45 protein-coding genes and 2 riboswitches (1 of these 47 running past the window's edge) are annotated in these 57671 nt (G+C 53.3%); of the genes, 41 read left to right on the plus strand and 4 right to left on the minus strand.

Annotated features, from left to right (window positions below; translation table 11 throughout):
- Positions 1 to 129 precede the first annotated feature (129 nt).
- Positions 130 to 1050: a metal ABC transporter substrate-binding protein gene (locus H8J70_RS06425; protein WP_186503038.1), complete on the minus strand. Its 921-nt coding sequence runs from the start codon at positions 1048 to 1050 to the stop codon at positions 130 to 132.
- Positions 1051 to 1240: 190 nt separating this feature from the next.
- Positions 1241 to 1690: a hypothetical protein gene (locus H8J70_RS06430; RefSeq protein ID WP_186503039.1), complete on the minus strand. Its 450-nt coding sequence runs from the start codon at positions 1688 to 1690 to the stop codon at positions 1241 to 1243.
- 208 nt (positions 1691 to 1898) lie between these two features.
- Here H8J70_RS06430 and miaB point away from each other — a divergent pair, with 208 nt between their 5' ends.
- The 36 genes from miaB to H8J70_RS06610 all read left to right on the plus strand — a co-directional run bounded on the left by miaB (position 1899) and on the right by H8J70_RS06610 (position 40309).
- Entirely contained in the window at positions 1899 to 3227 is a 1329-nt protein-coding gene (miaB, locus tag H8J70_RS06435; protein WP_186503040.1) for a tRNA (N6-isopentenyl adenosine(37)-C2)-methylthiotransferase MiaB, read from the plus strand.
- A 54-nt stretch (positions 3228 to 3281) separates the two neighbouring features.
- A complete protein-coding gene (mutS, locus tag H8J70_RS06440) occupies positions 3282 to 5858 on the plus strand; it encodes a DNA mismatch repair protein MutS (protein WP_186503080.1) in 2577 nt (858 codons plus the stop codon).
- On the plus strand, positions 5855 to 7903 hold the full coding sequence (gene mutL, locus H8J70_RS06445) for a DNA mismatch repair endonuclease MutL (protein ID WP_186503041.1): 2049 nt from the start codon (positions 5855 to 5857) through the stop codon (positions 7901 to 7903). Before mutS ends, mutL begins: the two co-directional genes overlap by 4 nt.
- An 8-nt stretch (positions 7904 to 7911) precedes the next feature.
- Positions 7912 to 8682, plus strand: a complete 771-nt coding sequence (locus H8J70_RS06450) for a class I SAM-dependent methyltransferase (protein ID WP_186503042.1) — start codon at positions 7912 to 7914, stop codon at positions 8680 to 8682.
- 8 nt (positions 8683 to 8690) lie between these two features.
- Entirely contained in the window at positions 8691 to 9641 is a 951-nt protein-coding gene (miaA, locus tag H8J70_RS06455) for a tRNA (adenosine(37)-N6)-dimethylallyltransferase MiaA (protein WP_186503043.1), read from the plus strand.
- 80 nt (positions 9642 to 9721) lie between these two features.
- Entirely contained in the window at positions 9722 to 10981 is a 1260-nt protein-coding gene (locus tag H8J70_RS06460; protein ID WP_186503044.1) for a methionine gamma-lyase family protein, read from the plus strand.
- Positions 10974 to 11522, plus strand: a complete 549-nt coding sequence (rnmV, locus tag H8J70_RS06465) for a ribonuclease M5 (RefSeq protein WP_186503045.1) — start codon at positions 10974 to 10976, stop codon at positions 11520 to 11522. The genes H8J70_RS06460 and rnmV overlap by 8 nt, the downstream gene beginning before the upstream one ends.
- Positions 11509 to 12369, plus strand: coding sequence for a 16S rRNA (adenine(1518)-N(6)/adenine(1519)-N(6))-dimethyltransferase RsmA (rsmA, locus tag H8J70_RS06470; protein ID WP_186503046.1), 861 nt, complete (start codon positions 11509 to 11511; stop codon positions 12367 to 12369). Before rnmV ends, rsmA begins: the two co-directional genes overlap by 14 nt.
- Before the next feature lie 143 nt (positions 12370 to 12512).
- Positions 12513 to 13388, plus strand: a complete 876-nt coding sequence (locus tag H8J70_RS06475) for a YicC/YloC family endoribonuclease (RefSeq protein ID WP_186503081.1) — start codon at positions 12513 to 12515, stop codon at positions 13386 to 13388.
- Between the two features lie 9 nt (positions 13389 to 13397).
- Positions 13398 to 13706: an extracellular matrix/biofilm regulator RemA gene (gene remA, locus H8J70_RS06480; protein WP_186503047.1), complete on the plus strand. Its 309-nt coding sequence runs from the start codon at positions 13398 to 13400 to the stop codon at positions 13704 to 13706.
- Between the two features lie 4 nt (positions 13707 to 13710).
- A complete protein-coding gene (gene gmk / locus H8J70_RS06485; RefSeq protein ID WP_186503048.1) occupies positions 13711 to 14328 on the plus strand; it encodes a guanylate kinase in 618 nt (205 codons plus the stop codon).
- A 13-nt stretch (positions 14329 to 14341) separates the two neighbouring features.
- A complete protein-coding gene (rpoZ, locus tag H8J70_RS06490) occupies positions 14342 to 14551 on the plus strand; it encodes a DNA-directed RNA polymerase subunit omega (RefSeq protein WP_186503049.1) in 210 nt (69 codons plus the stop codon).
- Between the two features lie 13 nt (positions 14552 to 14564).
- The gene (gene coaBC, locus H8J70_RS06495) at positions 14565 to 15794 is read left to right on the plus strand and encodes a bifunctional phosphopantothenoylcysteine decarboxylase/phosphopantothenate--cysteine ligase CoaBC (protein ID WP_186503050.1); all 1230 of its coding nucleotides are present in this window, start codon (positions 14565 to 14567) and stop codon (positions 15792 to 15794) included.
- Positions 15795 to 15873: 79 nt separating this feature from the next.
- A riboswitch (SAM riboswitch) is annotated at positions 15874 to 15978 on the plus strand.
- Positions 15979 to 16066: 88 nt separating this feature from the next.
- Positions 16067 to 17257 (plus strand): methionine adenosyltransferase, encoded by a 1191-nt coding sequence (gene metK, locus H8J70_RS06500; RefSeq protein ID WP_186503051.1) that lies wholly within the window; start codon positions 16067 to 16069, stop codon positions 17255 to 17257.
- A gap of 153 nt (positions 17258 to 17410) precedes the next feature.
- Complete coding sequence (gene rpsU / locus H8J70_RS06505; RefSeq protein ID WP_059077465.1) at positions 17411 to 17590, plus strand: 30S ribosomal protein S21; 180 nt, start codon at positions 17411 to 17413, stop codon at positions 17588 to 17590.
- A 26-nt stretch (positions 17591 to 17616) separates the two neighbouring features.
- Positions 17617 to 18069, plus strand: coding sequence for a GatB/YqeY domain-containing protein (locus tag H8J70_RS06510; protein ID WP_186503052.1), 453 nt, complete (start codon positions 17617 to 17619; stop codon positions 18067 to 18069).
- A 167-nt stretch (positions 18070 to 18236) separates the two neighbouring features.
- Positions 18237 to 20138 (plus strand): type I glutamate--ammonia ligase, encoded by a 1902-nt coding sequence (locus H8J70_RS06515; RefSeq protein WP_186503053.1) that lies wholly within the window; start codon positions 18237 to 18239, stop codon positions 20136 to 20138.
- Positions 20139 to 20691: 553 nt separating this feature from the next.
- Positions 20692 to 21804, plus strand: a complete 1113-nt coding sequence (locus tag H8J70_RS06520; protein WP_186503054.1) for an aminopeptidase — start codon at positions 20692 to 20694, stop codon at positions 21802 to 21804.
- A gap of 65 nt (positions 21805 to 21869) precedes the next feature.
- Positions 21870 to 23825 (plus strand): OPT family oligopeptide transporter, encoded by a 1956-nt coding sequence (locus tag H8J70_RS06525; protein ID WP_186503055.1) that lies wholly within the window; start codon positions 21870 to 21872, stop codon positions 23823 to 23825.
- Positions 23826 to 23984: 159 nt separating this feature from the next.
- Positions 23985 to 24168, plus strand: a riboswitch (cobalamin riboswitch).
- A gap of 125 nt (positions 24169 to 24293) precedes the next feature.
- On the plus strand, positions 24294 to 25298 hold the full coding sequence (locus tag H8J70_RS06530) for a sirohydrochlorin cobaltochelatase (protein WP_186503056.1): 1005 nt from the start codon (positions 24294 to 24296) through the stop codon (positions 25296 to 25298).
- Between the two features lie 89 nt (positions 25299 to 25387).
- Positions 25388 to 25993, plus strand: coding sequence for a MotA/TolQ/ExbB proton channel family protein (locus H8J70_RS06535; RefSeq protein WP_186503057.1), 606 nt, complete (start codon positions 25388 to 25390; stop codon positions 25991 to 25993).
- Positions 25990 to 26403: an ExbD/TolR family protein gene (locus tag H8J70_RS06540; RefSeq protein ID WP_186503058.1), complete on the plus strand. Its 414-nt coding sequence runs from the start codon at positions 25990 to 25992 to the stop codon at positions 26401 to 26403. The genes H8J70_RS06535 and H8J70_RS06540 overlap by 4 nt, the downstream gene beginning before the upstream one ends.
- Complete coding sequence (locus H8J70_RS06545) at positions 26400 to 27092, plus strand: TonB family protein (RefSeq protein ID WP_186503059.1); 693 nt, start codon at positions 26400 to 26402, stop codon at positions 27090 to 27092. Before H8J70_RS06540 ends, H8J70_RS06545 begins: the two co-directional genes overlap by 4 nt.
- A gap of 30 nt (positions 27093 to 27122) precedes the next feature.
- A complete protein-coding gene (locus H8J70_RS06550; protein ID WP_186503060.1) occupies positions 27123 to 29021 on the plus strand; it encodes a TonB-dependent receptor plug domain-containing protein in 1899 nt (632 codons plus the stop codon).
- A 17-nt stretch (positions 29022 to 29038) separates the two neighbouring features.
- Complete coding sequence (locus H8J70_RS06555) at positions 29039 to 29986, plus strand: ABC transporter substrate-binding protein (protein ID WP_186503061.1); 948 nt, start codon at positions 29039 to 29041, stop codon at positions 29984 to 29986.
- Positions 29983 to 30969, plus strand: coding sequence for a FecCD family ABC transporter permease (locus H8J70_RS06560; RefSeq protein WP_186503062.1), 987 nt, complete (start codon positions 29983 to 29985; stop codon positions 30967 to 30969). The genes H8J70_RS06555 and H8J70_RS06560 overlap by 4 nt, the downstream gene beginning before the upstream one ends.
- Positions 30966 to 31763, plus strand: coding sequence for an ABC transporter ATP-binding protein (locus tag H8J70_RS06565; protein ID WP_186503063.1), 798 nt, complete (start codon positions 30966 to 30968; stop codon positions 31761 to 31763). Before H8J70_RS06560 ends, H8J70_RS06565 begins: the two co-directional genes overlap by 4 nt.
- A gap of 112 nt (positions 31764 to 31875) precedes the next feature.
- The gene (gene cbiD / locus H8J70_RS06570) at positions 31876 to 33009 is read left to right on the plus strand and encodes a cobalt-precorrin-5B (C(1))-methyltransferase CbiD (protein ID WP_186503064.1); all 1134 of its coding nucleotides are present in this window, start codon (positions 31876 to 31878) and stop codon (positions 33007 to 33009) included.
- Positions 33006 to 33713: a precorrin-2 C(20)-methyltransferase gene (gene cobI, locus H8J70_RS06575; RefSeq protein ID WP_186503065.1), complete on the plus strand. Its 708-nt coding sequence runs from the start codon at positions 33006 to 33008 to the stop codon at positions 33711 to 33713. The genes cbiD and cobI overlap by 4 nt, the downstream gene beginning before the upstream one ends.
- 45 nt (positions 33714 to 33758) lie before the next feature.
- Positions 33759 to 34520 carry a precorrin-4 C(11)-methyltransferase gene (cobM, locus tag H8J70_RS06580; protein WP_186503066.1) on the plus strand — a complete coding sequence of 254 codons (762 nt, stop codon included), beginning with the start codon at positions 33759 to 33761 and terminating at the stop codon, positions 34518 to 34520.
- A 24-nt stretch (positions 34521 to 34544) separates the two neighbouring features.
- A complete protein-coding gene (locus tag H8J70_RS06585; RefSeq protein WP_186503067.1) occupies positions 34545 to 35600 on the plus strand; it encodes a cobalt-precorrin 5A hydrolase in 1056 nt (351 codons plus the stop codon).
- Positions 35601 to 35605: 5 nt separating this feature from the next.
- A complete protein-coding gene (gene cobJ / locus H8J70_RS06590) occupies positions 35606 to 36337 on the plus strand; it encodes a precorrin-3B C(17)-methyltransferase (protein WP_186503068.1) in 732 nt (243 codons plus the stop codon).
- Positions 36334 to 37095 (plus strand): precorrin-6A reductase, encoded by a 762-nt coding sequence (gene cobK, locus H8J70_RS06595; RefSeq protein WP_186503069.1) that lies wholly within the window; start codon positions 36334 to 36336, stop codon positions 37093 to 37095. Before cobJ ends, cobK begins: the two co-directional genes overlap by 4 nt.
- Positions 37082 to 38293, plus strand: a complete 1212-nt coding sequence (gene cbiE / locus H8J70_RS06600) for a precorrin-6y C5,15-methyltransferase (decarboxylating) subunit CbiE (protein ID WP_186503070.1) — start codon at positions 37082 to 37084, stop codon at positions 38291 to 38293. Before cobK ends, cbiE begins: the two co-directional genes overlap by 14 nt.
- 5 nt (positions 38294 to 38298) lie before the next feature.
- A complete protein-coding gene (locus H8J70_RS06605) occupies positions 38299 to 39693 on the plus strand; it encodes a cobyrinic acid a,c-diamide synthase CobB (protein WP_186503071.1) in 1395 nt (464 codons plus the stop codon).
- Entirely contained in the window at positions 39683 to 40309 is a 627-nt protein-coding gene (locus H8J70_RS06610; protein WP_186503072.1) for a precorrin-8X methylmutase, read from the plus strand. The genes H8J70_RS06605 and H8J70_RS06610 overlap by 11 nt, the downstream gene beginning before the upstream one ends.
- A gap of 93 nt (positions 40310 to 40402) precedes the next feature.
- Here H8J70_RS06610 and H8J70_RS06615 read toward each other — a convergent pair whose 3' ends face one another.
- Both H8J70_RS06615 and H8J70_RS06620 read right to left on the minus strand, forming a co-directional pair.
- On the minus strand, positions 40403 to 41017 hold the full coding sequence (locus tag H8J70_RS06615; RefSeq protein WP_288298644.1) for a flavodoxin: 615 nt from the start codon (positions 41015 to 41017) through the stop codon (positions 40403 to 40405).
- A 202-nt stretch (positions 41018 to 41219) separates the two neighbouring features.
- Positions 41220 to 41873, minus strand: coding sequence for a DNA-3-methyladenine glycosylase family protein (locus tag H8J70_RS06620; RefSeq protein WP_186503073.1), 654 nt, complete (start codon positions 41871 to 41873; stop codon positions 41220 to 41222).
- A 371-nt stretch (positions 41874 to 42244) separates the two neighbouring features.
- Here H8J70_RS06620 and H8J70_RS06625 point away from each other — a divergent pair, with 371 nt between their 5' ends.
- From H8J70_RS06625 to H8J70_RS06645, 5 genes are all read left to right on the plus strand, one after another.
- Positions 42245 to 44968 carry a YadA-like family protein gene (locus tag H8J70_RS06625; protein WP_222433615.1) on the plus strand — a complete coding sequence of 908 codons (2724 nt, stop codon included), beginning with the start codon at positions 42245 to 42247 and terminating at the stop codon, positions 44966 to 44968.
- A gap of 316 nt (positions 44969 to 45284) precedes the next feature.
- Entirely contained in the window at positions 45285 to 48125 is a 2841-nt protein-coding gene (locus tag H8J70_RS06630; RefSeq protein WP_186503075.1) for a beta strand repeat-containing protein, read from the plus strand.
- Positions 48085 to 50496 (plus strand): hypothetical protein, encoded by a 2412-nt coding sequence (locus H8J70_RS06635; RefSeq protein WP_186503076.1) that lies wholly within the window; start codon positions 48085 to 48087, stop codon positions 50494 to 50496. Before H8J70_RS06630 ends, H8J70_RS06635 begins: the two co-directional genes overlap by 41 nt.
- Before the next feature lie 264 nt (positions 50497 to 50760).
- Positions 50761 to 55557 carry an autotransporter outer membrane beta-barrel domain-containing protein gene (locus H8J70_RS06640; RefSeq protein ID WP_186503077.1) on the plus strand — a complete coding sequence of 1599 codons (4797 nt, stop codon included), beginning with the start codon at positions 50761 to 50763 and terminating at the stop codon, positions 55555 to 55557.
- A gap of 267 nt (positions 55558 to 55824) precedes the next feature.
- A protein-coding gene (locus tag H8J70_RS06645) for a hypothetical protein (RefSeq protein WP_186503078.1) crosses the window boundary here: on the plus strand, positions 55825 to 57671 show its 5' portion. 928 nt of this gene lie beyond the right edge of the window; only the first 1847 of its 2775 coding nucleotides appear in the window; the start codon lies at positions 55825 to 55827; its stop codon lies off the right edge, out of view.

The raw sequence follows: 57671 nt of genomic DNA on the forward strand, positions 1-57671 counted from the left end.
AGTCCCATACCTGCGTCTCGATGCAACAGGACTGCTTTCATTCGTTTTTCATAAGAATACATTTTAAACCTCCTGACATTTAGTGATCATGTCAGGTCCAACTTTTTGTCCGCACCTCCGTGTAAGAGCTTATTGCAGGCTTTCGTAAATGCGCTGCAGGTTTTCCTTCATACGGTCGAGATAGGTAGCGCCGCCTTCACTGCTTTCCATGGTGTGAATGGGCTGTACCTTGGCACCGACTTCGCGGGCCAGGGTTTCCGATGTCTTCGGGCTTACGAGCTCTTCCGAGAAGATGGTCTTTACGTGATTGTCACGGCAATAGTCGACGAGTTCCTTCATTTGGTTGGTCGTCGGTTCGCCTGCAGCAAAGACCGATTCGACGCTCTTTTGTTCTAAGCCGAAGTCGCGGCACAGGTAGGCAAAGGCTGCGTGGCCCGTAACGAAATCCTTATGCGGCAAGGCACTGAATTTTTGAGTGTATTCGTTTTGCAGGGCTTGCAGCTGTTCTTTATAGGCCTTGGCATTGGCCTGGTAGTAGCCGGCATTTTTCGGATCGGCTTTAGCCAGGCCGTCGGCTATATTTTGTACTTCAATCTGGGCGCACGACGGGCTGAGCCAGGCGTGGGGGTCGTATTGGCCGTGTTCCTTGATTTCATCTTCGTCCGTATTGGTAATGGCCGAAACGCCTGTACCGGCTTCTACGACGACGAGCTTCGGATTGTCCGCTGCCTTGATCATAGCTTCAGCCCACGGTTCCATGCCGAGGCCTTGCATGACGAAGACATTGGCATCGTGGAGCAATTTCATCCGTTTCGCCGTAGGCTGGAATTCGTGAGGTTCCGTACCGTCCGGGATAATTTCTATGATCGATACCTTGTCGCCGCCAACAGCTTGGACGAATTCGCGCATGGCGTCGAAGGAAACGGCTACCTTAAGCTTGCCGTCCGTATTGGCTGCCTTTTCACTCGTGCCGCCGCAACCGGCCAGACCGGCTATGAGGCAGAGGGAAAGGAGAAATATAAAGCATTTTTTCACGAGAGTCACCTCCATTATTTCAAATGCAAACTACTCGCATTTGCATTTGCAGTATAGCATAGAGAAAGAATCCCGTCAATTAGTGAAAATGATATAATTCGTATTTGTCTCACACGGGGACCGGGGCTGCGCGGAGGCGCAAAAAAGCACCGTCCTGACACAGTGCGTGACTGCGCGAGAACGGTGCAAGGAGCGGACAGAGAGATTATTCGCCGTAGAGGTTCTTCCATTTCATGCCATAATTTTCTTCCCAAATGTGGACGCCCAGGACGACCAGGTCCTGCAGATTGGACAAGTGCCATACCGTCGTATCGATGGGGCCGGTATAGGTCGAGCCGTTGTAGGATACCCAGATCTGATTTTCAGCATAGTTGTATTTGAAATAATACCGTTGCCACTTGAGCATCCGGTCTGCCTCGTACGAGTACATAATGACCGAGGCCGAAAGCGCGTAGTTAGGCGCGTCATAGCTTTGGCAGGTGATCGTCGCCGGGTCGAAGTAGTTGGCTACGCCTGTGCTGGATGAGCCGAGCTTGTACGCCGGATACTTGGCAAAATGGTCAGGGTAGTCTGGCGTCGCCGCTAAGGCAGCACAGGGAAGCAGAAAAATTGCCAGGGCGACCAGGGCCAGTGCTTTCTTGCAACGTGTAAGCATGGACAGACCTCCTTTGCAGAAATAAACGTCCATAACATTCCTATATATTTAGTATACGGAACTGACGGAAGAATGCAAGCTACCAGGCGGCAGGCGGGGCCGGCCATGGCAGGGTGCCTGCCTTTTGTCTAGTCAATGGCTGGCATTTATGGTATTATAGACTGTAAAACTCTAATAGTATTTTTTTGGAATTGGAGAGATAAACTACATGGATATTACGGGAAATCGTTTTTATTTTATACTGTCCTATGGCTGCCAGATGAACCAGAGCGATTCTGAGCATTATGCCGGCCAGCTTGAAGAATTGGGCTACGGTCCGACGGAAGACATGGAACAGGCCGATGTCATTTTGATCAATACGTGCTGTGTCCGCGAAACGGCGGAAGACAAGACGCTTGGCAAGATTGGCGAACTGAAGCACTTAAAGGCGAATAATCCGGATCTGATCATCGCTGTTACGGGCTGTATGGCCCAGGAATGGCAGGATCGTCTCTTTGAACGGGCACCGCATATCGACCTGGTCATTGGGACGCATAATATACATAAACTCATCGACATGATTACGGAACGGCAGGCCCAGGGCCGTCACCTCTTGTCGGCTGATATGGGCGCACCGGCCTTTCACGATTTACCGACGAAGCGCTTCCACAAGTTTTTTGCCTGGATTCCCATCATGAACGGCTGCAATAATTTCTGTACGTACTGCATCGTGCCGTACGTACGGGGCCGCGAAGTAAGCCGTCCCATGGACGCCGTCTTAGAAGAAGTGAAACAGGCAGCAGCCGGCGGCTATAAGGAAATCACCCTCCTCGGCCAGAACGTCAACTCCTACGGCAAGGATCTGGACGGGAAAATCGATTTTGCCGAACTCCTGCGCCAGGTTGACAAGATTGACGGTATCGAACGGGTGCGTTACATGACGAGCCATCCAAAGGATATGAATTTTGACGCCATCGACGCCATTGCTGAATGCAAGAAGGTCGTCAACCACATGCACTTGCCCATTCAGTGTGGCAACGACGAGCTCCTGCGACGCATGAACCGGGGCTATACAGTAGAACATTATATGGAACTCGTCGACTATGCCCGTAAGCGCATTCCCGACCTGGTCCTGACGACGGATATCATCGTCGGTTTCCCCGGCGAAACGGAAGGCATGTATTTGGATACGCTGGAATTCCTCAAGCGCTGCCAGTACGACATGGCCTATACGTTCATGTTCTCGCCGCGCACTGGCACGCCGGCAGCCCGCATGGATGGCCAGATCGACCAGGCAGAAAAGAGCCGCCGCCTGCAGGGCCTCATGGATGTACAGAATGTCTACAGCCTGGAAAAGAACAAGGCTATGGAAAACAAGGTCTACGACGTCATCGTCGAAGGGCCGACGAAAAACGATGCACACAACTGGTTTGGCCGTACGACAGGCAACAAGATGATCATCTGGGAAAACGACGGTACGACGGCTATTGGCGATACGGTTCCGGTTGTCGTCGATAAAGGCCAGACGTGGGTCCTCAAGGGCCATTTACAGAAGTAGGAAAGCTGGGAAAGGAGTGGGACTTTGCCGGAAACAAAAGCAAAAATGACTCCCATGATGAGGCAGTATCTGGAAGTCAAAGAACAATGCAAGGATAAAATTTTATTTTTCCGTCTCGGTGACTTTTATGAAATGTTTTTTGACGATGCTCTGACGGCGTCGCGGGAACTGGACCTGACGTTGACGGGCCGGGGCGGTGAAGGGAAGGACCGGGCACCTATGTGCGGCGTGCCCTTCCATTCGGCCGATACGTATATTGAACGGCTCGTGCACAAGGGCTATAAGGTCGCTATTTGCGAGCAAATGGAAGACCCGAAGCTGGCCAAGGGCATCGTCAAGCGGGAGATCATCAAGGTCATTACACCGGGGACGATTACCCTGGAAAATGCCGTGGCGTCGAAGCAAAACAACTACATTGCCTGCGTCACAGAAAAGGACGACCTCTTGTCCCTGGCACTGATGGACGTGACGACCGGCGAATGCCTGTGGGCCCTGTGCGCCGCGTCGGTCCTGGAGGATACGCTCTTTGATATCCTCTCGGTCTACGTGCCAAGCGAGCTCATTTATGCCGATCTCGGTAAGGACGAAGGAACGGTCCTGGCGTACGTCAAGGGCCATATGTCCCAATGTGCCGTCACCAAGCTCGAGCCGTCAGCGGAAAAGGACTACGACGAACTGGCCCGGGCGCACTTTGCAGCTGACGCCTTAGGCGCTGCCGCCTCGGCTACGCGCTGCATTGGCCTGCTCCTCGATTACGTGCAGGACGTCATGAAATCGGATATTTCCCATATCAACCGTCTGGAACGCATCGATAACGACCGGCGTCTGGTCATCGACGCAGCCAGCCTGCGCCATTTAGAAATTACGCAAAACGTCCGCGATGGCGGCCGCAAGGGGACACTTCTCGACGTCCTCGACCAGACGCGGACCGCCATGGGCGGCCGTCTCCTGCGCAAATGGCTGGAAGCGCCTCTCGTGCGCATTGCCGACATTACGCGTAGGCAGGACGCCGTAGAAGAACTGGTCCAAGGGGAAATCATGCGCCAGGACCTGAACGCGTCCCTCGACAGGATTTATGATTTCGAACGCATTTTGACGCGCATCGAAACGGGTACAGCCAGCCCGAAGGACATGGTGGCCCTGCGCGAATCCCTGAGCGTCATCCCGGCTGTAAAGAGCGTTCTCGCCGGCGCCCACAGCGACCTCCTGCAGCGCCTCAATAGTTCCCTGTCGGAGCATCCTGAAGTCTATGACCTCCTCAGCCGTGGCATCAAGGACGATCCGGGCCTGGTCATCCGCAATGGCGGCGTTATCCGCGACGGCTTTAACGCCGATCTCGATGAAATCCGTGCCATTGCTGCCAACAGCCACGCCTTCCTCCAGGAAATGGAAGAACGGGAAAAGGAAAAGACGGGCATTAAGATGAAAATCGGCTATACGAAGGTCTTCGGTTACTATTTCGAAATTTCCCACGCCAATACGAAACCGGTGCCGGACTATTACGTGCGCAAACAGACTTTGGTCAATGCCGAACGCTATATTACGCCGGAGCTGAAGGAATTTGAAGTCAAGATTCTCACCAGCCAGGAACGGATGCTCTCCCTGGAATACCAGCTCTTTGGGGAAATCCGTAAAGCCGTACAGCAATATATTCCGGCCATGCAGGCTACGGCCCGGGCCATTGCCCAGGTAGACTGCCTGTGCAGCCTCGCCGCGACGGCTCACGATAACCGCTACGTGCGGCCCAGCCTGAACGGTGACGACCGCATCACTATCCACGACGGCCGCCACCCGATTATCGAAAAATTCCTGCGTGATGAGCTTTTTGTGCCAAACGACGTAACCCTCAATCACCAGGACCACGAGGTACTGGTCATTACGGGTCCTAATATGGCCGGCAAATCGACGTACATGCGCCAGGTCGCAGTCTTGGTCCTCATGGCCCAGGCAGGCTCCTTCATTCCGGCGCGGGACGCGTCCATTTGCCCGGTAGACCGCATCTTTACGCGTATTGGGGCCAGCGACGATATCCTCACGGGACAGAGTACGTTTATGGTAGAAATGAAGGAAGTGTCGTATATCCTCAAGCACGCTACGCCGCACAGCCTGCTCATCCTCGATGAAATCGGCCGCGGCACGAGCACCTTTGACGGCATGTCCATTGCCAGGGCGGTCATCGAATACTGCCTGCAGCATGTCCATGCGCTGACACTTTTTGCTACGCACTATCATGAACTGATCGCCATGGCCGACGATTCGGAAAAGATCAAGAACTATACCGTCGCCGTAAAGGAACGGGGCAAGAGCATCAAGTTCCTGCGCCGCATTGTCCCCGGCGGGGCGGACCGCAGCTATGGCCTGCACGTAGCCCGGCTGGCTGGTTTGCCGGAAAAACTCCTGCAGCGGGCCGAGGTAATCCTGGAAGAGCTTGAATCCCAAGGCGGGCCTGCAGTAACGCCTATGGCCCCGTCAGGGAAGGCCAGCACCGGACCGCTCGAGGGCAGCCTCTTTGCCAATCCTGTCCTGGACCGGCTGATCAATGTAGATGTCACGGCTATGACGCCCATTGAAGCAATTTCCTTTTTGTATTCCCTGCAAAAAGAAGCGAAGGAAGGAAGTGGCAGCGTATGAGTTCCGTTATTAATCTGCTCGATGAAGCAACGCGCAATAAAATTGCCGCCGGCGAGGTGGTCGAACGGCCTGCGTCGTGCGTCAAAGAATTGGTAGAAAACGCCATCGACGCCGGGGCGACGTCCATTGAGGTCGAAATTGCCTCCGGTGGCGCTGCCTATATCCGCGTTACCGATAACGGCTCGGGCATGAGCGCCGAAGATGCGCGTAAGTGCATTATCCGCCACGCTACGAGCAAAATCAGTAAGGTAGAGGATATCTTTGCCATTACGTCCTTAGGCTTTCGCGGCGAAGCCGTGCCGAGTATTGCCGCTGTATCCCATTTTCAAATTACGACGCGCCGGCCGGACGATGACTTTGCGACGCACTTGGTCCTCGAAGGCGGCGAAGTCAAGGAAGATGAACAAATCGGCGCTGCCGCCGGTACGACCATGGAAGTGCGCGACCTCTTTTACAATACGCCGGCACGGCGCAAATTCTTAAAGAGCGAACGGACGGAAAGCTCCCGCATTAGCGAAATGCTCACCAAGCTGGCCTTGGCTGAACCGGCCATTGCCTTTACGTTCATCAATAACGGCCGTACGACCATGCGCAGCGGCGGCAGTGGCAAGCTCAAGGAAACCATTGCCGATCTGTACGGTGCCCAGCTGACGCGAGAAATTTTCCCGGTGACCTACGATCACGACGACATTGTCATCGAAGGCTACGCCGGCAAGCCGTCGGTTCTCAAAAGCTCCCGGGCCTGGCAGACGTGCCTCGTAAACCAGCGTATTATTCATAATCCGCTCCTTTTCAAGGCCATCGACAACGCCTACCACGCCATGCTGCCGAAGTCGGGCTATCCCTTTGCGGTCCTGCACCTGCACGTCGATCCGGCGAGTATTGACGTCAACGTGCATCCGTCTAAAACGGAAATCAAGTTTGCCGATGAGCAGGAAATTTACCGCGCCGTCTACCACAGCATCGTCACAGCCCTTTTGGAACAGGAAAAGCCTGAGCAGATCGCCGCGCCGGTTACGCATTACCAGGCGCCGAAGGCCGTCGTCAACGAAACGCCTGTGGCGCCGGCTGCCGCTGAGCAGCACGCGCCTTTGCCAGGTGTAACAGATACAGTAAGGCCGGCTGGGCAGGCCGTTATTCGGGAAACGGCAGGGACAGGCTGGCCGGATACGCCGGCAGCTTCCCCAGCAGCAACGGTGGAACGTCCAGCTGCAGTGGAACCCATCTTGACCAGCGAAGCAAAACCTGTCCATCAGGAAACGACACTTTTTCCGGCTTCCCGGGGCAGCGCGTCCCAGCGTCCGGCCGTACCGCCCTTACCGGATTTACACCGGCCACCGGCAGCCGAAGAGAAGGAACGCTTCAGCCAGGCTTTGTACCAAAACGGAGCTGCTGCCCAGACACCGATCGGTACGGAACCCAAGGCAGAGGGAGAAACAGAGCAGCCTTTGCCGCAGATCGTCTTTGACGGCGATGCCGACGTCTTCATTCCCTTAGGGGAAGTAGCCGATTGCTTCATCGTTGCCAAGAAGGGGCAGGATCTCTATCTCATCGACCAGCATGCAGCACACGAACGGATTCGTTACGATACGTTTTGCCGCCGCACAGAGGATATGCCGAGCCAGCAGCTCCTGACGCCGGAATTCGTCGACGTCGACGAAGACGATATGACCTTCCTGCAGGAACGGGAAGAGGTCTTTCAGGATTTAGGCTATGGCTATTCCGTAGCCGGCCCGAAAACGCTGCGCGTCGATGAAGTGCCGTGCGATTTAGAGACTAGTGATATTGCCGATTCCCTCCAGGATATTTGCCGTCTCCTGCGGGAAAATAACGTAGCCGATAAGGCTACACTGCGCCATCGTTCCCTGGCCTACTTATCGTGCCACGGTGCCGTCAAAGCCGGTGATACCCTCAATATCCGGCAGATGAAGCAGCTATTAGATGACCTGTTCCATACGGAAACGCCTTACGTGTGCCCCCATGGCCGGCCGATTATCGTGCGCTTTACACCAGCTGATTTGGCACGGCTCTTCAAGCGGACGTGAGGCAGCCTATGCTCTACGTTACGCCTTCATTAAAAGCGAAAGGACCCTTGCAGGCAGAAGCTGCGGCCTGGGCCGCATCCCTGGGCGCTACCTTCGTGACGCGGCAAAAACGGACGGTGCCCGAGCTCTGGCAGGCCTACGGCGAAGATAACCTCCTCGTCTATACGACGCAGGGACCGGTCATCGAACGGCCGGAAGGACGCCATTTCTTCAGCCTCAATATGGCCGAGCTGCGCATTCAAAACCTGCGCCGTGGCGAACCGGACCACCTCCTCGAGGCCTTTGGTGCGACCGGGCCGGTACGGCTCCTGGACTGCACGTGCGGCTTTGGCGCCGACTCGATCGTAGCCTCCTTCGGCCTGCCTGCGGGCTCAACGGTAGAGGCCTTAGAGGCGATTCCCCAGATGGCCGCCGTGACGGGCTGGGGCTTTAGACACTTCGTCCACGAAAAAGACGACGTTACGGCAGCGCTGCGGCGTATTTCCCTGACGTGCGGCACCTATGGCGATTACCTGGCTCAGGCCGGACGGGATTACGACATTATTTATTTCGATCCCATGTTTCAAAAGCCCGTGGCCGGCAGCTGCCAGTTTACGCCTGTACGGGACCTTCTCGATCACGACGCGCTTACGGCGGAAACGATCCGCCTGGCCCTGATGCGGGCCGCGAAGGTCGTCGTCAAGGGCCGCTTCCTAAAGAAACTGGTAGCAGCCTTTCCCCAGGCTGCACTGCACGGCGGCCGCTACAGCCGCGTACGTTACGCCGTTATAGAAAGGTAAGATAAGCTATGGAACAGATTATTGCCATCGTCGGGCCTACGGCTGTAGGTAAAACGGCCTTGAGTTTTCACTTGGCAGACCACTATGGGACGGAACTCATTTCCGGTGACGCCTATCAGATTTACCGCCATATGGATATCGGTACGGCAAAACCGACGGCGGCAGAGCTTTTGCGTTTCCGGCACCACCTCATCGATATTGCCGAGCCCGGTGAAGCCTATTCGGCGGCCCGTTTTTGCGCTATGGCCGGCGACGTCGCCCACGCCTTGCAGCGCCAAGGCAAGGTGCCTGTTCTCGTCGGCGGTACGGGCCTTTACGTCCAGTCCTTTCTCGAAGGCTTTACCTTCGACGGCAGCGCTGTTGATGAGGCAGCCCGCACGGCAGCGCGGGAGCGCATTGCCGCTATGGGCGAGGCAGAGCTTATTGCCTATATCCGTCAGCAGACGGAGTGGGAAGCGCCGGACTGGCACGAGCTGGTCTCGAACGAACACCGCCTCGTGCGCCTCATGGTGGCTATTGAAAAGGGCGAAGGCCGTACCTTTGTCCGGTCTGGTAAGGACCGCACCCTGGCCTGGCCGGCGTACGTCATCGGTCTCAGCCTGCCGCGGCCCGTTCTCTATGAACGCATTGAAACGCGCATTGACGTCATGCTTGAAGAGGGCTGGGTAGAAGAGGTAGAACGCCTTCTCGCCGCCGGTGTCGATCCGGCTTGCCAGGCCATGAAGGCCATTGGCTACGCCGAGCTTACGGCGTATGTACACGGCGAGCTGACCTTAGACGAAGCAGCGGCTACGATCAAGACGCGGACCCGGCATTTTGCCAAGCGGCAGCTGACGTGGTTTAAGCGCATGCCCTACATTCACTGGTTTGCCAAAGAGGAATACGACAGCGAAGACGCCCTGGCCCGGGCCGTTCTCACCGAAACAGACGCCTGGCTGGCCCGGACAGAAAGACCATAAAACGACGTGCCAATTGGCACTTTTCTATATAAAATAATGACTGCGTGGGCAGGAAACCCACAGGAAAGGAATAGAAACTCATGGATTCAGTTGCTTTGGAAAGAATCCGCCAAGAAGCACTGCTTGCTTGTACGGAACAATTTGCTCATATCGATACGATCAGCTTGCACAATACACAGAAGGTGCTCGCCGCCTATCGCGACGCCCAGCTTTCGTCGTACCAGTTTGCCGGTACGTCAGGCTACGGCTACAGCGATTTGGGCCGGGAAAAGCTCGACGAAGTGTACGCCCGCGTATTCCGCGCCGAAAAGGCCCTCGTACGGCCTCATTTCGTGTCCGGTACGCATACGCTGGCGACGGTGCTCTGCGCCCTCTTAGACCGGGATGACCTGCTCATTTCCCTCATTGGCGCACCGTACGATACGATGCAAGGCGTCATTGGCTATGCCCGGGAAACGCCGCGTTCCCTCAAGGAAAAGGGCGTCCGTTATGAAGAAGTGGCCCTCAAGGCTAACGCCTACGATCTGGACGGCATCCGCACGGTGTGCCAGGAAAAGCAGCCGAAGCTGGTTCTGATCCAGCGCTCGCGCGGCTATAGCTCCCGTGCGTCCCTCACGATTGACGATATCCGCCAGATTACGGCGGCCGTAAAGAGCGTGAGCCCCCAGACTATTTGCTTCGTCGACAATTGCTACGGCGAATTTGCTGCCGAAGAAGAACCGCTCGAAGCCGGTGCCGATATCATTGCCGGTTCCCTCATCAAAAACCCGGGCGGCGGCATTGCCCCGACAGGCGGCTACATTGCCGGCAAGGCTAATCTGGTCGACGCAGCGGCTGATTACCTGACCGCACCGGGGCTCGGCGGCGAACTCGGTTCCTATGCCTATGGCTACCGCCTCTTTTTCCAGGGCCTCTTCATGGCACCGCACGTGACGGCGCAGGCCATTAAGGGTGCGGTCTTTGCCGCCGCCGTCTTCGACCGCCTGGGCTTTAAGGTGTCGCCGTCGTACGAAACGCCCCGTTCCGATCTGATCCAGACGATTTTCCTGGAAAACGAAAAGAACATGTGCCTCTTTGCCCAGGGCATTCAGACCTTTTCGCCTGTAGACGCTCACGTCACGCCGATTCCGGACGACATGCCGGGCTATGCCGATAAGATCATTATGGCGGCCGGCGATTTCGTCCAAGGCTCGTCTATCGAATTGTCTGCCGACGGCCCGATCCGCCCGCCGTACGTCATGTATCTTCAAGGGGGCATCGTCTTTGAACATAATGTCCTGGCCGTCATGAGCGCTGCCCAGTATATTATGGAAAATAGTGAAGGAGAAGGCCATGATTAAGGAAGTACTCGTCGTCGAAGGCCGCAGTGACGTCGCCCGCATCCGGGCCAGCCATATCGAAGCCGATATGATCACGACAGATGGCTTTAATTTGCGGCCGGACACGCTGAAGCAGATTGCTATTGCCTACGAAAAACGGGGCATTATCATCCTTACGGACCCGGACAGCGCCGGCGAACGGATCCGCAAATTCCTGACCGAACGGTTCCCCAAGGCCCGCCAGGCCTTTATTCCCCGCAAGGATGCCATTGCCAATAACGACCTGGGCGTAGAACAGGCGTCACCTGAAGCAATCCGCCTGGCCCTGGAAAAAACGCGCTGTGCCGTCTTTGAACCGGCAGAAACCTTTACGGCCAGTGATTTGCAGGCAGCCGGCCTGAGCGGGAGTGCCGACGCAGCTGACCGCCGTGCTGCCGTAGGCGCGATTTTAGGTATTGGCTACGGCAATGCCAAACAGTTTTTACGCCGCCTTAACCATTACGGCATTAGCCGGGAAGAATGGGACCAGGCCCTTGAGGAGGTAAACCATGAAGGATGCTAATCTTGCCACACTGGAAGTCGTCAAATACGTAGTCAAGCGCTTTGGCCTGCACATGAACAAGCGCCTGGGCCAAAATTTCCTCATCCGTCCGGACGTGGTTGCCCAGATTGCCGACACGGCAGACCTGAAGCCTGGTGATCCGGTCCTGGAAATCGGCCCCGGCATCGGCACGCTGACCCAGGCCTTGGCCGAAACGGGTGCCGCCGTGACGGCTGTGGAAATCGACAGCCACCTCTTGCCGGTTCTCGATAAGACTCTCGAACATTATGACAACGTGCGCATTATTCACGGCGATATTTTGAAGACGGATATTGCCGAACTCATGGGCCATAAACCCTTTAAGGTCTGCGCCAATTTGCCCTATTACATTACGACGCCGATTATCATGACGCTGCTCGAAGAACGGCTGCCTATGGAACGGCTCGTCGTCATGGTGCAAAAGGAAGTGGCCGAACGCATGACGGCAAGCCCTGGCAGCCGCATTTATGGCGCCCTGTCCGTAGCCGTCCAGTATTACACGCAGCCGGAAATCATCTTTGAAATTCCGCCCAAGGCCTTTATGCCGGCACCGGAAGTCACGTCGGCTGTGGTTTGCCTGGACGTGCGCAAGGAACCGCCCGTTTCCGTCATGGAAGAAAAACGCTTTTTCCAGGTCGTCAAAGCGGCCTTTTCCCAGCGCCGCAAGACCTTTGCCAATACTCTCAAGGCTGCCGGCGTCAGCAAGGATGGCGTTGCCGCTATTCTGGCCGATTGCGGCATTGAAGGCTCGCGGCGGGGCGAAACGTTCTCCTTAGACGAATTCGCTGCCATTGCCGATGCGTGGACGCGCTACAACAAAAAGCAGTAAGCCTCATAAGAGAAACAAAGGGCATTCTTTTTCACGTATGGTGACAAAAGTCGGCGTATGGACTAGAAAAAGAGCGCTATTTGCCGTATAATAAAGCATTGAGTAAGAACACGAACAAAAGGAGGTCGTAAATTGTGCGAAGTATGACCGGTTTTGGCGCTGGCACGGCGAGCAATGGTACCTTATCGGTGACCATTGAAATGCGTTCCGTTAATCAGCGCTTTTTAGAATTGAATATCCGTATGCCCCACGCTTATTTGGCGCTCGAAGACGTCATCCGCAAGGGCATCAAGGACGTACTGCTTCGCGGCAAAGTCGATGTCTTTGTCACGGTTCAGGAACTGGAAACCCAGGCTCCGCAAGTGCGTATTGATTATGCGGCTCTCGCTGCCTGCCGTCAGGCAGTGGCCGAAGCGAAGGATAAACTCTTTGATCACGAACCGCCGCGCTTATCGGAAATCATTTCCCTGAATTCCGATTGGTTCATTCAGGAACAGCCTGTTGTCGATATCGACGCCTGTCGTCCCATTTTTGAAGAAAGTCTGCACAAGGCATTGGAAGGTATGACGGCCATGCGCGAAGCCGAAGGGAAGCAGATCAGTATCGATCTCTTGCGCCGTGCGGCTAAGATGTCGGAACTCATCGAATCCATTGCCAGCCGCCGCGATATCATTTTACGGCAGTATGAAGAACGGCTGCGCCGTCGCATTGTTTCTCTCTTTGAAAAGGCGTCCAGCGTACCGGATCAGGACCGTCTCCTCGAAGAAGTGGCTATTTATGCTGATAAAGTCGATTTTACGGAAGAAATCGTCCGTTTCCGCAGTCACGTCGTCCAGCTAAAGGGCTTTTTGGAAGAACACGACGCTGTAGGGCGGAAGCTCGATTTCCTCATTCAGGAAATGAACCGTGAAACGAATACCATCGGTTCCAAGGCGCAGGATTTGGCCGTAACGGAAGCGGTCCTGCAGCTGAAAAACGAAATTGAAAAGATCCGTGAACAGGTACAAAACATAGAGTAGGTGAGCTATATGAATTTCAACCTGCTAAATATCGGCTTTGGCAATATGGTCATGGGTGAAAAGGTCGTAGCGATTATCAGTCCCGAATCGGCGCCAATCAAGCGCCTTATGCAGGAAGCGCGGGAACGGAATACGCTCATCGACGCTACCTTTGGCCGCAAGACCCGGTCTGTCCTCATTATGGACAACAGCCAGGTCATACTCTCGGCCCTGCAGCCGGAAACCATTGCCCATCGCATCGTGCCTGTCGGCGAGGATGCAGTGGCAGACACTGAAATAGAAATAGAGGAACTGCAGGATGAAGAAGAAAGGAAGTAATAGTATGCAAGATCCCGGATTGCTCATCGTCGTATCGGGCCCGTCAGGTGCCGGTAAAGGAACGGTCTGTGACGCCCTGCGCCAGAGCTTTCCCCAAATAGAGTACTCCATTTCCATGACTACCCGTGCTCCCCGGCCGGGTGAAACGGACGGCGTGAATTATTTCTTTACAGATAATCCCCATTTCGAAGAATTGCTCGCAGAAGATGCCTTTCTCGAACACGCCAAGGTCTATGACCACTACTACGGTACACCGAAGAAATACGTCTTTGACCAGCTCGAAAAGGGGCACCACGTGATGCTGGAAATCGACATCCAAGGGGCTATGCAGGTACGCCAGCGCTATTCCCAGGCCTTATTGATTTACATCGTGCCGCCGAGCATGGACGTACTGGCCAACCGTCTGCGCAGCCGTCATACGGATGCGGAAGAAACCATTTGTGGCCGTTTGGCCAAAGCCAGTGACGAACTGGCGTGGATTGAAAAATACGATTACCTCATCGTCAATGACGACCTGCAGGTTGCCATTGACCAGGCCGCGGCTATTTTGACAGCCGAAGCGCTGAAGACGTCGCGTAATGCACAAAAGATTGCGGCCGTCCGAGATTTATACAAAAAATAGGAGAGATGCCATTATGTTGATTAAACCGACCCTCGAATCGCTCATGAAACACGTAGATAGCAAATATACCCTCGTTACCCTGGCTGCTAAACGGGCACGCCAGCTCGTAGATGGTGACGAACCCCTCGTAGACGTAGAAACGACGAAAGTCGTCTCCATTGCGATGGAAGAAATCGACCAGGGCAAGATTACCTACGAAGCGACGAAATCGGGCATCAAATAAGGAGGGCTCTGCCATGCTTCTGGAACACAAACGAATTGTCCTCGGCATTACCGGCGGCATTTCGGCCTTTAAGGCAGCCCAGATTGCCAGCCTCCTAGGTCACCGCGGCGCAGAGGTCAAATGCATCATGACGGAAAGCGCGACAAAATTTATTACGCCCCTGACACTGCGCAACATTACGGGCAACCCTGTGGCGGTCCACATGTTTGACGAAGTCCAGGAATTCAACGTAGAGCACATCGCCTTGGCCCGCTGGGCCGACCTCTTTGTCGTCGCGCCGGCTACGGCCAACGTCCTGGGCAAGGTAGCAGGCGGCATTGCCGATGATATGCTGACGACGACGATTATGGCTACGAAGGCACCGGTGCTCTTTGTGCCGGCCATGAACAGCAATATGTACCTCAATCCTATTGTGCAGGAAAATATGGCCAAGTTGAAGAAATTTGGCTACCATATTATGGAACCGGCCAGCGGCCATTTGGCCTGTGGCATTATCGGCGTAGGCCGTCTGCCTGAACCGGAAGCCATCGTCGACCAGATTGAACTGGTGGCCTGCATGGGTACGGCCCTCAAGGGCCGCAAGGTCATCGTCACGGCTGGCGGTACGCGGGAACCGATCGATCCGGTCCGCTTTATTGGCAACCATTCCAGCGGCCGCATGGGCTTTGCCATTGCCAAGGCTGCCGTCCTGGCTGGCGCCGATGTAACATTGATCTGTGGTTCGACAGATAACCTGACGACACCGGCCGGCGTAAGCCGCCGCATTGACGTGAACAGCACGCGAGATATGAAAGAAGCTGTCGATGCCTACTATGATGACTGCGATCTGGTCGTTAAGGCCGCTGCCGTGGCGGACTACCGTTCGGCTGCACCGGCGAAGGATAAGATCAAGAAAAACGACGACGTATTGACGATCAACCTGGAAAAGAACCCGGACATTCTCTACGGTCTGGGCCAGCGCAAGACGCACCAGGTCCTCGTCGGCTTTGCCGCAGAAACGACGAATGTCCTCGCTTACGGCCAGGGCAAGCTGAAAAAGAAGAACCTGGATATGCTCGTTGCCAACGACGTCAGCGTCAAGGGCGCAGGCTTCCAGGGCGATACGAACATTGGCACGCTCCTTTTCCCTGATGGTACGATGGAAGAGCTGCAGCAAATGACCAAGTTCGAACTGGCTGAAATTATCGTCGACCGGGCTGCCAAGCTCGTTGCTGCTAAATGTGCAGCTCAGGAAGACAAATAGAGGCGTTTACTTTTTTAATGCGAAGTACTTGCATTTTAGTCCTCTTTCGTTTATACTAATACAAGTCAAACAGAATATAGTTCCATCAAGAGACGGCGGAGGGATTGGCCCTGTGATGCCGCAGCAACCTTCATACACGTGAAAGGTGCTAAATCCAACAGTAGCAACTACTGGAAGATGGGTGTGTAAAAGCCCCTCTTTTGAGGGGCTTTTTTTTACGGAACTACATGAACACTGACAGCATATAGAGTACTTAAAGGAGGAACCACCAAATGGCTAAAGACCGCGAATTCTTCACATCTGAATCCGTTACCGAAGGTCATCCCGACAAGATGGCCGACCAGATTTCCGACAGCATTCTCGACGCAATTCTGGCTAAAGACAAAAATGCCCGCGTAGCGTGCGAAACCCTCGTTACGACCGGTATGGTACATGTCGTAGGGGAAATTTCTACGACCTGCTACGTCGATATTCCGCACATCGTCCGCGAAACAATCCGCGACATTGGCTACACCCGCGCAAAGTATGGTTTTGACTGCGATACGTGCGGCATCCTTGTCTCCCTGGACGAACAGTCTTCTGATATTGCCATGGGCGTAGACGAAGCACTGGAAGCCAAAGAAGGGGAAAAGGATAAATTCGATACGATCGGTGCCGGTGACCAGGGCATGATGTTCGGCTATGCTTCGAACGAAACACCGGAATACATGCCACTGCCTATTTCCTTGGCACACCGCCTGGCACGCCGCCTGGCACAGGTTCGTAAAGACGGCACACTGCCGTACCTTCGTCCCGATGGCAAAACGCAGGTAACCGTAGAATACGAAGATGGCAAACCGGTCCGCATCGACACGATTGTCATTTCGGCGCAGCACAGCCCGGAAGTAACACGGGAACAGATCGAAAAGGATCTCCTCGAACACGTTATTAAACCGATTCTGCCGGAAGGCCTTTTCGATGAAAAGACGAAGCTCTACATCAACCCGACAGGCCGTTTCGTTATCGGCGGTCCGCAGGGCGACTCGGGCCTGACAGGCCGCAAGATCATCGTCGATACGTACGGTGGCATGGCCCGTCATGGCGGCGGCTGCTTCTCCGGTAAGGACCCCACAAAGGTTGACCGTTCGGCAGCCTATGCAGCCCGTTACGTAGCGAAAAACATCGTCGCTGCCGGCCTGGCTGACAAAGTAGAAATCCAGCTCGCTTATGCCATCGGCGTAGCCCGCCCGGTTTCCATTCACGTAAAAACTTTTGGTACTGGCAAAGTAGAAAACGATGTCATTACCAAATTGATCAACAAACACTTCGACCTGCGTCCGGCCGGCATCATTGAAATGCTCGACCTGCAGCGCCCGATTTATCGCCAGACTGCTGCCTATGGCCACTTCGGCCGTACAGACGTCGATCTGCCTTGGGAAAAGACGGATAAAGCCGACGTCCTCCGTCAGGAAGCAGGCTTATAATAGGGAAGGAATGGCTCTTTTACGGGGCTGTACCAGCTATGACTTGTCATTATAACTGCATTAACAGATTGACAAAAATGCTCTTTTTGGGTATAATTTCAATGTGTGCAGTAAAGCACTCCCTAACATACATTTTGGAGGGAGGGATAGAGAATGGCAGAAATCAAAGTTGGTAAAAATGAATCTTTGGACAGCGCACTGCGCCGCTTCAAGCGTTCTTGCCAAAAAGCAGGTGTTCTTTCCGAAGTTCGGAAGCGCGAACATTACGAAAAACCGAGCGTACGTAGAAAGAAGAAATCTGAAGCAGCACGGAAACGGAAGTATAGAGCATAATCGTCAAACGTAAGAAGGGTGATACAATGTCTCTGAAAGACCAACTGCTTCAAGACATGAAAGAAGCAATGAAGGCCAAAGAAGCCGGTAAGACACAGCTTTCTGTCATCCGTATGGTGCGGAGTTCCATCCGTAATACGGAAATCGACGGGAAATGCGTCCTCGACGACGCCGGCGTTGGTGTGGTCATTGCGAAAGAAATGAAACAGCGTAAAGAATCGCTGGCTGAATTTGAAAAAGCCAGCCGTAGCGACCTCATCGAACAGACGCAGGCTGAAATCGCCGTACTGGAAAAGTACATGCCGAAACAGCTTACACCTGAAGAAGTTGCACAGATTGTCCGTAATGCCATTAGCGGCCAGGACGTAGCAAGCCTTAAAATGGGCGATGTAATGAAACTGGTCATGCCACAGGTAAAGGGCAAGGCAGACGGCAAGCTCGTTTCGCAGACCGTCAAGGAAATCTTACAAGGCAAATAGTGTGTTTATCATAAATATGTATTGACAAATCCACTGATTGATTGTAATATTGTACCATGATTTACAAAACAAAATAAGTCATGCACCAAACAAAGTCAAAGAAGACTTCGCACCTCTGTTTCGCAGGGGTGAGAAGTCTTTTTTTTCAATTAAGGAGGAAATCAGGTATGGTAAAAGAAGATTTAGTTTATGTTATTCCTGCAGGTCAGTATGGCAAAGAAGGCGTGTTAGCCCTTCTCGAACAGCATCCGGAAATCAAATTCGTTTCCCTCGTAGGTGTCGACCTGGCTGGGAATGACACAGATGAAAAGATTCCTATCTCGACATTCTTTGAAGATTATGATGACTTCTTCAACGCTACAGCTTTCCAGACCGACGGTTCCTCTGTTGTACTGCCTGGCATTGCGACACTGTCCAATGCCCGCGTAGATATCAAAGCCGATCCGGGCGTAAACTGGATTATTGACTATAACTACGACAACATTGACGAACACACAGGCAAACCGACCGGTACCCTGCGTATTCCGAGCTTCCTGCGCCATGCTACGGGCTATATCGATTCCCGTTCCATCCTGCGCAATACACTGAATTATGTAAACGACGAACTGATCCAGATTGTTAAAAAATATGGCGTCAACGGCCTGACCATCAATACAGACGACATCGAAAAGATCGTCTTCACGACAGCAACAGAACTGGAATTCTGGGTTAAGAGCCCGAGCCAGGACGTAGCAACGCGCCGCCTGTCCGTTTCCCAGAAGCTCCAGGAACAGTACTGGCAGCGTACGCACGGCGTCGTTCGTACGGCTTTGGAACAGTCTGTAGAACGCCTCCGCCAGTACGGTCTCGAACCGGAAATGGGCCATAAAGAAGTTGGCGGTATCAAAGCACAGATCGATGATTCCGGTAACCTCATTTACGTTCTTGAACAGCTGGAAATCGACTGGAAATACACAGGCGATCCCGTTCAGACGGCTGATAACGAAATCCTCGCCCGTGTTATCGTCCGCGAAGTATTCCGTGAAAACGGCCTCGAAGTTACCTTCCAGGCTAAACCGATCCACGGCGTAGCCGGCAGCGGTGAACACACGCACTTCGGCATCGGTGCCATCATGAAAAATGGCAAATTCGTCAACCTCTACAACCCGGACGACATGAAGAAGGATTTCCTCTCGAGCCTTGGCTACGGCGCTATTATGGGTATCCTGAAACATTACGAAGTCATCAACCCGTTTGTTTCTTCTACCAATGATGCCCTGAACCGCTTGAAACCGGGCTTTGAAGCTCCTGTTTGCATCGTAACGGCTCTGGGTGGCGAAACACCGGACGTACAGACTCGTAACCGTTCGGTCCTCATCGGCCTCATCCGCAATACGAAGAAACCAGCTGCTACGCGTTTCGAACTGCGTGCTCCCAATGCCTTCACCAATACGTATATTGCCATTTCCCTGGTCTACATGGCAGCTCTCGACGGTATCCGTTATGCCTTGTCCAGCGGCAAGACACCGGCTGCTCTGTGCGCAGAATTGTCCAAGAAACCGGGCGAAGCTGCAGATTACCTCGAAAAAGACCGGGCCTATCGTAGTGAAGTCGACGTCTTCGAAGCCTTCACAGCAGAAGAACGGGATGCCATGTTCGGCAAAGCGCCGAAGACCGTTTGGGAAAACTTCAAGGCTCTCGATGAATACCCGGAAAAAGTGGCAGAATTGGCTTGCGGCGCCTTCGAAAAACGTTTCGTAGACTCCTTCAAGGCTGGCGCACTGAAACGTTGGGCTCTGGAATTGCAGTACCGCATCATTCCGGAAAACCTGCATACGGTCATCGAATGCAAACCGCTCCATACAGAAGCTGACACGAATCCCCTCGAAGTCGAACGCTGGACTGTTATCAATTCCTTGCGTACAGAATTGGGCCGTGACACAGAAAAGAGCCTGTCCATCTTCACGAAGATCAAAAAAGCCCTGGCTACTGAAGATTACGACACGGCATCGGATCTCATGATCGTTATGAATGAAAAGATGGATGTCCTGAACGACCTTTATTATGAATACAGCCACAATGCATTCTAATAACTAGAACGCATCATACAGCGAGACGATATACCGTTTCGAAAAGCATAAAAAGATTTCTGATCCTTTTGGGTCGGAAATCTTTTTTGCGTTATAGAGAAATTAGTTAATAGAATTAATCAAATATGCTGCTTGTGACGTCATAACTTTATATTACTTAAATTCATTGTTAAAATGAGGTAAAACGTTGAACGTCCTTCTAGATTTGACGCTCATTCATTTCAGTGATAGCATAGTTGCATGAGACCATTGCGGACTAGAAAAATCTATCATTGCCAGGGCTTTTATTTTTTTGCGCAAAACACCGTATTCTTTTGTTTTGCCAGGCTCATACAGTAGGAAACTGTTCCTTTTCGTTCGTGTATGGCAGGAACTCAGCTATGGAGGTGATGTAATTCGGGGGAAGACGCCGCCAGGCGCAGCCGTCGTGTCTTTTTTGCGTGCCGGGAACGCGCAGGAAAGGGACAAAGGGGTAGGGCTGGGCCAGAGAAAGTATTGAATTTCTTATGTAACGTATAGAAGTTGCTACTTTTTTATAGGAGGCGTTTGTACAATGGATCCAAGAATTCATACTCTTGCAAAAAACTTAATCACCTATTCGGTTCATCTGCAAAAAGGAGAAAAGCTGCTCATCGAAGTCTTTGACGAAGGATTGCCTTTGGCAAAAGCTCTCGTAGAAGAAGCGTATAAAGCCGGCGGCCTGCCTTTCATCAGCTTTAAAAATATGCAGCTTGAACGGGCGCTCTATCAGGGCGCTACGCAGGAATCGTTTGACTATATGGCCAAGTGGGAAGCTGCCCGCATGAGCGATGTAGACGCGTATATTGCCGTCCGCGCCTATAGCAATACGGCCGAACTGGCGGACGTACCGGACGACAAGATGAGCCTCTATCAGACATACTTTAACAACCCTGTACACATGAAGATCCGTCTGCCTAAGACGAAATGGTGTGTACTGCGCTACCCGAACCAGGCTATGGCCCAGCTGGCCAACATGAGCCTCGAAGCCTTTGAAGATTTCTACTTTAACGTGTGCAACCTTGATTACGGCAAGATGGAAGCAGCTATGAAACCGCTCGTCGACCTCATGAACCGTACAGATAAGGTACATATCGTAGGCCCTGGCACGGACCTTACGTTCTCCATCAAAGGTATCCCGGCTGTGACGTGCTCAGGCCGCATGAACATTCCCGATGGGGAAGTGTACACCGCGCCGGTGAAGGATTCCGTCAACGGCTATTTGACGTACAACACGCCGAGCCTCCAGAACGGTACGACCTTTGAAAACATTCATTTTGAATTTAAAGACGGCAAGATCATCAAAGCCGAAGCGAACGACACGACAAAGCTCAACGCCATCCTCGATACGGATGAAGGAGCCCGCTATATTGGCGAATTTTCCTTTGGTATGAACCCGTATGTAACCTTCCCCATGAAGGATACGCTCTTCGACGAAAAGATCAAAGGAAGCTTCCACTTTACAGCCGGCAACGCCTATGACGATGCCTTCAACGGCAACCGGTCTGCTATTCACTGGGACCTCATTTGCCGTCAAGGTGCCGATTGTGGCGGCGGTGAAATCTGGCTCGATGACGTACTCGTCCGCAAAGACGGTATTTTCGTCCTGCCTGAACTTCAGGGCCTGAATCCGGAAAACTTGAAATAAGCGGACTGCAGGCCGTTCCTCATGCCGGGCGTCCTGCTGAAATATAGCTACAGGAGGTTGTTTGCATGTCAGAGCACGAAACGCGACCGGCGGAAGAGTACAATCCGCCCATGTCGCCTTATAAAGAGTATCAGGAAATCAACGCCTACGTCGTAGGCTGGGGTATGTTTTTTGCCGCCCTCTTCGCCTTGGCCGTCGGCTACCTGAGCTTGAAAATCGGTCAGACCGTCGACGCCTTTGCGCCTGTATCGGTCTTGGCAATGGGCATGGCTGTTCTTTTCAAGCGCAAAAACGCTTTTCCTGAAACAGTTCATATCCAGGCCATTGCCAGTGCCGGTACGAACATTCTGGGCGGTACGATGTTTATTCTGCCGGCCCTCTTCATCTTGCATATTTACGGCGTTTCCTACTGGGAAATGGTCACGCCGATCGTCTTAGGTGGTATCCTCGGCGTCTTCCTGGCGACTATGTTCCGCCGCTATTTCGTCGAAGAAATGGACAAGGCCTATCCCTTCCCATCCGGCCGGGCTGCGGCGCAGGTGTTGGCCTGCAATGAAGGCGGTGCTGCCAAACTCATGGTTCTCAGCGGTTTCATCGCCATGTGCTACGATTTCGTCCTCAATTCCCTGGGCTGGTGGAAAGAAGTCATTACGACGACGACCTTCCAGTGGGGCACAGCCCTGGCCGACAAGCATAAGCTCCTCTTCAGCCTGGATAACGACGCGGCGCTCTTGGGGATCGGTTACTTCACGGGTCTGCGCTACGCCTGCATTATTGCTGCTGGTTCCTTCTTTGCCTGGGTCGTCTGCATTCCCGTCGTCTATTACCTCGGCGGCGACCACCTGATGGTTATCAAAGGGCAGCAGGTCCTCCTGGCCAACGCCCCTGTAACGGCCGTCTTCAACCAGTACGTGCGCCATATCGGGATTGGCATGCTGGCTATGGCCGGTGTCATCGGCCTTCTTTCTATGAGCAAGGTCGTCGGCGGCGTCGTCAAAAAAGCGGCAACGGACATGTTCTCGTCCCGTGCTGCCGGCCAGGAAAAGCTCCTGCGGACGCAGCAGGATATTCCCATGAACTACCTCGTCATCGGTACGTTCCTCATGGTCGTCCTCTTTACGGTTTTCTTCCACCTTACGTGCTCGGAAAACCTGACCCAGACCCTTCTGGCCTTCGTCATCGTCCTGATTTTCGCCTTCATGCTTTCTGTTGTCGGCATCAGCTCCATTGCCTTTACAGGGAATGAACCGGTTTCCGGCATGACCATTTTCATGATCATCGTCTCGGCCGTCATCATGGCCAGCGTCGGCATGAGCGGCGACAGCGGCATCGTTGCCATCCTCATGATGGCTGCTTTCCTGTGCTCAACTCTGTCTGTTGCCGGTAACTTTATGTCGGAACAGAAGGTTGCCTACCTGACCGGTGCGACACCGCGGAAAATGCAGCAATGGCAGCTCGTATCCATCGTCCTGGCGTCCTTCGTATCTGTCGGCGTCATTATCCTGCTCAACAACGCTTATGGTTTTACCGGCGAAGGTGCCCTCCAGGCACCGCAGGCCAACGCCATGGCGGCGATCGTACAGCCCATGATGGGTGGCGGCGAAGCACCGTGGCCGCTTTACATGGCTGGTGCTTTCTTTGCGGTCATCCTCTGGATGATTAAGATTCCGCCTTTGGCCTTTGCCCTCGGCGCCTACCTGCCTATGGGGATTAATACGCCGGTTCTCGTCGGTGGTATCGTTTCCTATCTCGTATCGCACAGCAGCAAGGACGACGCCATTAACGAGCTGCGCCTCAGCGAAGGCAGCACCGTTGCGTCGGGCTTCGTCGCCGGCGGCGCTATTGGCAGTCTCATCAGTGCCGTCTTGCACATTGCCGGTATCGACTGGTTTATGAAAGCCTGGGAAGCTACACCGGCTGCTACGTATTTGGGCATCGTTGCCTATCTCGTACTCTGTGCTTTCATCTACAAGATGGCTGTCAGAATTAAAGAAAGAAAAGCAGAGAATAAGGCTGAATAAGTCAAGCTCTGCACTACGTCACGTCCTCCGCGCAGGCCTTCGCTTGCAGGAGGACGTGTTTTTTGTCTTGCCGGGCCCGGCGAAAAGCCTATAGCAGTATTCGAATTCCTTATATTAGGTTTGACGCGCTATGTGCCCTGTGGTATAGTTTTAAATGTAAATGTATATAGTAAATCAGGTGTCGTAAGACTCAATAGAAAAGCCGGTATAAGCCGGCGCGGTCCCGCCGCTGTAAGGACGAGTGATACTGCAGGAAACGTCACTGTGTAGCCGTAGCTACATGGGAAGGCGCAGTAGAGCCATGAAGCCAAGCCAGAAGAACTGCCTGATTGTGATCACCGGTATGACCTGCGAGCGATGGGGAGGAGATTTTTTGTGTTAGCCTGTAAAGGAAACCTGACAAACCGCGCGGAGATTCCAGCGCGGCTTTTTTGTTGCCCAGGCGCCGGTAGAAAAGGAGAGATTGCGATGCACAAGAAACAACATGTAGTAGCTGCCTTAGCTCTGGCCTGCCTGGCTGTGGCTCCATTCTGGCTGGACAACAGCGTCCACGCTGCGTACACCTTAAGTCCAGAGGTAAAGGACGTGACGCCGGCCCTCAAGGAGGCTACGTCCTTAGGTGTCCTGACCTACAATAACCCGGACCTGCAAAGCCTGGAAAATAAGGATGCTATCCTGGTTATGAGCTTTGGTACGACCTATACCAAGAGCCGTCAGGCTACGATTGATGAAACGGTTAAAGCCATTCAGGCAGCCCATCCGCAGACGAAGGTCGTCGTCGCCTTTACGTCGCATATTATCGTCGACCGCATCAAAGCCCATGAAGGCCTTACCATTCCGACGCCGGAAAAAGCCCTGGAACAGCTCAAGGCCGAAGGCTATACGCGCGTGGCTATTGCGTCGCTGGATGTCATTCCCGGCGTGGAATATGACTACGACAAAGCCATCTTCAATAGCTATAAGCACGATTTCAAAAAGATGACCCTGGCGACGCCGCTCTTATACTGGATGGGCCAGGAAGACCAGCGTGACGACCTAAGTGAATTTGTGACGGCCTTTGCCAGCCAATTTCCTAAGCTAGGCAAACAAGACGCCATTTTGGTCATGGCCCACGGTACGCCTCATCCGGCCAATGCCTATTATTCCGTCCTCCAGGACCGCTTGAAAACGGCTGGCTACGGCCAGGTCTATGTCTATTCCGTTGAAGGCTGGCCGCACCTCGACACGGTGATTCCGCAGCTGAAGAAAGCCGGTATCAAGCACGTCATCCTCATGCCGATGATGATGGTCGCCGGTGACCACGCCAACAATGACATGGCTGGTGCTGACGCCGATTCCCATAAGAGCATTCTCGAACAGAATGGTTTTACCGTTTCGCCGTATATCCACGGCCTCGGTGAAAACACGGCTGTACGGCAGCTCTTTGTCGAACGGGCTAATGAAGCTGTAGCAGCGCTGGAAAGCACGAAATAGGAGATAACAGAAGAGTATGGGGCAGGCTGACAGAATGCAGTCTGCCTCGTCTTGTGTCACGTTAGCATTCACTATAAGGGAGTCATATTGTGGAAGGTATTTATCAGGGAATTCTCATGTTTCAACAGGGCGGCATCGTCATGTACGTCTTGCTTCTTTGTTCGCTTGTAGTCGTCTATTTTGCCGTCGAAAGGGGCCTCTATTTCCGCCGTATGGATGCGGGCAGCGACTTTGCCGAGCGCTGCAGCCACGTCCTGCGCCAGGGGGATGCCAGTCAGGCTGCAGCCTGTATTGCCCAGGGCCACGGTGCCTTGGCGGCAATCTTACAGACTGTCCTCAGCGGCAAGGCCGGTGCAAAGCCGGCAGCCTATATGGAAATGGAGTCCGGCATTGCCATTGCCCGTTTCCGGCAGCACTTATATTTTCTCAGCGTCATCGTCACTATGGCGCCCCTCTTGGGCCTCTTGGGCACTATCAGCGGCATGATCCGTTCCTTTAGTATCTTCAATATTGAATCCGGCCAGGCTGTGGCCATTACCGGCGGTGTTGGCGAAGCCCTCATTGCCACGGCCTTTGGCCTTTGTGTGGCCGTCCTGGCCCTGGCCGTCCATGCGTATTTTACACAGCGCCTGGAACGGATCATTACGGATATGGAAACGTGCTTTAGCGCCTGGGAAGTGGGGCGGAAATCATGAGATTACGGGATCGCCGCTCCTTTAGGGAACCGGCCGTCATGATCATCCCCATGATCGATATCATGTTTTTTCTCCTCGTCTTCTTTATGATCAGCACGCTCTACATGGTCCATGTAAAGACCATGCCCGTCCAGCTGCCCCAGGCCGTCCATGCCGAGCAGCAGGCCCGCGTATCGAGTGTCATTACCCTGCAAAAGGATGGCAGCCTCTGGCTCGACGACCGGGCCATGAAAGAAGCAGACCTGCTGGCAGCGGTACAGGCTGAAAAAGAGGCGAACCCGAATTTCGTCGTCGTCATCCGGGCCGACCAAAGCCTGGATTATGGCCAGGTCATGGTCCTCATGGATCACTTAAAGAACGCCGGCATCACGCGCTTTGGTCTGGCTGCCGGCGGGGAGCAGGGACAATGACGGCCCGCAAGGACAAACGGCTGGCCTTGACGGCAACTGTCGCTGTCCACGCAACGATATTTGTGGTCCTCAGTGCCTGCGGTCTCTTTACGTACGTTCACGCGCCTCATAAACCGTCTTATACAGAGGTCATGGTTTACGACGAAAACTCCCTTTCTACGTCGCCTCAGGGCGGTGGCAGTCCGGCTATTGCCATCCCCTCCGGAGCACCGCCTATTACAGAAACGTACACGGATAAGGCGGCTCAGACTGATGCACAAAGGGAGCAGGCAAAGACCGTTCAGGCTGCCGGCGCCGGCGCGGCTTCCGATAGCAGCAGTGCAGCAGGCAGTACTGCCTCAGCCGGACAGGGAAACGGCAGCGGTACGGGTGACGACAGTGGCAGCGGCGACGGGGCAGGCTCCGGCGCCAGGGCGCCCAGACCGGCACAAAAAGCCCATCTCCTTGCGTCGGGAGATTTTAACGTCCCTGCAGCAGCCCGCCAGGGCATTCACGGCCAGGTGAGTCTTTCTATCGTAATCAGCGCCGCCGGTTCCGTTACGTCGGCAGACATTATCAGCAATTCCAGCGGCCGCAGCGATGTTGCCCAGGCTGCGCAGGAGTATGCCTATACCTTGCAATACGCGCCGGCGACGGATGAAGCCGGTGACGCTGTCGCCTCACGGCGGCAAATTAATTTGCAGTTCTAATCTACAATAAAAGGGGATATACTATATATTATGGTGTCACAACGATCTATCCGCACACTTTCTATTTTGCTCGCCTTGGCAGGCACCTTGCCCGTGTCGGCTGATACGACGCGCGTCGTCAGCGATGCCGACAGCGATACGTTTTACGTTACAGTCCGGCAGGCGGCGCCTGTAAAAGAGGCAGCGCCGCCTAAGGCCGCAGCTGCTATGCCGGCACCTGTTGTCCGCCCGGAAACTCAGGTGATTACGGCACAGGAAATAGCCACACAGCATGCGACGAATGTGACCGACGCCTTGCGCCGCGTGAACGGCGTCAGTATTAACGAAATGGTACCGGGCACATCGGCGTACGTCAAGCTCAACGGCGATGACCGGGTTCTGGTCCTCGTCGATGGACAATCCCTGGCCAACGCCCAGGGCTCGGCCTACGGCCGGGGCTCTGTCGATCTCACGTCCCTGCCGGGTGTAGGGGCTATTGAACGGATCGAAGTAACCCGCGGCAGTGGCTCTGTGGCCTATGGCAGCGGTGCCGTCGGCGGCGTCATCAATATCATTACCAAAAAGGGGAGTACGACACCACAGACGACGCTCGACGTCAACACCGGTTCGTGGGGGACCCACGGCTACAGCCTCAGTAACAGCGGCCAAAGCGGCAAGACGAGCTGGTTTGTTACGGGCAATATAGACAAGCGGTCGTATTATAAATTTCCCCAGGCCTATGACAGCGACGAAAGCCGCGGCGATTATAATAACAAGTCCTTGTCCCTGCGGCTGGACCAGAAGCTGAACGAGGCTAACTCCCTGACGCTCCAGGTTTTTCACAAGACCAGCGACGGCCACAGTTCGACCTTCGATAAAAAGGACGACCGCTTCCAGCTTTTGCGCAACAAGGTTGTGGACCGCCTCTACAACGACTACAGCCTGACCTGGCATTTCCGGGAAGATACGGCGACACCAGGCTATATCCGTTATTTCAATAACTATTCCCGCACGTGGTGGACGAATCATTACTTTACGCGTACGCAGGGCCTGGAAGGGCAGAACACATGGCAAATAGGCGCACACCGCCTCACGGCCGGCGCGGCCTGGACGGAAGATGCCGGCACCAATAAAGAAGCCAATTATTTTGACGAAAAGCGGCACAATCTGGCAGGCTATGTAGAAGATGTGTGGAATATTGGCAAGTGGACCCTTACGCCGGGCCTGCGCGTCGACGACAACAGTACGTACGGTACGCATTACACGCCGCGCCTGGCCGTCGATTATCAGGCCAATGACAAGGTCAAGGTCTACGCCTCTATGGCCCGCGTCTTCGCGCCGCCCCGCCTCAACGACCAATTCTATTTCACGGGCTCTACGGCAGGCAATCGTGACCTGGAACCGGAAACGGGCTATACCCAGAACCTGGGCATCCAGTACGCCCTGACGCCTAAGACGGTCTTTGATCTCCATGTCTTCCGCAGCCATTTGCACGACGTCATCCGCTGGAACCGGGCCGTTACGCCGCACGAAGCGGAAAACCTCGATGAAGAAAAGAAACGGGGCCTGGAACTGTCCCTGACGCGGACCATCAACGAACACTGGCGCTGGAACGCCGGCTATTCGTACACCCATATCGACGTGGATACGGGCGACGGCCTGGCCTTTGATGCTACGTACAACCGGCCGAATGGCTATTTCTCGTCTCTCGACTACACCGGTGGCCGCTGGCATGGCAACGTCTCCCTTACGGCCGGGACAGGACGGAATGACACGTATTACCTCGGCAGCTCTTACGTCGTCTGGGACGGCACTGTAAGCTATGAGCTCACTAAAGATTGCACCCTCTACGTCAAGGCGACGAACTTCACGAACGACGCCTATGACCTGTACCACGAATATCCGGCAGCAGGACGGGCCTGGCTCGTAGGGGCAACGTATACGTTCTAAAGGAAGGATGGAATAGGATGGGACGAAAACTACTTTGCATGGTCATGACGGTACTGCTCGTTTGTCTGTGTGCCGGCTGTGGCCCTCAGGATAAAACGGCAGCATCAGGACGGCAGGTAACCGATGCGTTGGGCCGGACTGTAACCGTTCCGGCAGCGCCTCAGCGCGTCGTCGCCTTGTCAACGTCTCTCGTAGATCTGACGGCAGCCGTGCAGGGCGATCTCATGGGCCGCTCGTCTGTCCGCGCCGCTGACGCGTCTGTCCCCAAGGGCTATGAGGACGTACCGGAAATGGGGCCTGTCTATAGCGTCAATATGGAAAAGGTCCTGGCAGTCCAGCCGGATCTGGTCCTCGTCAGCGCGACCCAGCAGAGCAAGCTCGTGCCCGTGCTGGAACAAAACGGCATTGCTGTCTTAGCCTTGAAGACGAAGACCTACGACGAAGTACGCCATACGCTGGACCTCTTGGGTACGGTATACGGCCATCAGGCAGAGGCCCGTGACGCCCTGCAATCGATGGAGCAGCGGCTGACGCAAATCAAAGGGGCCTTGCCGGCAGAAAAGCCGCGCATTGCGATTCTGCACGCTACGGCTAAGAGCGTCACCCTGGAGCTGCCGCACAGCATTGCCGGCAGTACGGCAGACATCCTGGGCTTGCCTAATATTGCCGCAGAAGTAACGGAACAGACCGGCGCGGATATGGAAACGGTACCGCTGAGCCTTGAATTCCTTACGGCCCAAAATCCGGACATTCTCTTCGTCACGTCTATGGGCAAGGCCGACCAGATCGAAGCCCGTCTGCAGGAAGACCTGGCAGCCAACCCGGCCTGGTCTAACCTGAAGGCGGTGCAAACGGGACGGGTCTATATCCTGCCGGAAAACCTTTTCCTCCTCAGTCCGGGCGTCCATTATCCTGACGCAGCGGCGTACATGGCGGAAAAGGCTTTCCCCGGGCTTAGCCTATGAGGAGCCGTAAAGGCCGCCGCCTGGGCCTCCTCGTCGTCTTTGCCGTGCTGACTGTCGTGAGCCTCGTCGTATCCCTCACAGAAGGAGCGACGTATATCAGTGCCCACGATGTCGTCATGCGTCTCATAGCGCCTGGAACGGATGTGACGAGCCAGATTATTTGGAACCTGCGCCTGCCCCGGGCCCTGACCTGTGCCCTGACGGGGCTGAACCTGGCTTTGTCCGGGGCTATCCTGCAGGCGGTCATGCGCAATCCTTTGGCCGATCCGCACATTATCGGTATTTCCTCCGGTGCCGGGCTGGCCGGGATTAGCTTGCTCATCGTCCTGCCGGCCTATACGTTTCTCTTGCCGCTGGCAGCCTTTGCCGGTGCCATTGGTGCGGCCGTTCTCATTTATATCTTATCGTGGAAGCACGGCATTCAGCCCTTGCGTATCATCCTGGCTGGCGTTGCCGTCAGTACCTTTTTGGGAGCCATTATTTCGGGTCTCCTCATTTTCTATAGCGACCGCGTCCACGGTGCCCTTCTGTGGCTGGCTGGCGGCTTCAGCGCCTGCAGCTGGCACGACGTGAGCCTTATCGTGCCGTATACGCTGGCCGGCCTGCTTCTTGCCTTAGCCGGTGCCGGCAGCCTCAATATTCTTCTCCTCGGCGATGACACAGCCCGCAGCCTGGGCCTGCCTGTCGAAGTAGCGCGCTGCCTTCTCACGGGGACAGCGGCGCTCCTGGCGGCCAGTGCCGTCAGCGTAGCCGGGCTCTTAGGCTTTGTAGGCCTCATCGTGCCGCACACAGTGCGCTTGCTCGGCGGCAGTGACCATTTCTTTCTTCTGCCAGGTTCGGCACTGCTCGGCATGGCTGTCGTGACCCTGTGTGATACCTTCGGTCGCGTCATCTTTGCTCCCATTGAAATTCCGACGGGGATTATCATGGCCCTCTTGGGCGTGCCCTTTTTCCTTTATCTCTTAAGGAGGGATTTGTCATGAGTGAAGCCATCTTGACGGCATCCCACCTGTGCGTCTCGTTAGGGGGCAAGGAAATTCTTCACGACGTGTCCTTGCGCGTGGCAAAGGGAGATTTCCTGACCCTCATCGGCCCGAACGGCAGCGGTAAAAGTACGCTCTTGCATACCTTGTGCGGCCTGACGAAGCCTGGCCAGGGACGTGTGACCCTGGCGGGCCAGCCACTGGCTGCGTATGGCCGCAGGAAATTAGCCCAAAAGATAGCCCTCGTCACGCAGCAGCATACGCTGCCGGCCGATCTTACGGTATATGATCTCGTGCGCTGTGGCCGCTTTCCCTACCGCCACTTTCCCCGTGGCCTCGGGGCAGAGGACCGGGAAAAAATCGACCAGGCGCTGCTTGCGACGAGTCTTACCCCATATGCCCAGCGGGAAGTGAAATCCCTCTCCGGCGGGGAACAGCAGCGGGCCTGGCTGGCCACGGCCTTGGCACAGGAACCGGAAATCATGGTTCTCGACGAACCGACGACGTACCTCGATATCCGTCATCAGTTTATGCTGCTCGAGCTGCTGCAGGAATGGCATGACCGGCGGGGTCTGACCATTGTCATCGTCCTCCACGATCTCAATCAGGCCTACACGTGGGGCCAGACGACGGCAGTCCTCGCCGAGGGGCGCATCGCCGCTGCCGGCAGAACGGCAGAGGTGGTCACGCCAGACCTGATGCAGCGCGTCTTTGGCGTAACCAGTGAAATCGTCACGACATCATCAGGACGGTCTTTTCTCGCCTGTTATCCGCAGACCGCGCCTAAGCGATAGCCAATCGCCGGCGCGGCCCTTTTTGACCGTGCCTGCCCCAGGTGGAGGACGGGAGAAATCCATGGTATAATAGAAAAGTAATACAAATAGTCATTATCAAAGGAAAGAAAATATGGAATCATATGAAGTTGTACAAGGAAAGAAGCTCCGTCAGGGCTATACGACAGGGAGCTGTGCCGCAGCGGCGACCAAGGCGGCAGCGCGCATGCTCTTAGGCCGCGTAGCGGTGCCGGTCGTACAGCTGACGACGCCACGGGGCCTGGTCCTGGACCTGGAGCCGGAGGACGTACACGTGACGGCTAACGCGGCAACCTGTGCCATCCGTAAGAATTCAGGTGACGACCCGGATATTACCGATGGCGTGCGTATTTATGCGACGGTGGAAAAGACAGCCTGCGGCTGGGAGCTCGCTGCCGGTCCCGGCGTCGGTACGGTCACCAAGGACGGCCTGGCGTGTGCCAAAGGCGGCCCGGCCATCAACCCTGTGCCGCAGCGCATGATCCGCGCAGCCGCAGAGAGTGAAGCCGCTGCCAGTGGCTATACAGGGGGATTAAAGGTTACCATTTCCATTCCCGGCGGCGACGTCTTGGCGGCTAAGACCTTCAACCCGCGTCTGGGCATTGAAGGGGGACTTTCGATTCTCGGTACGTCGGGCATCGTCGATCCTATGAGTGAAAAGGCCCTGGTCGACACGATCAAGACGGAAATGAAAGCCCGCCGCGCTAACGGAGACACGCATCTTCTGGCCTTCTTCGGCAACTACGGCGTCGATTTTGGCCGCGACACGCTGCACCTCGATGTAGAACGCCGCGTAACCTGCAGCAACTACGTCGGCGACATGCTGGATTACGCCGTATACTGTGGCTTTACGGACGTTCTCCTCATCGGCCACGCAGGCAAGCTGATTAAGCTCGCCTTAGGGATTATGAATACACATTCGCGCTACGCCGACGGGCGTACGGAATTTATGGCCCTCCAGGCCATCTTTGCCGGTGCGTCTGTAGAAACGGCCAAACGCATTTATGCGAGCCGCACGACAGATGAAGCCATTGCCATCCTGAAGGAGGCACAGGTCTTAGAGCCTGTTATGCAGGCGGCGACGGAGCGCATTGAATACTATATGGAACAACGGGTCCACGGAGAACTGCGCTGTGGCGCTATTCTCTTTTCCAATACGTATGGCGTATTAGGGGAGACGAGCCACGTGCCAGAGCTCATAAGGGCCCAAAAGGAGCAGAATACATGACAAAAGGAACCCTCTATTGCCTGGGACTTGGTCCGGGCGATCCGGAACTGATTACCTTCAAGGCCTGGCGTTACCTGTGCCAGTGCCCTGTCCTGGCCGTGCCGCAGGACCAGGCCGGCCGTAAGACTGCCGACGGCATTTTGCGGGCAGCTGCCAGCCTGCAGCCCGGTCTCGACCTCGATGCCAAGGACACGGTAGCCCTCGATTTTCCCATGACCCGCGAAGCAGCAGTCCTGGCGGCAGCCCACGAAGAGGCAGCCAAGACACTGGCGGCGATCCTCGACAGCGGCCGTGACGTGGCCCTCATTACGTTGGGCTGCCCGACGATTTACGCGTCGTGCATGTACGTCGAAGAAAAAATCGCCGCCTTAGGCTATGCGACGGAAATCGTCGCCGGTGTAACGAGCTTTTGTGCCGTCGCTGCCAGATTAGGCCAGTCCCTGTGTGAAAAGGACGACGCCTTGCTCATTTTCCCGGCAAGCCGTCCGGATCTGCCGGAGCTACTCGACGTGGAGGCCAACAAGGTCATCATGAAGGTGCCGCGTCATACAGAAGCATTGAAGGAAACACTGGCAGAAAAAGGCCTTTTGGAAGGTGCGTCTGTCGTGTCGCGCTGCGGCATGGCCGGCGAATGGGCCGGGAAATTGACAGATATGAAGGATAGTGCCTATTTTTCGGTCATTTTGACAGGCAAGTCGAAATAAGAGAGGAGGCGCCGCTCAGACAGTACGCCTGATGCGGCAGAGCATATGATACACTTTGTAGGCGCCGGCCCTGGCGCGGCGGACCTCATTACAGTCCGCGGTAAGACCTTGCTGGAAACGGCAGATCAGATTATTTACGCCGGTTCTCTCGTGAACCCGGACCTTTTGCAGTACGCGAAAGCAGGCTGCCGCATTCTTGACAGTGCTTCGATGACCCTTGAAGAGGTCATTGCGGCCATGAAAGAATACGAAGCCAAGGGCGCCATGACCGTACGTCTCCATACAGGCGATCCGAGCATTTACGGCGCCATCCGGGAGCAAATGGATGAACTCGACAAGGCGGGCATTGCCTATGCCTGTGTACCCGGTGTGAGCTCCTTTTGCGCCGCTGCTGCAGCCGTGCAGAAGGAATATACCCTGCCTGGTATCAGCCAGTCGGTCATCATTACCCGTATGGAAGGGCGGACCGGCGTGCCGGAGCACCAGAAGATTGCCGACTACGCCGCCCATGGCGCGACGATGGTCATCTTCCTCAGCGCCGGCCTTTTGGAAAAACTGGAAACAGAACTGCAGCGTGGCGGCTATGCTGCCGCTACGCCGGCAGCTATTGTCTATAAAGCTTCGTGGCCTGATGAAAAGGTCTGCTACTGCACGGTAGATACGCTGGCCCAGACGGCAGCAGCGAACGGCATCAGCCGTACGGCCCTCATCTTGGTCGGTCATTTCCTCGACGGCGCTTACGAACGGAGCCGCCTCTATGACCCGGCCTTTACGCACGGCTACCGGCAGGGGAAAGACGCGAAGTAAGGTTTTACGAAAGAAGTTGATAAAATGAAAGCGGTACTGTTTTCTTTTACCCGTCGCGGGACGACGCTCAGCCTGACTATTGCCGCCTGGCTTACGGCCTTGGGCTGGGACGTACAGCCCTTGACGACAGTGAAATTTGCAACCATCGACCGTCGCCTGCGCGTATTGTCACCAGACTTGCGTACAGCTGCCGGCGCAGCCTTTGAAGAGGCACAGCTCCTGGTTTTCGTCGGTGCTGCCGGCATTGCTGTCCGGGCTATTGCGCCGTACGTGAAGAGTAAAGAAACGGACCCGGCAGTCGTGGTTATCGATGAAAAGGGACACTTCGTCATTCCTATCCTTTCCGGGCATATAGGCGGTGCCAACGATATGGCCCGCCGTCTGGCCGATCTCGTCCATGGCCAGGCAGTGCTCACAACGGCGACAGATGTGAACCATCGCTTTGCCGTCGATGAATGGGCTGCCCGGTCGGGCCTGGCTATTTCTTCCATGCGCGAAGCCAAGGCCTTTTCGGCAGGCTTGCTGGAAACGGGACGGGCCGGCGTCTACAGTGATTTCCCCATCGTCGGACCACTGCCGCAGGGATTGGAGGTGCGCGATTCCGGCCCCTTGGGGCTGGCTGTCACGCTGCGTCCTGATTGTTATCCCTTTACGGAAACGGTCGTCCTCAGGCCGCGTATTATCCATATCGGCATTGGCTGCCGCAAGGGCATTTATAAAAAGACTATTGGCCGCGTCGTTCTGCGTGAACTGCGGCGCCTGCAGCTGCCTGTTCACCTCATTGCCCGCGTGGCCTCCATTGACGTAAAGGCCAGCGAAGAAGGGCTTTTGGCCTTTGCCAAGGATTACGGCCTGCCCTTGGTCTTTTATTCGGCCGATGAACTGAACAGCCTGGGCGACCAGGGCTTTGCGTCGTCCGACTTTGTCTTGCGCACAGTAGGTACGGATAACGTCTGCGAACGGGCGGCCTATTTGAGCAGTAACGGTGGTCCCTTCCTGCTTCATAAGACCGTGGCTGATGGCGTGACGCTGGCCATTGCACGCGAAGATTTCAGCGTCCAATTTACGAAAACGGAGTAACGTTTATGGCACAAAAAATATATGTCGTCGGCATTGGTCCCGGCGCAGCAGAAGATATGACAGGCCGCGCAGCAGCGGCCCTTTCGGCGAGTGACGTCATTGCCGGCTACCAGACCTACATCGACCTGGTGCGGCCGGCATATCCCGATAAGGAATATATCAGTAACGGCATGACCAAAGAAGTAGACCGTTGCCGTTTGGCCCTGGAAACGGCTAAAGGCGGCAAGACCGTAGCTCTTATTTCGAGCGGTGACGCCGGCGTCTACGGCATGGCCGGTCTCATGTATCAGGTTGCTACCGGCAGTGGTGTAGAGATTGAAGTCGTAGCCGGTATTACGGCAGCCTGCTCCGGTGCCGCCCTCTTAGGGGCTCCCTTGGTGCATGATTTCTGCCTTATCTCCCTGAGCGATCTCCTGACGCCGTGGGAAGCTATCGAAAAACGGCTCGACCGGGCTGCTGATGCGGACTTCGTCATCGTCCTCTACAATCCGGGCAGTCATAAGCGGGCTGATTATCTGCAAAAGGCCTGCGAAATCATTGGCAAGTATCGGGCTGCAGCGACGCCGGCAGGGCTTGTACGCAACATTGGCCGCGACGGCAGTACGGCAGAAATTACGACCTTAGGCGATCTCGCCGGCTGCCAGGCCGATATGCTGACGACGGTCTTTATCGGCAACAGCCAGACAGAAGTCATCGATGGCCGCATGGTGACGCCCAGGGGGTATCGTCTCGTATGATGCCTCTTGTCTGGATCTTCGGTGGTACCAGTGAAGGCCGTTGTCTGGCCCAGGCGGCGTTGTCCCTGCCCATTCGCCTGCGCCTTTCTGTGGCAACCGACTATGGCAGTGATTTGGCACCGCGCGGCGAGAACCTGGAAATTTGGCAGCGCCGCCTGACAGCTGCCGAAATGACGGCCTGTCTGCAGGCTGACCGGCCTGAGCTGGTCATCGACGCTACGCATCCCTACGCAACGGCTGTAACGGAAAATATTCACGCTGCCTGTGCAGCTGCCGGCACGCCCTATATCCGCCTCGTTCGGCCTTCTGAAGAGACGGATACAGCTATTACCGTGTCGTCCATGGCTGAGGCCGTAGAATTTCTCAGCCAGACAGAAGGCCCTATTTTCCTCACGACGGGCAGCAAGGATCTCGATACCTTTGCTACCTTGCCAGACTATGCCAGCCGCATTGCCCTGCGCATTTTGCCGGCTCTGGAATCGCTTGAAAAGGCCTTGCGCCTGGGCTACGAACGGAGCCGCATCGTCTGCATGCAAGGCCCCTTTACAATTGATCTCAACGCCGCTATGTTCCGTTTTTACGAGGCTGCCTGGGTGGTAACCAAGGAGTCGGGACAGCGCGGCGGGTTTGAAGAAAAAGCGGCTGCCGCCCAAAAAGCCGGTGCCCATCTCCTCGTCGTGTCCCGTAAGGACGACGAACAAGGGCCGGCCTATGACGACGTGTGGCGGCTTTTGGAGGAACGCTATGGCCAAGGTTAAACTCAATCTCATCGGTATGGGGCCGGGAAACCCGGATCTCCTCACAGGCGCTGCCCGGGCAGCCCTGGCTGAAAGTACCATACTCTTAGGCGACCGCCGTCTGCTCTCGGCCTTTCCCATGGAAGGGAAGGACGTGCGGCCTACGACGAAGCCTTCAGATATCCGCGCAGTTATTGAAGCGGCAGCGCCGGGGACGGTCGTGGCCGTCCTCGTTTCCGGTGACGTAGGCTTTTACAGCCTGGCAAAATCGCTGACCCATGTGGAAAACTGTGAGGTGCACCGCTACGCCGGCATTAGCAGCCTCGTCTATTTTGCAGCGGCCCTGGAAATTCCTTGGGAAGACGCCTGCATCGTCAGCCGTCACGGCCGTAACCAGCCCCTCATTCCGGCTGTACGGCAGCATAAAAAGGTTTTTTGCCTGACTGGCGGCAAGCATACTGTGGCTTCTGTTTGTGCCGAACTGACGGCGCAGGGCCTGGGAGATCTGGATGTCGCCGTAGGTGAACGTCTTTCGTACGACAATGAACGCATTGTCCGCGCTAAGGCCGGTGAACTGACAGACGCCTCCTTTTCGACGCTGTCGTCCCTCTTTATTTTCAATCCCCAGGCGGAAACGATCCATACACCTGTACACGGCTTGGCTGATGGGGCATTCGTCCGCTCCCACGTGCCGATGACGCGGCAGGAAGTGCGGGCTGTGGCCATTGCCAAGCTGCGTCCTCAAGTGGGCGATACTATGTACGACGTCGGCGCCGGCACGGGCTCGTGCAGCGTGGAACTGGCCTTGCAGGCCCCATTAGGACAGGTCTATGCCTTAGAAGAAAAGGATACGGCTTTAGAACTATTGGCGTCCCAGAAGGAACGCTTTAATCTGCCTAATATGACCATCGTTGCCGGTAACGCGGCGGCTACGATTCCGGCGCTGCCTGCACCAGACTGCGTCTTTATTGGCGGTACGAAGGGCGAGCTGCCGGCCATTCTCGATGGCATTTATGCAAAAAATAAAGCCTGCCGCGTAGTACTCACGGCCATTGCCTTGGAAACGGTCAGTGCCATTGTGACCTACTATGCCGCACATACGGCGTACGACCTGGATATTGTCCAGCTGGCAGCGGCCCGGGGCCGTCATGTAGGGACATATCATATGCTGACTGCAGAAAATCCTATTTTTATCCTTACAGCTTCGCTTAAGGAGTGATTTCTATGGAGCAAACAGCTGTTGCCCGCGTCCTCTTTGCCGCACCTGCTAGTGGCAGCGGCAAGACGACTGTCGTCTGTGCGATTATGGAAGCCTTGCGCCGGCGGGGCCTGAAGCTCGCCGCCTGCAAGTGCGGGCCTGATTATATTGATCCCTTGTTTCACCGTGCTGTTTTGGGCATTCCCTCTCAGAATATCGATCTCTTTCTCTTAGGGAAACGCTGGCACGGTGCGGCTGTAGCGCGGCGCCTCGTCGCCGAAGCTGGGGCAGATACGGATATTACCGTTATTGAAGGAGCCATGGGCTATTACGACGGCATCGGCACAAGTGAAAGCAATAGCGCCTACGCCGTGCGCGCCGCCTTGGCAGCGCCGGCGGTACTCATCGTCGATGGCCGCGGCGCCGCCTTATCCCTGGCGGCCACTTTGCGGGGCTTCGTTACCTTTCGCAGGAACAGCGGCCTCCAAGGCTTTATCCTGAACCACGTAAAGCCTTCGGTCTATACGTATTACCGCCAGGTCCTCGAAGAAGAAACGGGCCTCAAGGCCTATGGGTATCTGCCGGAGCTGCCCGACTGTACCTTTGCCAGCCGTCACTTAGGCCTGGTCACGGCCGGAGAAATTGAAGACCTGCAGGCTACGTTGGGACGATTAGCACAGGCAGCTGAAGAGGGCATCGATCTGGATGGCCTTTTGCAGCTCGCCGCTGGGGCACCGCCTCTGAACTGGTGTGACAAAAAAGTACCTCAGTGCCAGCCTGTCCGGCTGGCTGTTGCCGACGATGAAGCCTTTTGCTTTTATTACGCTGCCGAGCTGGACCTCTTTCGTAAACTCGGCGCCGAGATTATTCCCTTTAGCCCCATTCATGATGCGGCTTTGCCGGATTGTGATGCCTTGTATTTAGGCGGCGGCTATCCGGAACTGCACGCGCCGGCATTGACGGCCAATGCGTCTATGCGCCAATCGATCCGTACGGCCTTAGCTGATGGCTTGCCTTGTCTCGCCGAATGTGGCGGCTTTATGTACCTTCAGGAAAGCTACAGTGATGGTACCGGTTCCTATCCCTGGGTCGGTGCCCTGCCCGGATCCTCTCACTTGACGCAGCGTCTCGTACGCTTTGGCTATATTACCGTTACGGCTGAAGAAGATACTCTCCTGGGCCCGGCAGGGACGACCTTTAGGGCTCATGAATTCCATTATTCTGATAGTACGGCCAATGGCACGTCGTGCACGGCCAGAAAAGCCTCAGGCACCCGTTCGTGGCCCTGTATTCAGGCTTCGCCGACACTCTTTGCGGGCTATCCCCACCTGAACCTGACGGGTCACCCGGAACAGGCAGCCCGTTTCTTACACGCAGCCGCAGCCTATGCGGCCAAGAGAGGAGCATCCCGTGAAAATTGAACACATTGCCCCGGCAGATATTGAAAAACGGAGCATGGAAATTATAGACCAAGAATTAGGTAACATTACGTTGCCTGAAGACAAACGCGATATCATTAAACGCGTCATCCATACGACAGCCGATTTTGAGTTCGCCCGTACGATGCGCTTTAGCGACGACGCCGTCGCCCGCGGCCTGGACGCTTTGAAACGAGGCGCCACGATCCTTACGGATACGAACATGGCCTGCACCGGTATCAGCGCCGTAAGCCTGAAAAAACTGGGCGGACAAAAGGTTTGCTACATGGCCGATCCGGAAATCGCCGCCATCGCTAAGAAAAACGGCAGTACCCGCGCCACAGCGAGTATGGACAAAGCCTGTGACATAGAAGGACCGCTCATCATCGCTATTGGCAACGCCCCGACAGCCCTCCTGCGCCTGGCAGAACTCATCGAAGCCGACCAAATCCACCCGGATTTGGTTATCGGTGTCCCTGTAGGCTTCGTCAATGTCATTGCCTCGAAAGAGGCGATCATGAAATGTCACGTTCCTTATATCGTCGCTACAGGCAGAAAAGGCGGCAGCGCCATTGCCGCAGCCATCTGTAATGCCCTCATTTACAGATTGACGAGATGACTTGCTTTTTTTCACCATAAACCCCCCTGTCCTAGCAAATGAATTCATTTGCTAGGACAGGGGGGTTGTTTTCTTCTGACGGCATACAGGCCACTAAAATCCCAGTGATTTCACCCATTCCTGGACTTCGCTGGCTGATGCTCCTGAAGCAAAACGGTGGCCTGTATGCCAATTTCCTGTACCTGCCATCTGCTGCAGGAGTTTGCCACTTTCGCCAATGCCCGAATCTACAGACGTGGCGAAGGGGATGACTGTCTTACCTGTAAAATCGTTGTGCTTGATGAAGTTGTCGATGGGCCAGGCCGCATTGTGACGCCAAATAGGATAGCCGACGAACACCGTATCGTACTGCGACCAATTGTCTGGCTGATCCTTGACGAGAGGAATATCGCGCAAGGCTTTGTTGTCCATTTCCTTCATGACGCGGCTTTCCTTGTTGTGATAGTCCAAATCTTCCTTACTGTAAGGCTGTACCGGCTGGAGCTCCAGCACGTCGGCATTCGTAGCCTTGGCGATATCCGTAGCGACGCGTTTCGTGTTGCCCGTACCGGAGAAGTAGACGACGAGGACCTTACCGTTGTGGTTGATGGCCTGCACCGCCTCTTGGGATTCCTTATTTTGTGTGTTCGCGCCGGTAGTATTGGCACCACAGGCAGCGAGACCCAGAGAGAGCACACAAGCCAGGAGCAAAAGCATTATTTTTTTCACGAGAATTTCCTCCTTCTTTATCTAAACCTAACAGTTTGTACTCTTTTAGTATAGTGAAAGAGGAATCTCGTCAGAAGTCCCGTTTAGTTTTTCTGTATTAACTTTTAGTTTCTACTACGGCTGGTGCCTCAGACGTGCCTCAAGGAAAAAACGTGCCGGCTAGGAAGCAGTGAGCTTGTAGATCTCCTGGCACCAGCTTTCCTTAGTCTTTAAACAAATGGAATTCTTCCTTCGTCAGTCCTTTATCATAGGCTTTATATAAATAGCGTGCAGCAATAGAGGAATAGGGCTTCCACTTGCGGCACTTCTTTTCTACGGCCTGGCGGGAGCGGTCGTCTGTCTTATAAAGCCAGCTGTAGGCTTGGAGGAAGGCTACGTCTTCGTACGGAAGGATGTCCTGCCGGTCCAGGACGAAGAGGAGGTACATCTTGGCCGTCCACGATCCGATACCCGGCAAGGCACGCAGCTCTGCCAGGACCTCTTCATTGGTGAGCTCCGGGAAACGCCGGAAATCCAGCTGACCAGAGCGTACAGCTTCAGCCGCAGCAGCAATGGCCTTAGCCTTTGACTGCGATGTGCCGACGCTCCTGATTTCCTCTAAGGATAATTGGCCTAACGCTTCCGGCGTGATGACGCCGCCACAGCGTTCTACGAGACGGCCGTAGATCTTGGCGCCGGCCTTGATGGACAACATCTGCTCGATGATCTCATGGATAAGGAAGGGGAAGGGATTATCCGTGTGTGGCTCATAGGTCAAGGGGCCGACCATGGAGATGATCTTGGCCAGACGTTTGTCTTTTTTCTGTAAGTATTGGATGGACGGACTTGACCCGTCCAAGGTTATGAGTAGAGACATAATAAATTCTCCTAATAAAAATATATAATTTAATAAATCACGATTATTTATGGGTAATAGGTCTCACAAAGATATTTCTATTTTATCTCGAACGGGATAAGAAAGAGTAATTAAAAAGAAAAGGTGATTATTTTTACCATATTGATATTTTATAGTAAGGAAAAATATATTTATTTTACTATATTTTTTGCAATAAACGGACATACGATTGTCCATGTATACAAAAAACAATTATAATTAATTTTTTATTATACAATTAAAATTTTTTATTGCAATTTAGTAATACTTATGATAACATATAAGTATAAGAGATAGAAAAGGATAAAAATAGTTAATTGATCATCCATCGTATAACATGGGAGGTGTTAGAGATGAAGTGTCAATTTTGTATGGGAAAAACTATATCAAATAATTCTACAATATACCAAAAGCGCAGTGCAGGATCTGGGGAGAAACTGCAGCGTATCTATTGGTATCACGTACGCCGGGCGTGCTCGCTCCTGGCAGTACTCTGTTTGACCGCCGGGGTTATGCCTTTGTATGCGGCGGCAGAAACAACCCAGCCGATTACGGATCTTTTGGCAGTAACGAGTGAAAACGATATCGTATCGAAGGATGCAGATGGGAAGACCACCGGTGAAATTTCATACGATATTAGCCCGGCAAATAAAGGCACGAACATTGCCATTGGGGAAAATTCGAAGGTCTTTATCGGCGGCGGGACCCAGGAATCGGTTATGTCCTTTGGGGAGACGGTAGATCCTACATATAAACAGGTTTTCATTTGGAATATTCAAACAGGCTACAACATCCATAGCAATAGTGCAGCTAAGGAAAATTTGCCGTCAGCTATTGCTATTGGACAAAACACCTATGCCCGGACGGGTTCTATTGTCATAGGTGATCATACACTGGAAAAAAACAATATTGCCATTGGCGATACCGTTGCGTCTTATGATAAAACCGGTAAGCCTACTTTGCTTTCTTATGGTGTAGCCAGTACCAACGTTGGTACTAACTCCTACACGAATGGACCTTTTGCGACGACCTATGGCAGCTATAATATTCAATCCTCACCCTATCCCAATGGTTACCCCTTGAAAAACGGGTTTGCCACAGTTATTGGCACTTTTAACTCTAATGAGTCCATGAACGACTGGAATAGTACTTCCGGTGTAGCAAACTACATTGGTGGCGTTGCAAATAAGGTTACGGCAAGTAATGGTTCCGTGGTTTTGGGTGCTGGTAACACCGTAACAGATTCTATTAAAGATTTTGATGCCTCGTCACTTGAAGAACCGGCAGCATCCGTTACGGCGATGCAAAATGCCTTGATTGAAGGTGTTCGTAAAAGCTCTGGCGGCGCAGCCATGGTTATCGGTGGTGGCAACCAGGTTGATTCGTCTACGGATACGCAGCTCATGGGCGTCAACAACGAATCGAAGAAGGATACGTATACATTACTCGATGGCTTCACGAACGTATCGACTAGCGGGGAACATCTGACGACCATCGGTTCAGGAAATACGATGACCGATTCCAGCTATACCCAGCTCCTAGGTGATAACCGGGTCCTTACGGATGTGGATAATTCCATCATCCTCGGTTCCGCAGAATCAGCAGAAACTCCTTTGACGACGAACGTAGATAACGTCACAATCCTAGGTTACAATGCCAATGCCAATGTCGCCGGCGGTGTAGCCTTAGGTTATGGCTCTATTGCCTTGACAGGAGCCGGAATAGCCGGTTATGTCCCGACAGGCGTGACCAAGAGCGGCAGTGATTCCACCTGGACTTCGACAGCAGCCGCTGTTTCCGTTGGTGACGCTGCCAATGACCTTACCCGCCAGATCACAGGTGTGGCCGCCGGTACAGCCGATACGGACGCCGTCAACGTGGCCCAGCTGAAAGCCGTAGAATCCAAGAGCGGCGGTTCTAAAATTACCTTGACTGCCGGTAACGGTATTCGCTTAGTTCAAAATACGACAACGGGAGCCTACACCATCAGTGCCCTCTTTACGGATACAGATACCAATACGGTCGTCACGAAGAAGGCTGCGTCCGTTGTAGTACCTATTACCAGTGATACCGGTACCGGCACGGACACCGGTGGAACCAGTAAAAGTGTGACAAGAAGCACCACGGTTGTCACTAGTGGAACTCCTTTAGCAGTTACGACGCAGCTGGCTGATGATAATGGTCTTCTGACTGAGATACAAACCAATATTCCTCTGGGTGTCAAAGGGGATACAACGAATATTACGACGACAGCCAGTGGCGCAAACCTCGTCGTCAGCCTCAACAAAGACATTTCTGTCGATAGTGTCACCGTCACCAATGGTCCGGTCATCGATTCCAACGGTATTTCTAATGCAAATACCATTAGTGTCACCGATGGTCCGACCATCAACTCGGACGGCATTACTAACGTCAATAAAATCAGTGTTACCAATGGCCCGACCATCAACTCCAGCGGTATCGACATGAACAACCAAAAGATTACCAACGTCGCAGATGGTTCCATTGCTGAAGGCTCGAAAGATGCCGTCAATGGCGGCCAGATCTACAACCTGCAAAATCAGCTCACCGGCCTCAACGATACATTCGGTAATGAAATCAACGGCTTGAGCCGTCGTGTAGACGGTCTCGACCGCCGCATCGATAAAGTCGGCGCTGGCGCCGCTGCCTTGGCAGCCCTCCATCCGACAGACTTCAATCCAGACGACAAATGGGATTTCTCCCTGGGCTATGGCAATTACCGCTCGGCTAACGCCGTTGCCCTCGGTGCCTTCTATCATCCCAACGCCTCGACTATTTTCAGCATCGGCGCTACTGTCGGCAACGATAACAATATGGTTAATGCCGGCGTCACCTTCAAGGTAGGCAGTGGCAGCTCTACACCATATTACACGCCGACTCAGGCCTCTCAGATCATCGGCCAGCTGAAGACAGAACTGGCCCAGGTCAAAGCGGATAAAGCGGCACAGCAAGCAAAAGTCACAGCACAGCAAAAACAGATTGATCAGCAACAAGCAGAAATCAATAAGATGAAAGCCCAGATTGATCAGCTCCTCAGCCGCCTCAATATGGGATGATCATAGTATCTCATACAACCTCTTACTACCATCCTCACCTTTAAGAAACAGGCCTTTCTCCCCGGACAGAGGCTTGTTTCTTTTTTTGCAACAAAATATAACATTTAAGAAATAATCATTTCATATTAATATAAATTATAGTATAATGTAAGTAAGAACAGATCCTGAACATCTGCAACATGGGGGTAAGAAATTTAATTTTTTTGCTTGATTCAGGATTGCATCGTGCGTGAATTTGGGGAAGGAAGAGATTCATATGAAAAGTAAGAGTATCGTATTATCAGGATTAATTTTGTCGAGTTTGTTAGGATTTACAATGCCAGTATTGCCCGTCCAGGCGGCAACTATTAACATCAGTGGCGATGCAGTACAAGTGGAAAACGAGCCGGCTTCAAAATATGATACAGCCAGTGGCTACGGAATTACAACCATTAATACAGACAACCCGGCCATCGGCAATGGAGCTACCATGAGCGCTGCAGATGCCTCGGGAAATACTGTGAACATTACGGGCGGTACGATCGCCTCAAAAGATCCGGGGACGGATATTTTTGGCAGTGTCGTCCTGCAGCAGACAGACAATAGCGAACTGACCCAGGTCAGCAATAATACAGTAAACCTGACCAACACCGTTATCGGTGACAATACGGGCAGTGTCACCGTTTTTGGTGCCTACGTGGTAGATGCGAATAAAGATACACGTACCTACAGCAAAGAAGAAATGGATATTTGGGGTAATCATTTTACACCGGAAACGACAGAAACCTTTGCTATTTCCCATAATACAGTGACTGTCGAAGGCGCAGTGCCTGCAGACGGGACGACTGTGTCTATCTATGGCGGTGCTTCCCGACTGATTGGTTCCAGTCCAAACTGGAGAGATTATAGATCTGATATTGACGTGACTGCCAATGCACCGGTGACGTATAATGCCGTCTACATCGGAACCAGCGCGGCTGAAGAAGCGACTGGTACGTATGCCACATCCGCTGATAATGGTGCCTACGATAGTGTCTATGGCGGCTACACCAGCAAAGGCACCGCTGCCAATAATACGGTCGTCGTCCGCAACAGCACGCTGACTAACATCGTTGCCGGTGGCTATACCAAGAGTATGACGGCTGATGCCAACCAGGTGACCTTATCTGATATTACGGCTGGTGAGAATTTGCATATCTATGGCGGCTATAGCGGGCAAGGCGGCGCTGCAGATAATACAGTAGATTTAACGCGCGTCAATGGTACGGGCGGCAAAGTGACGGCTGTTGCCGGTAGTACTAATGGGTTCAATGCGACAAGCGGTGATGCGACGAATAACCACATGAACGTAACAGATAGCACGCTCTATGTCGTAGCCGGTGGTATTGCTGCAGCCGATGGGGGGCATGGTGATGGGGATTTTCAATCTGCCCGTTATTATCATGACGCTATTGGTAATACCGTATCGATTCAAGAATCCTTTGACGGAGGCACACTTATCAGCGGTGGCGTCTTTGGCGGTGTTGCCTATCAGAATGTGACCAATAACAGCGTAACCATGACTAATGGCAAAGCAGGCGCTGTTTGGGGCGGATTTTGCTCCACTGAATATCTTTATGATTATTGGTCAGGCACTGCTACTGGAAATACGGTAACACTGGGGGTAAAAGGTGCTACGTCCGGCGGTCCAACAATTGGCTCGACGGTAATCGGTGGTGAATCGCGTTTTAATGGCAGCACAGGAAATAATGTGTACATCTATGGCAGTACTGTAGGTACAAATATGGGGCAGGAAGCTATTGATTCTATCGCTGGGTTTGCAGAAAAAAGAGCTCGCAACTATTATGTCTTACCATCAATCTCGAATGTCATTGCTGGGGGCATAGCCGGAAGTGTTCATATAGTTAATCTAAACAGTGCCACTTACAAAGAGTTCGTGGCGACGGATAATCATGTATATATTAGTGATAGTACGATATCAGATGGTGTGTCAGCCATATATGGCGGTTGGAACGTTCTTGATGCTAATGACAATTCTGTTACGTTGGCAAATACGGATGTCTCATTAGGTAATTCTATTGCGTTAGAATGGAAATCGTACAACGATCGGGGAAAGCTGATCGAAGACGACAAGCTAGAATATGGCGGGCGCATCATTGGCGGTGAAGCTATGAACGGCTCAGCTTCGGATAATAAAGTTACTATTTCAGGCAATGGTGCAACATCTATGGAAGGCATCACGTTTGTCGCCGGTGGAAAGGCAGGAGTAGCAAAAAATAAGAATATCGCTGTTTCAGTGGCTGCAGCAGACCGTAACCAGGTTTCCCTTGCCGGAGTCCAGCTCTCAGGCGCTTCTTCCGGACTTTCCATTGCAGGTGGCAGAGGCGAAACAGGTGCTTCCTATAATACGGTGTCCTTGGATGCCGTAAAAATTACGAGTCCGGACAAGATTCTAGGCGGCATGACGGATAAAGGAGACGCCATATACAACCAATTATCTATTGCAAATAGCAGCCTGGAAATGGATTCGGGAATGATCATTGCCAGCTCTACAGGGGATGGTACTGCATCACATAATACGTTGTCACTTACGGATACGTCTATAGCAGGTAAATCGGGAGTGAATTTGGTCAACAGCATAGCGTATGGGGGGGCGGCAAATGATAACACAACGACACTGGATACCGTCGATGCAAAGAACTTGATTACGTTGAGTGGCTCATACTCGGAGAATGATTCGGCATCTAACAATACGTTCTCTTTGACAGATAGTAAACTGGTCTTTCGATATGATGAAGAGACTAGAAATGAATCGGTGTTCATTGTGAATACAGGAAACAATGAGGCCAATAACAATACGGTTAGTATAACGAATCATACGGAGTTAGCTGAGCTTTCTGAATTAATAGGTTCAATGTCAGAATCAGGACCGGTCATGGGCAATACACTTACTATTTCGGATAGTATTCTATCTAATGAAACTAATGAAGATGGATTTTTAGTAAGAGGCAGTCTAGGGGAAACAGAAGCCGCTAATAATAACCTGTACATTACAAATAGCACATTGTCCGGCTTACAATTGCTATATGGTGCCTCTGGGTATTCGGATGTATACAACAATACGGAAGTATTGACTAATGTTACCATTACCGGGCGTCATGGGATACTGGGGGAATGAAGCAGGTAACTATGCCCATGATAATGCCTTTTCCATCATAGGCGGGTCCTTTTCTTTTATAGATGGAGATGGGGTCATAGCAGGTACTTATGGATGGCAACAGACTACCCAGAATACACTGACCCTTTCCAAGGCCAATATATCAGGAGTTATCGGTATCGGTGGAGGCATGAGTGATGTGACAGCCACTGACAATACCGTCACGATTTCGGATACGACCATTTCCAATTCCGAGTATGACGGGGGAACGATTCTGGTTGCAGGCGGATCAAGTGGATATACGGCAACGGCCGGAGACGATGAGACAAAGACTATTCTGCCTAGTGCGGATGACAATAGCATCCGTATCGACGGTGGCTCTGTCGACGTTTCCAGGATTTATGGAGGTTGGCTACGGAATGAGGATTCAAAAAACGACGTAGAAGGCACGACAGACAGCAATACTGTTATCATGGGCGACGGCGTTACAGCCAGCACGGTCATAGGCGGCAATAATGAGCTGGGCGGCTCTTCGTCGAAGAACGCCGTCACTATTAATGGCGGCACAATCAAAGAAACCGTCATCGCCGGGGAAACGCTTGCTGGCGACGCGAATGGCAACACACTGGACATTTACGGTGGGGAAATCGGTACGACTAACGCTGTAGATGATACCGGTAATGACCTGGCAGACGGCAATCTTATATCTGGTGGCTATACGAAAGACGGTACTGCCAATGAAAACACAGTCAGTATCTACGCCGGTACCTTAGGCAATATGATGAGCCTTTATGGCGGTTATAGCAAGACTGAAAGCACAGATAATACGCTCAACCTTTACACTAAGGGAAATACCGTCGAAAACCTGGGCTATTTCCAGACCCTCAATTTCTACGTCCCTGAAAATACAAAGGCAGGAGAAACTATGCTGGAAGTAACGGGCAATGCCGACGTACACGGCGCGGCCATCAATGCCGGCGTATATAGTACGACACAGCTTAGTCCGGGCCAGGTCATCAACCTGATTCATGACGGCAATCAGCCAATTAATACGGACAATACGACGTACAGCGTCATGGCAGGCAAGAATATCGTCACAGACGGCGCATTCCTGCAACGGGAGGTGTTCATTAAGAAACAAGATGCCAACACGATCGTTCTCTACGTTCCGGAAGACAGCAAACCCATTATCAGTGACGATACAAAGATCATTTCTACGCAGCAAGCCGGCGCGGCTTCGACCGTATCTAGCGGCTCTGATATTGCGGCTACGGACGGCCTTGAAGCAGCCCTCACGGCGTGGAAGGAAGAGCATGATGCGGCTATGCTGCGGACGACGGAAAATGCGGCAGCCGATACGCTTGGCGTCATGACTTCGGCCGTAGCAACGCCTATGCTGGCTCGCAGTGCCGTGTCGCATCCCCTTATGGCGGCAGCAGCACCGGCAACGCCCATGGTCAGTGAAGCGCCTATGGCGGCACCGGCAGCGAGTGCAGCCCCGTCTGCAGGGGCAGGTGCAAGTACTGGGACGGCCTGGCAGCCGAACGCACCGGCCGCACCGGGAGCCTGGCTGGAAGAACACGACGTAGAAGCGAAATTTACGCCTTATGTCATGCTTGGCGGTCACAACCTGCGCTATAATACGAGCTCGACGATCGACACGAACGGCTTTAACGGTGAACTGGGGTTCGTCAAACGGTCCTTCCAAAAGGAATATGCTGACACAATCATGCCTTTCCTCGAATATGGGACAGGCAATTATACGAGCTGGAAAAACGGTTCCCGCGGTGACGGCAGCCAGCATTATGTCGGTGCAGGCATTCTCGTTCGCAGGGACATGAACAACGGTTTTCACTACGAAGGCCTCATCCGGGCTGGCCGCATGAGTGGTGATTACGGCGGCCGCATTGCCGGCTACCGCATGAGCTATAACTCGAGCTCGCGCTACATTGCGGCTCACGTAGGCTTAGGCAAAATTTATAAGGACGACACGAACGAATACAACATGTATGGGAAATTCTTCTGGTCCCATCTGAACGGCGATACAGTCACCCTGCACAGCGAACTGGGCGACGCCCAATATGACCTGGAACACGTAGATTCCCTGCGTACACGCTTAGGCTTCCGCTGGACGAAGCACCTTGACCGGGATGTGACTACGGTCTACGCCGGCATTGGCTGGGACTACGAATTCGACGGCAAAGCCAAGGCCCGTTATCAGGACTACACCACACCGGACGCTAGCATGAAAGGATCCAGTGAATTCCTGGAACTGGGCTGGCAGAGCAAGTCGACGAAAGAAAACCCCTGGGGTGCTGATATACGAGTCACTGGCTGGACCGGTATGAAACAAGGCTTCACGTATAGTGCAACCATTACGCGAAAAATCTAACGCCATAATGGTCTTGCTTGTGGACAGACTGTCCCAAACAGGACAATAGGAAAGACGAAAAGCAATCTCTTTTGGTCAATTTGCTACGGCAAACTACTAAGAGAGATTGCTTTTTTTGCAATATGCAAAACTAATATACTATTTTATATTTCATATTAAAATAAATTATATTATAATGTAATTATATAATACTAGTTACTTATCAATGGGGAGATAAGCAGCTTCAGTGCGGACTTTCGTGAAGAATTATGGGGAGGAATGAAAATGAAACAACATAGTAGAAGCACCATTAGCGGACTCATCTTATCAAGTATCCTAGGCGTTACGCTGCAAGCTCCGCCCGTTCAGGCGGCAGCCATTTCCCTTACTGGTGACCAGGTACAGGCTGAAACCGGTGATACCAGTGGCTATGGGATTAGAGAGATTAATATGGACAACCCGGCCATCGGCAATAAGGATACAAATACCGCTTCTAACAATACCTTGACCATTAGCGGCGGTATCATTACTTCAGAACCCTCGGGCTCGGACATCTTTGGCGGCCTGGTCCGGGAGGAAGAGAATGCAACCATGACGGCAGCCAGCTCCAACACCGTTACCGTGTCTGACACGCTATTGGGCGACGGTGCTGGCAGTATTTCCATCTTCGGCGGCTATTTGATCGATTGGAATGTGGCGACTGCTGAATCTGTTTTGGCTATTCCGGTTTCTAACGAGAGCTTTACCGTAGCAGGGAATACGGTAACCGTGAACCCGACCTCAGTTGCGGATGGAACAGCCGTATCTGTTTATGGCGGCGCTGCTTATGTGTGGGGCAGTGCGACAACTACATCGGGGAGTAAAATAGGAATTGTTTATGATAAGTTTGTTGCTGCAGGCAATGTAACGGGCAATGCCGTTTATATCGGCACCAGCGCCGACGAGGAAGCGGTTGGTACCTATGCCACGTCAGGAGATAGCGGTACCTACGACAGCGTCTACGGCGGCCGCTCGATGAAAGGACAGGCCACCGGAAATACCGTAGTCATGCGCAATAGTACTTTGACCAATACCGTGGTAGGCGGCAGCGCCTACTTTCAAGAAGCCAATAAAAACCACGTAACCTTAGACAACATTACCATCGGCCCGGATACCAGTGGAAAGGATGGGGATAATGGCGTAGAAATCTATGGGGGCAATGGCATGAACCTGGCCAGTGCCAATGAAAACGTCCTGACCTTGACCCACGTCAATGTCGCCAATAGCGAACGAAAGGTATATGCCATAGGCGGGCTTGCAAATGGCGATACAAAGGATCCTATCGGTACGGAAATCAATAAAGAGGCTGAAGCAGCGAAAAGCGATGGCGACGCCAATGGAAATATTGTAAACATTACCGACAGCAACCTCTATGTAGCCGCCGGTGGTGTATCCTCGACGGAGCATGACATCATGATACCTACCGATCACTCCGGAGCAGATTTTGCTGCCCTATGCTTCTACCGTGATGCCATAGGCAATGAGATAACCATCCAGGAAACCACCTCCGGTGCAACGACAATCCGAGGCGCCGTGTATGGCGGTGCTGCCATGAGGAATGCCCTGGATAATGAAGCAACCCTGATCAGCGGCACTGCCAGCAAGATCATCGGCGGTGAAGCTATCTATGCTGATGCTACAGGCAATATTGTTGCCGTAGGAAAAGCGGATTACTCCACAACAACTGTGATTGGCAATACGCTCGTGGGTGGCTATACAGTAGGGCGGTCTGGCAGCATCCATGACAACCCAACGGCTAACGATAATACGGTCTCTGTCTATGGTGGCACCATAGGAGCTTCTGTAGGAGACATATGGGGAATTATGACAGAGTTTAATGATCCACCCCAAGGCCTCATCGCCGGCGGCATGGCACCACCGAGTTTCTCCGCTAATAACCGCTACTTAACAAGCAGTACCAGCTCCGGGAATAGTGTGCAAATCAGCCATAGCACCATTACAGATGGGATTTCCGACATCTATGGCGGCTGGGCCCTCTCCGAAGCCTCAGGCAACTCCGTTACCTTGAGCGACACAAACGTCACCTTAGGGACCTCTTTTTATGAAGTTACCTATGATGGAAAAACCCAGCAGAAATCGTATTTGCATAGCGATAAAGATACGGCTAGCCGGATTATCGGCGGCGAAGCCTCCAATGGCTCCGCCTCGGGCAACTCCGTCACCATTTCCGGCAAAGGTGCAGAGCTGAATGATATTTCCTACATCATCGGCGGCAAGGCCTACCTGGATGAAAAAAAACCGGCAGAAAAAGCAGAAGCCCTGGGCAATACCGTTTCCATCAGTGATGTCACCATCACAGGCGCAGAAGATGGCCTGACCATCATAGGCGCCGAGGGCCAGACCCGGGCAGGCGTTAACACCGAAGAAACGGGCAGCACGGAAGAAGCTGGCAACACACTGTCAATTACCGATGCCACCATTAAAAATGTCACCACCATATACGGCAGCCATTCTGAAGACGGCTCTGTTTCCGGCACCACCCTTTCTTTGAAGAACTCTATCCTTGAGGGAAATGACCTGGAAATGTTAGGTGCCTATACGGAGTCCGATACAGCAGCCAATGACAATACTATTACTATCGATGCTACGGACATAACGGGCCTTAAATACCTTTATGGCAGCGCTAGTGGTGGTACTGCCGCTGGGAATACCTTTACCATCAAGAATAACAGCCATCTGACCTTCAACCAGGGAACCCTTATAGGGGCCTATGGAGACACAACTACCAACAACAATGAGCTGACCCTGGAAAATACAACCCTCACCAATATAACCCAGCTTATTGGGGCAGAATCTTATGCTGGTAAGGTAGAGCATAATACCACGTCTATTACCGGCGGCTCCCTGTCCTTTACAGGAGAGGCCTATGGTGGTGGTCCTGCTATTGTCGGTGGATATATGGGAATACTGGTCAATGACAACGACCTTTCCCTGACCGGCGTGAATGTAACAGGGGCAAAAGCCATTGCCGGCGGCTATGGCTACTATTATGCCAATGATAATACGGTGAAAATAACCAAGAGCACAGCAGCAGATACAGAGTCCATCTATGGCGGCCGCAGCTCCACCCAGGCAGATGACAACGAAGTGTCCATAAGCGATTCCTCCCTTACAAAGCTGCAGGAAATCACAGGCGGCATATCGGAAGGCGAGGAACTGGAATATTATGATGATGAAACGGAATCCATCATCACTATCTCTCCCAGTGCCAATGTAAATAAGGTCTCTGTCAGCGGCGGCACGGTAACGATAGAAAAACTCTACGGCGGCTGGCTAAAAGATAGTGATGAAGATACACAAGGTACGACAGACAGCAATACGGTCACCCTGGGCGACGGCGTCACAGCTGGCACCGTCATCGGCGGCAACAATAAGCTAGGCGGCTCGTCATCTAAGAATACCGTCACCATCAACGGCGGCACGGTAGAGGAAGATGTTGTAGCTGGCCAGACCCCGGCAGGCGATGCTTCTGGCAACACCCTGGACATCTATGGCGGCACCATCGGTACGACCGATGCGGCTGAAGAAAATACAAATCTCATCGCCGCAGCCTACACGAAAGACGGCGCAGCCGACAGCAATACGGTCAATGTCTACGGCGGCACCTTAGGTGTCATGATGAGCCTCTACGGCGGCTATACACCGGCGGCTATCACGAAGAGCACGAACAACACGCTCAATATGTACACGACCAACAACACCGTCGAAAACCTGGGCTATTTCCAGACCCTCAATTTCTACGTACCGGGTGAAACCCAGGCCAATGACACGGTCCTGGAAGTCACGCAGACGGCTGACGTCCACGGCGCCGCTATCAACGCCGGCGTCGCAAAAAGCGTCGGCCTGCGACCGGGCCAGCACATCAACCTTATTCACGATGCCAATACCATCGACACGACCAGTGGCACGACGTACAGTATGATGCCGGACCGCGACTACGTCGTCACGCCGGGCCTCGTCCGCTACGACGTCCTCATCAAAAAGCAGGACCCGGAAACCATCGTCCTCTACATCCCGGAAGACAGTAAGGGCACCGTCATCCCGGCGACCAAGCTCATGACGTCCCAACGTAACCGCGCCATCAGCACTGTCACAGATGTTACAGACACGGCTTCTACCAGTGGCTATGAAGCCGCAATCGCTGCCTGGAATACAGAAACCGGCGTCAGAGGCAACATGGGCGGTAACTACGGCGATGCCGGCTGGGAAGACCACGAAGTCTGGAAGAAATATACACCGTACGTCCTCTTAGGAGGCAATGACCTCCGTTACGACGCAGACTCGACCACGAATACCCAAGGCTTCAATAGCGAACTGGGCTTCGTCAAACGCTCGTACCACGACGACTACATCGACACCTACATGCCGTTTTTAGAATACGGCAACGGCAACTACACCGAACGCTACCAAGGATCCCGCGGTGACGGCAACCAACAGTACATTGGCGCCGGTATTCTCGTTCGCAGAGACCGCACAGACGGCCTGCACTACGAAGCCGTTCTCCGCGCGGGCCAGCTCAATACGGACTACCACGCCGATATCGCCGGCCACCACATCAGCTACGACACGGACACGAACTACGTCGCAGCACAGCTGGGCTTGGGCAAGCTCTATACCCACAAAGACAACAACTACGACATCTACACGAAACTCTTCTGGTCCCATATCTTTAGTGACGACGTAGATATCTACAGCGACCTGGGCAAAGCCCAATACCAATTCGACAGCGCCGACTCCATTCGCTCGCGTATCGGCTTCCGCTGGACGAAGCATTACCAGGAAAACCAAACCTACTACGTAGGCCTGGGCTGGGATCATGAATTCGACGGCACAGCCCGAGCCACATACAACAACTTCAATCTCCCCGAAAAAGATGGCAAGGGTGACGCCGGTTTCCTGGAACTGGGCTGGTCCAGCCAAAGTCACAAAGACAATCCCTGGAACGCAGATGTCAAACTCCGAGGCTGGGTAGGCATGAAGAAGGGCATTGACTACACACTGACTATCGGCAGAGCATTCTGATGAAAAAATAATGCGCTCCGATCAGCGTACATTACCGTTTTGTACCACTTTTCCAGCAAAGGAAGCCAATCAGGATCCTCCTGTGGGACAGATGATGTGAAGCATTTTATACAGCAGGCATTTTCTAAATACAAAAATGCCTGCTGTTTTTATCTAAAAGACAAGAAAAAATACTTATATGCTATAGAAAGTTTTATCTCTTTTAGTTATAATATATATAAAGCAAAATGTTCTTGAATAAATTATTTTGAAATAGGAGGGTAAGTTATGGGAAATCGGAAGGGCTTGCTATATGTATCAGTCATGTTAACGCTCCTGGCTTCGGGTGTGGGAACCTTCTCAGCACAGGCAGCGGATATTACGAATCCTGAGCAAACAATTAGCGATACTAAGACCGGGAATGCATTTGGTGGCAAAGCTGACACCTCTGGGGATAATGCAGTAGGGAACAAGCTGACTATTAAGTATCCTGGCACTGTCGTTGGGAATGCGTACGGCGGTTATGCAGAAAATGGGGCAGCGACAAAAAATACCATGATTTTGAATGGAGGCATTGCCGGTGATCTAGACTATTATAACTACGGTGATGTATATGGTGGTTACATTAATTCAAAATCAAGTACAGCTTCAGCTACGGGCAATGTGGTTACAACGTATGGGAGCATCGCAACTGGCAATGTTATAGGCGGTGATACAGAAGGCACCGGCGAGGCATCAAACAATGAAGTGATTTTGGAAAATACACAGGTTGTAATGAATGTCTATGGCGGCTATTCGTACAATGGCAGTGCTAAGAATAATAAAGTAACCATCAAAGGTAGTAATAATAGCAAAGTTTACTTAGGCACTGTATATGGAGGACTGGCAAATAAGTCTGGCGATTCCATTAACAATTCTGTAACCCTCAGTGGCAGCACCATTGTAGGTAATGGTGCTGCGCGATATGGTATATTTGTTTCAGGTGGCTATTCAAGATATGGATCAGTCACGGATAATAAATTGAATATTAAGGATGAAAGTTATATTTGGAGTAATATTGCAGGTGGTTTGATTGACCTTGATACTACGAAACAAGCTAAAGGAGATGTATCTAATAACACCATTACTATGACTGGGGGCACAGTAGAATTGGCTGCTTTTGGCGGACTGAATCAAGGCTTAGGCGATGCTAAAGAGAATAGCATCAATATTAGCGGTGGGACTGTTGACATAGACGTTAGCGGGGGAGCCGCATTTACTGGTTCGGTAAAGCAAAATACTGTAACCATTTCAGGTACCGCGAAAGTAACGCGTAATGTTTACGGTGGTTCATCCCTTACGGAAGCTGGTGCAGGCACTGCCACGGAAAATCAAGTAAATATAGAAGGCGGCTCCATAGGAAAGAATATATATGGTGGTGAAACAAAAGGCACTGGCGACGCCTCAGAAAACGTAGTCACCATCAGCGGCGGTACTGTAAACGCTGATGTGTACGGCGGCTACGCAGCTGCTGGTAATGCTACGGGAAATAGTGTCAACCTCAAAGGAGGGACCTTTGCTGCCACCACCCTCTACGGCGGCTGGGTCAACGATACAGGCACAGGCCAAAGCACGGACAATACCCTCAACGTCTACGCCAAAGGATTGACCGTAGCCAATATAGACGATTTCCAAAACGTCAATTTCCTCGTTCCGGCTGATATGACAACGGACGATACGATGCTCACTGTCATGGGCACAGCCAAACTCAAAGGCGCCAACATCAGAGCCGGCCTCCAAAGCGATAAGGTACTAGGCGACACACCCAAAACCATCACCCTGCTCTATGCCAATACCCTAAACGTAGACGACACTACGTCGTACGGGCTCCTAAACTCAGCCGAAGTCATCACACCGGCATATCTCGTAGCGAGCGCTCAGGTTAGACAACTAGATGACAACACCATCGTCATGGACTTGCCAGCCTGGCAGGAAGTACCACAGGACGACCCGAAACCACAACCCAATGATGGCCTGAACGATAATTCTGACACAAAGGACGATCCGGAACCACAACCTGATACGAATCAGAGTGACAATTCTGACGCTCATGACGACACAACACCTGAACCGACACCGTGGCACATCTCACCCGA

Source organism: Megasphaera hominis (genome assembly GCF_014269395.1).
GTDB classification, from domain to species: Bacteria; Bacillota; Negativicutes; order Veillonellales; family Megasphaeraceae; genus Megasphaera; species Megasphaera hominis.

Excerpts from the sequence above, each read along its gene's own strand:
- H8J70_RS06520 (WP_186503054.1), top strand. The coding sequence starts at position 20,692 with ATGGATCCAAGAATTCATACTCTTGCAAAAAACTTAATCACCTATTCG.
- rnmV (WP_186503045.1), top strand. The coding sequence starts at position 10,974 with ATGATTAAGGAAGTACTCGTCGTCGAAGGCCGCAGTGACGTCGCCCGC.
- cobJ (WP_186503068.1), top strand. The coding sequence starts at position 35,606 with ATGGCACAAAAAATATATGTCGTCGGCATTGGTCCCGGCGCAGCAGAA.
- H8J70_RS06460 (WP_186503044.1), top strand. The coding sequence starts at position 9,722 with ATGGATTCAGTTGCTTTGGAAAGAATCCGCCAAGAAGCACTGCTTGCT.
- cobM (WP_186503066.1), top strand. The coding sequence starts at position 33,759 with ATGATACACTTTGTAGGCGCCGGCCCTGGCGCGGCGGACCTCATTACA.
- miaA (WP_186503043.1), top strand. The coding sequence starts at position 8,691 with ATGGAACAGATTATTGCCATCGTCGGGCCTACGGCTGTAGGTAAAACG.
- rpoZ (WP_186503049.1), top strand. The coding sequence starts at position 14,342 with ATGTTGATTAAACCGACCCTCGAATCGCTCATGAAACACGTAGATAGC.
- metK (WP_186503051.1), top strand. The coding sequence starts at position 16,067 with ATGGCTAAAGACCGCGAATTCTTCACATCTGAATCCGTTACCGAAGGT.
- H8J70_RS06525 (WP_186503055.1), top strand. The coding sequence starts at position 21,870 with ATGTCAGAGCACGAAACGCGACCGGCGGAAGAGTACAATCCGCCCATG.
- H8J70_RS06585 (WP_186503067.1), top strand. The coding sequence starts at position 34,545 with ATGAAAGCGGTACTGTTTTCTTTTACCCGTCGCGGGACGACGCTCAGC.
- H8J70_RS06545 (WP_186503059.1), top strand. The coding sequence starts at position 26,400 with ATGACGGCCCGCAAGGACAAACGGCTGGCCTTGACGGCAACTGTCGCT.
- H8J70_RS06635 (WP_186503076.1), top strand. The coding sequence starts at position 48,085 with ATGTTACCATTACCGGGCGTCATGGGATACTGGGGGAATGAAGCAGGT.
- H8J70_RS06425 (WP_186503038.1), bottom strand. The coding sequence starts at position 1,050 with ATGGAGGTGACTCTCGTGAAAAAATGCTTTATATTTCTCCTTTCCCTC.
- H8J70_RS06530 (WP_186503056.1), top strand. The coding sequence starts at position 24,294 with ATGCACAAGAAACAACATGTAGTAGCTGCCTTAGCTCTGGCCTGCCTG.
- rsmA (WP_186503046.1), top strand. The coding sequence starts at position 11,509 with ATGAAGGATGCTAATCTTGCCACACTGGAAGTCGTCAAATACGTAGTC.
- H8J70_RS06475 (WP_186503081.1), top strand. The coding sequence starts at position 12,513 with ATGACCGGTTTTGGCGCTGGCACGGCGAGCAATGGTACCTTATCGGTG.
- rpsU (WP_059077465.1), top strand. The coding sequence starts at position 17,411 with ATGGCAGAAATCAAAGTTGGTAAAAATGAATCTTTGGACAGCGCACTG.
- miaB (WP_186503040.1), top strand. The coding sequence starts at position 1,899 with ATGGATATTACGGGAAATCGTTTTTATTTTATACTGTCCTATGGCTGC.
- H8J70_RS06630 (WP_186503075.1), top strand. The coding sequence starts at position 45,285 with ATGCCAGTATTGCCCGTCCAGGCGGCAACTATTAACATCAGTGGCGAT.
- remA (WP_186503047.1), top strand. The coding sequence starts at position 13,398 with ATGAATTTCAACCTGCTAAATATCGGCTTTGGCAATATGGTCATGGGT.
- cobK (WP_186503069.1), top strand. The coding sequence starts at position 36,334 with ATGATGCCTCTTGTCTGGATCTTCGGTGGTACCAGTGAAGGCCGTTGT.
- mutS (WP_186503080.1), top strand. The coding sequence starts at position 3,282 with ATGATGAGGCAGTATCTGGAAGTCAAAGAACAATGCAAGGATAAAATT.
- H8J70_RS06605 (WP_186503071.1), top strand. The coding sequence starts at position 38,299 with ATGGAGCAAACAGCTGTTGCCCGCGTCCTCTTTGCCGCACCTGCTAGT.
- H8J70_RS06555 (WP_186503061.1), top strand. The coding sequence starts at position 29,039 with ATGGGACGAAAACTACTTTGCATGGTCATGACGGTACTGCTCGTTTGT.
- H8J70_RS06620 (WP_186503073.1), bottom strand. The coding sequence starts at position 41,873 with ATGTCTCTACTCATAACCTTGGACGGGTCAAGTCCGTCCATCCAATAC.
- gmk (WP_186503048.1), top strand. The coding sequence starts at position 13,711 with ATGCAAGATCCCGGATTGCTCATCGTCGTATCGGGCCCGTCAGGTGCC.
- cbiE (WP_186503070.1), top strand. The coding sequence starts at position 37,082 with ATGGCCAAGGTTAAACTCAATCTCATCGGTATGGGGCCGGGAAACCCG.
- H8J70_RS06640 (WP_186503077.1), top strand. The coding sequence starts at position 50,761 with ATGAAACAACATAGTAGAAGCACCATTAGCGGACTCATCTTATCAAGT.
- H8J70_RS06540 (WP_186503058.1), top strand. The coding sequence starts at position 25,990 with ATGAGATTACGGGATCGCCGCTCCTTTAGGGAACCGGCCGTCATGATC.
- H8J70_RS06625 (WP_222433615.1), top strand. The coding sequence starts at position 42,245 with ATGAAGTGTCAATTTTGTATGGGAAAAACTATATCAAATAATTCTACA.
- H8J70_RS06430 (WP_186503039.1), bottom strand. The coding sequence starts at position 1,690 with ATGCTTACACGTTGCAAGAAAGCACTGGCCCTGGTCGCCCTGGCAATT.
- cbiD (WP_186503064.1), top strand. The coding sequence starts at position 31,876 with ATGGAATCATATGAAGTTGTACAAGGAAAGAAGCTCCGTCAGGGCTAT.
- H8J70_RS06515 (WP_186503053.1), top strand. The coding sequence starts at position 18,237 with ATGGTAAAAGAAGATTTAGTTTATGTTATTCCTGCAGGTCAGTATGGC.
- H8J70_RS06560 (WP_186503062.1), top strand. The coding sequence starts at position 29,983 with ATGAGGAGCCGTAAAGGCCGCCGCCTGGGCCTCCTCGTCGTCTTTGCC.
- H8J70_RS06550 (WP_186503060.1), top strand. The coding sequence starts at position 27,123 with ATGGTGTCACAACGATCTATCCGCACACTTTCTATTTTGCTCGCCTTG.
- coaBC (WP_186503050.1), top strand. The coding sequence starts at position 14,565 with ATGCTTCTGGAACACAAACGAATTGTCCTCGGCATTACCGGCGGCATT.
- cobI (WP_186503065.1), top strand. The coding sequence starts at position 33,006 with ATGACAAAAGGAACCCTCTATTGCCTGGGACTTGGTCCGGGCGATCCG.
- H8J70_RS06510 (WP_186503052.1), top strand. The coding sequence starts at position 17,617 with ATGTCTCTGAAAGACCAACTGCTTCAAGACATGAAAGAAGCAATGAAG.
- mutL (WP_186503041.1), top strand. The coding sequence starts at position 5,855 with ATGAGTTCCGTTATTAATCTGCTCGATGAAGCAACGCGCAATAAAATT.
- H8J70_RS06565 (WP_186503063.1), top strand. The coding sequence starts at position 30,966 with ATGAGTGAAGCCATCTTGACGGCATCCCACCTGTGCGTCTCGTTAGGG.
- H8J70_RS06450 (WP_186503042.1), top strand. The coding sequence starts at position 7,912 with ATGCTCTACGTTACGCCTTCATTAAAAGCGAAAGGACCCTTGCAGGCA.